At 69.5% G+C, this 54,620-nt stretch carries 60 protein-coding genes and 2 pseudogenes (2 of these 62 cut by a window edge); 34 read left to right on the top strand and 28 right to left on the bottom strand.

Going from position 1 to position 54,620, the window contains the following annotated elements:
* The 5 genes in view from A37U_RS0104415 to A37U_RS0104395 are tightly spaced (at most 26 nt apart) and all read left to right on the top strand, a layout consistent with a single transcriptional unit that may run on beyond the window.
* A protein-coding gene (locus A37U_RS0104415) for an MCE family protein (protein WP_020495404.1) crosses the window boundary here: on the top strand, positions 1-1,062 show its 3' portion. The gene continues 117 nt to the left of window position 1, outside the view; 1,062 of the gene's 1,179 nt are visible here — the last part of the coding sequence; the start codon falls outside the window, past its left edge; it ends in the stop codon at positions 1,060-1,062.
* Entirely contained in the window at positions 1,059-2,291 is a 1,233-nt protein-coding gene (locus A37U_RS0104410) for an MCE family protein (RefSeq protein WP_020495403.1), read from the top strand. The genes A37U_RS0104415 and A37U_RS0104410 overlap by 4 nt, the downstream gene beginning before the upstream one ends.
* Before the next feature lie 26 nt (positions 2,292-2,317).
* Positions 2,318-3,511 carry an MCE family protein gene (locus A37U_RS0104405; RefSeq protein ID WP_169526804.1) on the top strand — a complete coding sequence of 398 codons (1,194 nt, stop codon included), beginning with the start codon at positions 2,318-2,320 and terminating at the stop codon, positions 3,509-3,511.
* Positions 3,508-4,014 carry a hypothetical protein gene (locus tag A37U_RS0104400; protein WP_020495401.1) on the top strand — a complete coding sequence of 169 codons (507 nt, stop codon included), beginning with the start codon at positions 3,508-3,510 and terminating at the stop codon, positions 4,012-4,014. The genes A37U_RS0104405 and A37U_RS0104400 overlap by 4 nt, the downstream gene beginning before the upstream one ends.
* Positions 4,011-4,610, top strand: coding sequence for a hypothetical protein (locus A37U_RS0104395; protein ID WP_157182605.1), 600 nt, complete (start codon positions 4,011-4,013; stop codon positions 4,608-4,610). The genes A37U_RS0104400 and A37U_RS0104395 overlap by 4 nt, the downstream gene beginning before the upstream one ends.
* 9 nt (positions 4,611-4,619) lie before the next feature.
* Here A37U_RS0104395 and A37U_RS0104390 read toward each other — a convergent pair whose 3' ends face one another.
* The 6 genes and pseudogenes from A37U_RS0104390 to A37U_RS54760 all read right to left on the bottom strand — a co-directional run.
* Positions 4,620-5,258 carry a PaaI family thioesterase gene (locus tag A37U_RS0104390; protein WP_020495399.1) on the bottom strand — a complete coding sequence of 213 codons (639 nt, stop codon included), beginning with the start codon at positions 5,256-5,258 and terminating at the stop codon, positions 4,620-4,622.
* Between the two features lie 150 nt (positions 5,259-5,408).
* Positions 5,409-6,176 (bottom strand): IclR family transcriptional regulator domain-containing protein, encoded by a 768-nt coding sequence (locus tag A37U_RS0104385; protein WP_020495398.1) that lies wholly within the window; start codon positions 6,174-6,176, stop codon positions 5,409-5,411.
* Positions 6,177-6,198: 22 nt separating this feature from the next.
* Entirely contained in the window at positions 6,199-7,380 is a 1,182-nt protein-coding gene (locus A37U_RS0104380; RefSeq protein ID WP_020495397.1) for a thiolase family protein, read from the bottom strand.
* Positions 7,377-8,123, bottom strand: a complete 747-nt coding sequence (locus A37U_RS0104375) for a CoA-transferase subunit beta (protein WP_020495396.1) — start codon at positions 8,121-8,123, stop codon at positions 7,377-7,379. The genes A37U_RS0104380 and A37U_RS0104375 overlap by 4 nt, the downstream gene beginning before the upstream one ends.
* A gap of 79 nt (positions 8,124-8,202) precedes the next feature.
* The gene (locus tag A37U_RS0104370) at positions 8,203-9,018 is read right to left on the bottom strand and encodes a CoA transferase subunit A (RefSeq protein WP_020495395.1); all 816 of its coding nucleotides are present in this window, start codon (positions 9,016-9,018) and stop codon (positions 8,203-8,205) included.
* An 85-nt stretch (positions 9,019-9,103) separates the two neighbouring features.
* A pseudogene (locus A37U_RS54760) lies at positions 9,104-9,190 on the bottom strand (mycothiol transferase); the annotation flags it as partial.
* Between A37U_RS54760 and A37U_RS52505 the strand changes: the two are divergent.
* Positions 9,188-9,349, top strand: a pseudogene (locus A37U_RS52505) (XRE family transcriptional regulator); the annotation flags it as partial. The pseudogenes A37U_RS54760 and A37U_RS52505 overlap by 3 nt on opposite strands.
* A gap of 3 nt (positions 9,350-9,352) precedes the next feature.
* On the opposite strand, the gene A37U_RS0104360 reads toward A37U_RS52505, so the two are convergent.
* Positions 9,353-10,270, bottom strand: a complete 918-nt coding sequence (locus A37U_RS0104360) for a LysR family transcriptional regulator (RefSeq protein WP_020495393.1) — start codon at positions 10,268-10,270, stop codon at positions 9,353-9,355.
* A gap of 194 nt (positions 10,271-10,464) precedes the next feature.
* Between A37U_RS0104360 and A37U_RS0104355 the strand changes: the two genes are divergently transcribed.
* Together A37U_RS0104355 and A37U_RS0104350 are read left to right on the top strand one after the other, a co-directional pair.
* On the top strand, positions 10,465-11,346 hold the full coding sequence (locus tag A37U_RS0104355; protein ID WP_020495392.1) for an SDR family oxidoreductase: 882 nt from the start codon (positions 10,465-10,467) through the stop codon (positions 11,344-11,346).
* A gap of 9 nt (positions 11,347-11,355) precedes the next feature.
* Positions 11,356-12,438: a saccharopine dehydrogenase family protein gene (locus tag A37U_RS0104350; protein ID WP_020495391.1), complete on the top strand. Its 1,083-nt coding sequence runs from the start codon at positions 11,356-11,358 to the stop codon at positions 12,436-12,438.
* Here the strand turns inward: A37U_RS0104350 and A37U_RS0104345 are convergent.
* Positions 12,423-13,175, bottom strand: a complete 753-nt coding sequence (locus A37U_RS0104345; protein ID WP_020495390.1) for an SDR family NAD(P)-dependent oxidoreductase — start codon at positions 13,173-13,175, stop codon at positions 12,423-12,425. The genes A37U_RS0104350 and A37U_RS0104345 overlap by 16 nt on opposite strands.
* Positions 13,176-13,265: 90 nt before the next feature.
* The gene (locus A37U_RS42225) at positions 13,266-13,859 is read right to left on the bottom strand and encodes a TetR/AcrR family transcriptional regulator (RefSeq protein ID WP_020495389.1); all 594 of its coding nucleotides are present in this window, start codon (positions 13,857-13,859) and stop codon (positions 13,266-13,268) included.
* 114 nt (positions 13,860-13,973) lie between these two features.
* Here A37U_RS42225 and A37U_RS42220 point away from each other — a divergent pair, with 114 nt between their 5' ends.
* Positions 13,974-15,302 carry an erythromycin esterase family protein gene (locus tag A37U_RS42220; protein WP_020495388.1) on the top strand — a complete coding sequence of 443 codons (1,329 nt, stop codon included), beginning with the start codon at positions 13,974-13,976 and terminating at the stop codon, positions 15,300-15,302.
* A gap of 17 nt (positions 15,303-15,319) precedes the next feature.
* On the opposite strand, the gene A37U_RS0104330 is transcribed toward A37U_RS42220, so the two are convergent.
* Positions 15,320-15,499, bottom strand: coding sequence for a hypothetical protein (locus A37U_RS0104330; RefSeq protein WP_020495387.1), 180 nt, complete (start codon positions 15,497-15,499; stop codon positions 15,320-15,322).
* Between the two features lie 147 nt (positions 15,500-15,646).
* On the opposite strand from A37U_RS0104330, the gene A37U_RS0104325 reads away from it, so the two are divergent.
* Positions 15,647-17,152, top strand: a complete 1,506-nt coding sequence (locus A37U_RS0104325) for a fatty acyl-CoA synthetase (RefSeq protein ID WP_020495386.1) — start codon at positions 15,647-15,649, stop codon at positions 17,150-17,152.
* Between the two features lie 6 nt (positions 17,153-17,158).
* Here A37U_RS0104325 and A37U_RS0104320 read toward each other — a convergent pair whose 3' ends face one another.
* A complete protein-coding gene (locus A37U_RS0104320; protein WP_020495385.1) occupies positions 17,159-17,644 on the bottom strand; it encodes a carboxymuconolactone decarboxylase family protein in 486 nt (161 codons plus the stop codon).
* 168 nt (positions 17,645-17,812) lie between these two features.
* Here A37U_RS0104320 and A37U_RS0104315 point away from each other — a divergent pair, with 168 nt between their 5' ends.
* Together A37U_RS0104315 and A37U_RS0104310 are read left to right on the top strand one after the other, a co-directional pair.
* The gene (locus tag A37U_RS0104315; RefSeq protein ID WP_020495384.1) at positions 17,813-18,721 is read left to right on the top strand and encodes an RNA polymerase sigma-70 factor; all 909 of its coding nucleotides are present in this window, start codon (positions 17,813-17,815) and stop codon (positions 18,719-18,721) included.
* Between the two features lie 50 nt (positions 18,722-18,771).
* Complete coding sequence (locus tag A37U_RS0104310) at positions 18,772-19,803, top strand: methionine synthase (RefSeq protein WP_020495383.1); 1,032 nt, start codon at positions 18,772-18,774, stop codon at positions 19,801-19,803.
* Here the strand turns inward: A37U_RS0104310 and A37U_RS0104305 are convergent.
* The 3 genes from A37U_RS0104305 to A37U_RS0104295 all read right to left on the bottom strand — a co-directional run bounded on the left by A37U_RS0104305 (position 19,800) and on the right by A37U_RS0104295 (position 23,007).
* Entirely contained in the window at positions 19,800-20,936 is a 1,137-nt protein-coding gene (locus tag A37U_RS0104305; protein ID WP_026196863.1) for an aminotransferase class V-fold PLP-dependent enzyme, read from the bottom strand. The genes A37U_RS0104310 and A37U_RS0104305 overlap by 4 nt on opposite strands.
* Positions 20,929-22,383, bottom strand: coding sequence for an amino acid permease (locus A37U_RS42215; protein WP_020495381.1), 1,455 nt, complete (start codon positions 22,381-22,383; stop codon positions 20,929-20,931). Before A37U_RS42215 ends, A37U_RS0104305 begins: the two co-directional genes overlap by 8 nt.
* A 90-nt stretch (positions 22,384-22,473) precedes the next feature.
* A complete protein-coding gene (locus A37U_RS0104295; RefSeq protein WP_020495380.1) occupies positions 22,474-23,007 on the bottom strand; it encodes a helix-turn-helix domain-containing protein in 534 nt (177 codons plus the stop codon).
* A 104-nt stretch (positions 23,008-23,111) separates the two neighbouring features.
* On the opposite strand from A37U_RS0104295, the gene A37U_RS0104290 reads away from it, so the two are divergent.
* The 5 genes from A37U_RS0104290 (at position 23,112) to A37U_RS0104270 (ending at position 28,889) form a co-directional block, all read left to right on the top strand.
* Positions 23,112-23,777 carry a hypothetical protein gene (locus A37U_RS0104290; RefSeq protein ID WP_020495379.1) on the top strand — a complete coding sequence of 222 codons (666 nt, stop codon included), beginning with the start codon at positions 23,112-23,114 and terminating at the stop codon, positions 23,775-23,777.
* Between the two features lie 63 nt (positions 23,778-23,840).
* The gene (locus A37U_RS0104285; protein WP_026196862.1) at positions 23,841-25,676 is read left to right on the top strand and encodes an FUSC family protein; all 1,836 of its coding nucleotides are present in this window, start codon (positions 23,841-23,843) and stop codon (positions 25,674-25,676) included.
* An 88-nt stretch (positions 25,677-25,764) separates the two neighbouring features.
* The gene (gene ligA, locus A37U_RS0104280; RefSeq protein ID WP_020495377.1) at positions 25,765-27,894 is read left to right on the top strand and encodes an NAD-dependent DNA ligase LigA; all 2,130 of its coding nucleotides are present in this window, start codon (positions 25,765-25,767) and stop codon (positions 27,892-27,894) included.
* A complete protein-coding gene (locus tag A37U_RS0104275) occupies positions 27,887-28,390 on the top strand; it encodes a GNAT family N-acetyltransferase (protein WP_020495376.1) in 504 nt (167 codons plus the stop codon). Before ligA ends, A37U_RS0104275 begins: the two co-directional genes overlap by 8 nt.
* Complete coding sequence (locus A37U_RS0104270; RefSeq protein WP_020495375.1) at positions 28,383-28,889, top strand: GNAT family N-acetyltransferase; 507 nt, start codon at positions 28,383-28,385, stop codon at positions 28,887-28,889. The genes A37U_RS0104275 and A37U_RS0104270 overlap by 8 nt, the downstream gene beginning before the upstream one ends.
* Here A37U_RS0104270 and A37U_RS0104265 read toward each other — a convergent pair.
* Together A37U_RS0104265 and A37U_RS0104260 are read right to left on the bottom strand one after the other, a co-directional pair.
* Positions 28,859-29,320, bottom strand: coding sequence for a hypothetical protein (locus A37U_RS0104265; protein WP_020495374.1), 462 nt, complete (start codon positions 29,318-29,320; stop codon positions 28,859-28,861). The genes A37U_RS0104270 and A37U_RS0104265 overlap by 31 nt on opposite strands.
* A 32-nt stretch (positions 29,321-29,352) precedes the next feature.
* Positions 29,353-30,471, bottom strand: coding sequence for an acyltransferase family protein (locus tag A37U_RS0104260; RefSeq protein WP_020495373.1), 1,119 nt, complete (start codon positions 30,469-30,471; stop codon positions 29,353-29,355).
* A 154-nt stretch (positions 30,472-30,625) separates the two neighbouring features.
* On the opposite strand from A37U_RS0104260, the gene A37U_RS0104255 reads away from it, so the two are divergent.
* Positions 30,626-31,876, top strand: a complete 1,251-nt coding sequence (locus tag A37U_RS0104255) for a sensor histidine kinase (protein WP_026196860.1) — start codon at positions 30,626-30,628, stop codon at positions 31,874-31,876.
* Positions 31,861-32,508, top strand: coding sequence for a response regulator transcription factor (locus A37U_RS0104250; protein WP_020495371.1), 648 nt, complete (start codon positions 31,861-31,863; stop codon positions 32,506-32,508). Before A37U_RS0104255 ends, A37U_RS0104250 begins: the two co-directional genes overlap by 16 nt.
* Positions 32,509-32,512: 4 nt before the next feature.
* On the opposite strand, the gene A37U_RS0104245 is transcribed toward A37U_RS0104250, so the two are convergent.
* Positions 32,513-33,166 carry an ACT domain-containing protein gene (locus A37U_RS0104245; protein ID WP_020495370.1) on the bottom strand — a complete coding sequence of 218 codons (654 nt, stop codon included), beginning with the start codon at positions 33,164-33,166 and terminating at the stop codon, positions 32,513-32,515.
* 163 nt (positions 33,167-33,329) lie between these two features.
* On the opposite strand from A37U_RS0104245, the gene gatC reads away from it, so the two are divergent.
* The 4 genes from gatC to gatB all read left to right on the top strand — a co-directional run bounded on the left by gatC (position 33,330) and on the right by gatB (position 36,973).
* A complete protein-coding gene (gene gatC, locus A37U_RS0104240) occupies positions 33,330-33,629 on the top strand; it encodes an Asp-tRNA(Asn)/Glu-tRNA(Gln) amidotransferase subunit GatC (RefSeq protein WP_020495369.1) in 300 nt (99 codons plus the stop codon).
* 151 nt (positions 33,630-33,780) lie between these two features.
* Positions 33,781-35,283: an Asp-tRNA(Asn)/Glu-tRNA(Gln) amidotransferase subunit GatA gene (gene gatA, locus A37U_RS0104235; protein ID WP_020495368.1), complete on the top strand. Its 1,503-nt coding sequence runs from the start codon at positions 33,781-33,783 to the stop codon at positions 35,281-35,283.
* The gene (locus tag A37U_RS0104230; RefSeq protein ID WP_020495367.1) at positions 35,280-35,477 is read left to right on the top strand and encodes a hypothetical protein; all 198 of its coding nucleotides are present in this window, start codon (positions 35,280-35,282) and stop codon (positions 35,475-35,477) included. The genes gatA and A37U_RS0104230 overlap by 4 nt, the downstream gene beginning before the upstream one ends.
* Positions 35,474-36,973 carry an Asp-tRNA(Asn)/Glu-tRNA(Gln) amidotransferase subunit GatB gene (gatB, locus tag A37U_RS0104225; protein WP_020495366.1) on the top strand — a complete coding sequence of 500 codons (1,500 nt, stop codon included), beginning with the start codon at positions 35,474-35,476 and terminating at the stop codon, positions 36,971-36,973. The genes A37U_RS0104230 and gatB overlap by 4 nt, the downstream gene beginning before the upstream one ends.
* A 9-nt stretch (positions 36,974-36,982) precedes the next feature.
* On the opposite strand, the gene A37U_RS0104220 is transcribed toward gatB, so the two are convergent.
* From A37U_RS0104220 to A37U_RS0104210, 3 genes are read right to left on the bottom strand one after another with little or no spacing between them, the layout of a single operon-like run.
* Positions 36,983-38,212 (bottom strand): RNA polymerase sigma factor, encoded by a 1,230-nt coding sequence (locus A37U_RS0104220; RefSeq protein ID WP_020495365.1) that lies wholly within the window; start codon positions 38,210-38,212, stop codon positions 36,983-36,985.
* Entirely contained in the window at positions 38,209-38,535 is a 327-nt protein-coding gene (locus A37U_RS0104215) for a YciI family protein (RefSeq protein ID WP_020495364.1), read from the bottom strand. The genes A37U_RS0104220 and A37U_RS0104215 overlap by 4 nt, the downstream gene beginning before the upstream one ends.
* 35 nt (positions 38,536-38,570) lie before the next feature.
* The gene (locus tag A37U_RS0104210; RefSeq protein ID WP_020495363.1) at positions 38,571-38,903 is read right to left on the bottom strand and encodes a YciI family protein; all 333 of its coding nucleotides are present in this window, start codon (positions 38,901-38,903) and stop codon (positions 38,571-38,573) included.
* A 150-nt stretch (positions 38,904-39,053) separates the two neighbouring features.
* Between A37U_RS0104210 and A37U_RS0104205 the strand changes: the two genes are divergently transcribed.
* From A37U_RS0104205 to A37U_RS0104180, 6 genes are all read left to right on the top strand, one after another.
* Entirely contained in the window at positions 39,054-40,310 is a 1,257-nt protein-coding gene (locus tag A37U_RS0104205; protein ID WP_020495362.1) for a deoxyguanosinetriphosphate triphosphohydrolase, read from the top strand.
* Positions 40,311-40,383: 73 nt separating this feature from the next.
* The gene (locus tag A37U_RS0104200; RefSeq protein WP_020495361.1) at positions 40,384-41,460 is read left to right on the top strand and encodes a serpin family protein; all 1,077 of its coding nucleotides are present in this window, start codon (positions 40,384-40,386) and stop codon (positions 41,458-41,460) included.
* A gap of 4 nt (positions 41,461-41,464) precedes the next feature.
* Complete coding sequence (gene dnaG / locus A37U_RS0104195; RefSeq protein ID WP_020495360.1) at positions 41,465-43,357, top strand: DNA primase; 1,893 nt, start codon at positions 41,465-41,467, stop codon at positions 43,355-43,357.
* Positions 43,354-43,875, top strand: a complete 522-nt coding sequence (locus A37U_RS0104190) for a hypothetical protein (RefSeq protein ID WP_020495359.1) — start codon at positions 43,354-43,356, stop codon at positions 43,873-43,875. Before dnaG ends, A37U_RS0104190 begins: the two co-directional genes overlap by 4 nt.
* Positions 43,876-43,967: 92 nt before the next feature.
* Entirely contained in the window at positions 43,968-44,732 is a 765-nt protein-coding gene (locus A37U_RS0104185) for a trans-aconitate 2-methyltransferase (RefSeq protein WP_020495358.1), read from the top strand.
* Positions 44,733-44,736: 4 nt separating this feature from the next.
* On the top strand, positions 44,737-46,305 hold the full coding sequence (locus tag A37U_RS0104180) for a long-chain-fatty-acid--CoA ligase (RefSeq protein WP_020495357.1): 1,569 nt from the start codon (positions 44,737-44,739) through the stop codon (positions 46,303-46,305).
* 156 nt (positions 46,306-46,461) lie between these two features.
* On the opposite strand, the gene A37U_RS51280 is transcribed toward A37U_RS0104180, so the two are convergent.
* The 4 genes from A37U_RS51280 to A37U_RS0104155 form a co-directional block, all read right to left on the bottom strand.
* The gene (locus A37U_RS51280) at positions 46,462-46,650 is read right to left on the bottom strand and encodes a hypothetical protein (protein WP_020495355.1); all 189 of its coding nucleotides are present in this window, start codon (positions 46,648-46,650) and stop codon (positions 46,462-46,464) included.
* A 167-nt stretch (positions 46,651-46,817) separates the two neighbouring features.
* Positions 46,818-47,246 (bottom strand): PPOX class F420-dependent oxidoreductase, encoded by a 429-nt coding sequence (locus tag A37U_RS0104165; RefSeq protein ID WP_020495354.1) that lies wholly within the window; start codon positions 47,244-47,246, stop codon positions 46,818-46,820.
* Between the two features lie 9 nt (positions 47,247-47,255).
* Positions 47,256-47,726: a VOC family protein gene (locus A37U_RS0104160; RefSeq protein ID WP_020495353.1), complete on the bottom strand. Its 471-nt coding sequence runs from the start codon at positions 47,724-47,726 to the stop codon at positions 47,256-47,258.
* A 19-nt stretch (positions 47,727-47,745) separates the two neighbouring features.
* Positions 47,746-48,399: a DUF899 domain-containing protein gene (locus tag A37U_RS0104155; RefSeq protein ID WP_020495352.1), complete on the bottom strand. Its 654-nt coding sequence runs from the start codon at positions 48,397-48,399 to the stop codon at positions 47,746-47,748.
* 89 nt (positions 48,400-48,488) lie between these two features.
* On the opposite strand from A37U_RS0104155, the gene A37U_RS0104150 reads away from it, so the two are divergent.
* The gene (locus tag A37U_RS0104150; protein WP_020495351.1) at positions 48,489-48,944 is read left to right on the top strand and encodes a winged helix-turn-helix transcriptional regulator; all 456 of its coding nucleotides are present in this window, start codon (positions 48,489-48,491) and stop codon (positions 48,942-48,944) included.
* Here A37U_RS0104150 and A37U_RS0104145 read toward each other — a convergent pair.
* Positions 48,941-50,320, bottom strand: a complete 1,380-nt coding sequence (locus A37U_RS0104145) for an MFS transporter (RefSeq protein ID WP_020495350.1) — start codon at positions 50,318-50,320, stop codon at positions 48,941-48,943. The two genes, A37U_RS0104150 and A37U_RS0104145, sit on opposite strands and share 4 nt — an antisense overlap.
* Positions 50,321-50,420: 100 nt before the next feature.
* A complete protein-coding gene (locus A37U_RS0104140; protein WP_020495349.1) occupies positions 50,421-51,329 on the bottom strand; it encodes an oxidoreductase in 909 nt (302 codons plus the stop codon).
* Positions 51,330-51,531: 202 nt separating this feature from the next.
* Between A37U_RS0104140 and A37U_RS51275 the strand changes: the two genes are divergently transcribed.
* Together A37U_RS51275 and A37U_RS0104130 are read left to right on the top strand one after the other, a co-directional pair.
* Positions 51,532-51,693: a hypothetical protein gene (locus A37U_RS51275; RefSeq protein ID WP_020495348.1), complete on the top strand. Its 162-nt coding sequence runs from the start codon at positions 51,532-51,534 to the stop codon at positions 51,691-51,693.
* A gap of 132 nt (positions 51,694-51,825) precedes the next feature.
* Positions 51,826-52,197 (top strand): hypothetical protein, encoded by a 372-nt coding sequence (locus A37U_RS0104130; protein WP_157182603.1) that lies wholly within the window; start codon positions 51,826-51,828, stop codon positions 52,195-52,197.
* On the opposite strand, the gene A37U_RS48070 is transcribed toward A37U_RS0104130, so the two are convergent.
* On the bottom strand, positions 52,181-52,717 hold the full coding sequence (locus A37U_RS48070) for a GNAT family N-acetyltransferase (RefSeq protein ID WP_020495346.1): 537 nt from the start codon (positions 52,715-52,717) through the stop codon (positions 52,181-52,183). The two genes, A37U_RS0104130 and A37U_RS48070, sit on opposite strands and share 17 nt — an antisense overlap.
* 114 nt (positions 52,718-52,831) lie before the next feature.
* Positions 52,832-53,287, bottom strand: coding sequence for a carboxymuconolactone decarboxylase family protein (locus A37U_RS0104120; RefSeq protein WP_020495345.1), 456 nt, complete (start codon positions 53,285-53,287; stop codon positions 52,832-52,834).
* Positions 53,288-53,424: 137 nt separating this feature from the next.
* On the opposite strand from A37U_RS0104120, the gene A37U_RS0104115 reads away from it, so the two are divergent.
* Both A37U_RS0104115 and A37U_RS0104110 read left to right on the top strand, forming a co-directional pair.
* The gene (locus A37U_RS0104115) at positions 53,425-54,267 is read left to right on the top strand and encodes a sigma-70 family RNA polymerase sigma factor (protein WP_020495344.1); all 843 of its coding nucleotides are present in this window, start codon (positions 53,425-53,427) and stop codon (positions 54,265-54,267) included.
* A gap of 99 nt (positions 54,268-54,366) precedes the next feature.
* A protein-coding gene (locus A37U_RS0104110) for a transporter suffix domain-containing protein (protein ID WP_020495343.1) crosses the window boundary here: on the top strand, positions 54,367-54,620 show its 5' portion. 37 nt of this gene lie beyond the right edge of the window; 254 of the gene's 291 nt are visible here — the first part of the coding sequence; the start codon lies at positions 54,367-54,369; its stop codon lies beyond the right edge, outside the window.

Raw genomic sequence — 54,620 nt, 5'->3', positions numbered from 1 at the left:
GTGTTCACCGCCTACTTCGGCAAGGCGGTCGGCATCTATCCGGACTCGGATGTGCGGGTGATCGGCATCGATGTGGGCAAGGTCGATTCCGTTACCCCGCAAGGCAAACAGGTGCGCGTGAAGTTCTCGGTCAACCGGGATGTCCCGGTTCCGGCGAACGCGAAGGCGGTCGTGGTCGCGCCGACCGTGGTCAGCGACCGCTACATCCAGCTCACTCCGTCCTATGTGGAGGGACCGAGGATGACCTCCGGGTCGGTGTTCGGGCGGGACCGCACCGCGACCCCGGTGGAGCTGGACCAGATCTACGCCAACGCCACCAAGCTCGCCGAGGCGCTCGGCCCGGAGGGGGCGAACAAGAGCGGGGCGCTGACCAAGGTACTGAACTCCGCGGCGCGGAACTTCAAGGGCAACGGTGCCGCACTGCACGACACCCTGCACAATCTCGCCAAGGCCGCGAACACGCTCTCCGGTTCCAAGGACGACCTGTTCAGCACGGTCAAACATCTCGGGGACTTCACCAAGGCGCTGGCGGACAACGACGCGCAGGTGCGCGATTTCGAGACCAGGCTCGCCGATGTCTCCCAGTTCCTTTCCGACGACAGCGGGAAATTCGGCTCCGCGCTGAGCGAGCTCGGCGATTCGCTGGTGAAGGTGAAGGGCTTCATCGGGGACAATTCCGACCTGTTGAGCAAGAACGTCGACAAGCTGATCGGGATCACCAAGGTGCTCGTGGATCAGCGCGGTGCGCTCGCCGAGACCCTGGACACCGCGCCCGTCGGGATCTCGGGTTACCTCGGCGCTTACGATCAGGCCTCCGGGACCGTAGCGACCAGGGGTGATCTCGGTGAGCTGACCTTCGGCCCGGTCGAATCCGTCTGCCGGGCGCTGACGATCAACACCCCGAACCGCAGCGAGACCAAGGATCCGAACAAGCTCTGCGATTCGATCGCGAACACCGTGGACAACGGGCTCAACCTGCCCTCGCTTGCCCAGATACTGTCCTGGCTGTGGGCTCCGAAGGGAACCCCGTTCCCGACACCGAACAAGGGAGGCGGGAAGTGAGCGCCACACGCGCCGGGCGACGCCGGCGGCTCGCCGCGCTCGCCGGAAGTGCCGCCCTGTTGTGCTCCTGTGCACCCGGCGGCTTCAACGGTCTCTACAATGTGCCGCTGCCCGGCGGCGCGGATCTGGGCGCGCATCCGTTCACGGTGCGCGCCCAGTTCACCGATGTGCTCGATCTGGTGCCGCAGGCCATGGTGAAGGTCAACGATGTCGCGGCCGGACGGGTGGACCGGGTGGAGCTCGCCCCGGACAACAAGACCGCGATCGTGACCATGGACGTCAACGGCGATGTGCACCTGCCCGCGAACGCCACCGCAACCCTGCGCCAGTCCAGCCTGCTCGGCGAGAAGTTCATCGAACTCGGCGGGCCGAAGAACGCCGCACCGAACGGGACGCTGCACGGTGGGGGCACCATCCCGGTGTCCCGCACCAACCGCAACGCCGAGGTCGAAGAGGTGCTCGGGGCGCTGTCCCTGCTGCTCAACAACGGCGGAATCCAGCAGGTGCAGAACATCACCCACGAACTCAACGGGGCCCTCGACGGGCGCGAGCCGGAACTGCGCGCCACGCTCTCCCGGCTGCGCGACCTCGCCCATCAGCTCAACGGGCAGCGAGACAACATCACGCGCGCCATCGACGGGCTCAACACCCTGTCCGCGACCGTTTCCACGCAACGCAAACAGCTCGCCGACGGGCTCGACGCCATGGAACCCGGGCTGCGTTCGGCGAACCAGCAGCGGGACCAGATCGTGGCGATGCTCGGTTCGCTGCGCCGACTGTCCAGCGTGGCCACCGATACCATCAACCGCAGCCGGGACGACCTGCTCGACGATCTGCGCACGGTCGCGCCCACACTGCGCCAGCTGGCCAAGGCGGGCTCGAACATCCCGAAGTCCATGCAGATCCTGCTGTCCTACCCGTTCGCGGACTACGCGATGAACTCGCTCAAGGGCGACTACTTCAACGCGGACCTGGACATGGACCTCCGGCTGGACGTGCTCGCGAAGAACGCGCAGAACAGTAAGATGCCGCTGATCCCGCCGCTGTTCCCGGACCCGGACAAGTCCGGTGCGCAGCAGGGAAACCAGGCCCAGTCCGGTGAGCAGCAGCAGCCCGGGCAGCCCGCCTCCGGTCAGCAACAGGCGCAGGAGCCGCAGGGTGCGGCGCCGCCGAAGCCACCGCCCGGCCTCGGTGGAGTGTTCGACTCGGTGCTCGGGGGCGGCAAATGATCGGGCGCAGTGTCAAGGTCAAGTTCGTGTTGTTCATTGTGATAGGCGTGCTCGCCGTCGGATTCACCGCGGTGCGCTATGCCGGTCTGGGCAACGAAATCGGGGCCGGGCGCTACACGGTGACCGCGGAACTGGCCACCGGAGGCGGGATCTTCCCGAACGCCGAGGTGACCTATCGCGGCAGCCCGGTCGGCCGGGTCGGTTCGGTTTCCCTGTCCGACAACGGGATTCGGGTCCAGCTCGAGATCGACTCGGACGCCCCGAAGATCCCGGCCTCGGCGCGCGCGATCGTCACCGACCGCTCCGCGATCGGCGAGCAGTACGTGGATCTGGTTCCGGACAACGATTCCCCGCCCTATCTGCGGGACGGATCGCGGATAGCCGAGCGCAAGACCGATGTCCCGGTCGCCCCGGCGCGGATGCTCGACGCGGTGGACAAACTGGTCAACGATGTGCCCACCGGTTCGCTGCGCACCGTCGTGGACGAACTGGGTACCGCGTTCGATGGCAGCGGCCAGGATCTGCGCACCCTGATCGACGCCGCGAACTCCTTCGTAGGCACCGCGGACGAGTACGTGCCGCAGACCAAGAAGCTACTGCACACCGGTGGGACCGTGCTCGACACCCAGTCACAGCTGACCGGGCAGCTGTCCACGTTCTCCAACGGCCTGCGCGATATCACCGCGCAGCTCAAGAAATCCGATCCGGACATCCGCAAGATCACCCACGAGGCCCCGCAGGTCACCGGGGAGGTGCAGAACTTCCTGCACCGCAGCGGAAACGGGCTCTCCGCGGTGCTCGCGAACCTGCTCACCACATCCCAGCTGCTCGAATCCCGGGTGCCCGCGGTGCGCCAGCTGCTCGTCGGGCTGCCCATGATCGGCGGGGTCAGTCCGACACTGTCGCGGGGGAACCAGGGCCAGCTCTCCTTCCAGCTCAGCTTCTACCAGCCGCCGGCGTGCACCAAGGGGTACCAGGCGACCAAGCAGCACGCGGGAACCGATATGGGTAACTACAACCCGAACCAGGCCGCCTACTGCGCCGAACCGAAAGGCAGCCCGATCCTGGTACGCGGCGCGCAGAACGCGCCCTACGGCGGAGCGCCGCCGAAGCCGGCCGCCCCGGCCCAGCTGCCCGGCGGGATGCCCGGAGTCATCGGCGAGGTCAGCGGTTCCGGTGGCCCGGACAGTGTCGAACAGCTCTACGGACTGCAGAAATGAACCGCCATCGGGTCCGGCTCTCGGTCGCGCTGCTCGCCGTGGCGCTCGCGGGACTCGGCGTGTTCGCCTTCTCCGCCTGGCAGGACGCCTTCGGCTCGGACGCCTCGGTCGCCTCCGCCCGCGACGGGGCGCTCGAGGCGGCGCGCACCGAGGTCGCCACGCTCGCCAGCCTCGACTACCGCAAGGCCGATGCGAACCTCGAGCAGTGGTCCGCGGTGGCCACCGGGGCCTACAAGGCGAACCTGGACCGAGCCAAGGAATCGGATGCCAATCAGGCCAAGCGGACCAAATCGGTGAGCACCGCGCGGATCACCTCGGCCGCGGTGACCAAGGTGGACGTCAACGCCGGGACCGCGACCGTGATCCTTTCCGCCGATGTGCACATCGCCGCGAACGGGAAGCCCGCGGTGCGCCGCAAGGCCGGATTCACCGCACGGATGGACCGGACCGATTCCGGCTGGCTGGTCGGCGATCTGTCCTCGACCGGGACGGGGACGCCATGACGGGCTGGCCGATCACCCTGCCGGGCCGGGTACGGGCACTGCCCCGCCGAGTGCGCGCTCTGCCCGGCCGAGTGCGGGCCCTGCCCGGGAAACTGCGCGCACTGCCCGCCGAGCAGGTCCAGCGCCGGTGTGCGGTACTCGCGATCATCGCCGCGGTGCTCGCCGCCGCGCTCGGGGTGACCGGGGCGCTGTTGCGTTCGGACAACGAGGCACTGGTGGACGCCGGCAAGACCAGTGAGCTCACCGATCGGCTGCGCGGTCCGCTGACCCAGGTGCTCAGCTACGACTACGCCGATCTGGACAACGCCCACAAGGCGGCGCGCGGCCTGTTCACCGGTGCCGCGGTGCGCCAGTACGACGCGCTGTTCGGGCGGATCAGGGACACCGCGCAGAGCAAACGGCTCATCGTCACCACGATCGTGCGCAACCTCGGGGTGGTCTCACTGCATGGGGACCGGGCCGAACTGCTCGGCCTCGTGGACCAGCAGATCATGTCCGGGGCAGCCCAGCAGCGCTCCGGGACCGCGCAGCTGCGCCTGGTCGCGCACCGGGATCCCGGTGGTTCCTGGAAGGTCACCGAGCTCGGCGTGCTCTGATCACGCCGCCTACTGCTGGCCCGGCTTGAGCTGGATGAACAGCGCGTCCAATTCGGCGCACAGCCGCTGTCCGTCGTGCAGGGAACCGCGGATGAACACCTTCCGGCCCTCGATCCGGTCCACCCAGGTCCGGCAGCGCAGCGGCGTGTCCAGCGGGGTGATCGAACGGTAGTCCACGGTGAGATAGGCCGTCCTGCTGACCCTGCCGTGGCCCATGACCGAGGCCATCCCGGCGAGATCGTCGAAGGCCACCGCCACCTGCCCGCCGTGCGCGGCGTTGTTGCCGCCGAGGTGGTACGGGCGGAACGTGACCACAGCGGAGACTCCGTCCGGGCCGGCCTCCTCGACCTCGTAGGGCGGAAGCGTGATGTTGCCCCGCGCGGGCAGGTCGATCCGGGTCCCCGCCGGGGTGTGCCACTCGTCGACCTGGGTGGCCGCCAGCCGCTCGTTGACATCGCGCAGATCCTCGATGAGGCCGTCGATCAGTTCCGGCGTCGGGCACGCGTACCTCGTCAGGTCCATCAGCCGACGGACCTCCTCGCTGAAGGCCCCGTAGCGGGGACCACCACGCTCGGTGGTCACCTCGAACCGGGACCGGAAGCCCCCTTCGTGGTCCGTGGCGCGCTGATCGGTGGTCGACTCGGTCATCGGACTCCTTCACGGCGGGCACGGCACATCGGCCCAGAATACCGGCGCAATCCCCGTGGAATGGGGTGTGGTGTGCGGTTTCACGCCGTGATGGGCGGATTGAGCGGATCGGTGTTCACCCAGCGCAGTCCGGGGCGCGGCGCTGAGCGGCTAGTGATGGCGCAGATCCGCCTCGATGGCGCGGGCCGTCTCCAGTAGCCGGGGGAGCAGTTCGCGGCGCAGATGTTCCTTGGTGACCCGGCTGGCGTGGGTGGAGATGTTGACCGCGGCCACGGTGCGGCCCTCACGGTCCCGGATCGGCGCGGCGATCGACCGCAGCCCGGCCTCCAGCTCCTGGTCGACGATGGCCCAGCCCTGTCCGGCCACGGTGTCCAGTTCGGCGCGTAGTTCCCCGGCAGAGGCCACGGTGCCCGGGCCGAGCGGTTCGGGGTGCAGCCGCCGGAGATAGTCCTCGCGTTCCGGCGCGGTGAGCCCGGCGAGCAGCACGTGCCCCATGGATGTGGCGTAGGCGGGGAACCGGGTGCCGATGCTGATGGCGACGGTCATGATCCGGCTGGTCGGCACCCGGGCCACATAGACGATCTCGTCTCCGTCCAGCACCGAGACCGAGGCGGACTCGTGCACCTGTGCGGCGAGCCGTTCCAGATGCGGCTGGGCGAGCTCGGGGAGTTCGATGCTGGACAGGTAGGAGAACCCGAGCTCGAGCACCCGCGGGGTGAGCGCGAACGTTTTCCCCTCGGTGCTCACGTAGCCGAGCTGCACGAGGGTGTGCAGCACCCGGCGCGCGGCGGCCCTGGACAGCCCGGTCGCGCGGGCCACCTCGGCGAGGGTCATCTCCGGGTGCTCGGCGCCGAACGCGGTGATCACCGAGAGCCCGCGCGCGAGCGACTGCACATAGCCGGAACTCTCGGGGTCCATGACCGGCATCCTAGGCGGCGGTTCAGTCCGTCCTGAGCACCACCGCGAGGCCCTGGCCGACGCCGATGCAGATGGCGGCCAGGCCCCAGCCACCGCCCGCGCGGCGCAGCCGGTGGGCGAGGGTGCCGAGGATGCGTGCCCCGGAGGCGCCGAGCGGGTGCCCGATGGCGATCGCGCCGCCGGCGGGGTTGACGATCTCGGGATCCAGTTCGGGCCATTCCGCGAGGCAGGCGAGTGATTGCGCGGCAAAGGCCTCGTTGAGCTCCACCGCGGAAAGGTCCGCCCAGCCGATTCCCGCGCGGCGCAGCGCGGTGCGGGCTGCCTCGACCGGGCCGATGCCGAACAGGTGCGGATCCACCCCGGAGGACGCGCAGGACACCACGCGGGCCAAGGGCTCGGTGCCGAGCCCGGCCGCGGTGCGTTCCCCGGCGATCAGCAGGGCGGCCGCGCCGTCGTTGAGCGGTGAGGCGTTGCCCGCGGTGACGGTGCCCTCGGCGCGGAACACGGGTTCGAGCCCGGCGAGTTTCTCCGCGGTGGAATCGGCGCGGATGCCCTCGTCCCGGCTCAGCCCGGTACCGGGAACGGGGACCAGTTCGGCGTCGAACTCACCGGCCTCGCTCGCCGCGGCCGCGCGGGAGTGGCTGCGTGCGGCGAAGGAATCCTGCTGTTCGCGGGTGATGCCATAGCGGTCGGCGAGGATCTCCGCGCCCTCGCCGAGTGCCACGGTCCACTGTCCGGGCATGGCCGGGTTGACCATGCGCCAGCCGAGAGTGGTGGAGTGCAGGGTTTCGTGCCCACGCGGGTACCCGTTCTCGGGTTTGGGCAGCACCCAGGGGGCGCGGCTCATCGACTCGACCCCACCGGCCAGCAGCAGCTCGGCGTCCCCGCAGCGCACCGCGCGGCTCGCGGCGATCGCCGCCTCCAGCCCGGAGCCGCACAACCGGTTCACCGTGGCACCGGGGATCGAGGTCGGCAGCCCGGCGAGCAGCACCGCCATCCGCGCCACATTGCGGTTGTCCTCTCCGGCGCCGTTGGCATCGCCGAAGTACACATCCTCGATCGCGGCGGGATCGAGGCCGGTCCGGCGATCCACGATGGCGCGGACCACATGCGCGGCCAGATCGTCCGGTCGCACCTCGGCGAGTCCCTTGCCGTACCGGCCGAACGGGGTGCGCACCGCGTCCAGAATGAACGCCTCGGTCACGACGCCTCCTTCAGTGCCCGCAGGGTGCTCAGTTCGGTCTCGGTAGGCGGGTCCTGCACGGTGATCTCCTCGGCGAGCCGTAGCTCCCAGCCCGTCGCCGCGCGCACCTGCTCGACCTCGACGCCCGGGTTGAGCGCGGTCAGGGTGAGTTCGTGGGTGTCCGGATCGGGTTCGAGCACGCCGAGGTCGGTCATCACCCTGGTCGGGCCTTTCCCCAAGGGGCGCAAGGCATCCCGCTGTTCGCCGTCACGGCCGTAGCCGAGCGAGGTCACGAAATCGACCGCGGCGACGAAGGCGCGCGGATTGTGCCGCATCACCACGAACACCTCGCGGCAGGAGGTGGCGATCTCCGGGGCGCCGCCCGCACCGGGCAGCCGCACCTTCGGCTCGGCGTAGCCCCCGATGACCGTGGTGTTGATGTTGCCGAACCGGTCGATCTGCGCCCCGCCCAGGAATCCGACGTCGATGCGGCCGGGCTGCAGCCAGTAGTTGAAGATCTCCGGGACCGAGACCACGGCGTCCGCGGTCTCGGCGAGGATCCCGTCCCCGATGGACAGTGGAAGCCGATCCGGTTTCGCGCCGAGAGTTCCGGACTCGTAGACGAGCACGAGATCCGGCGCGTGGGTGCGGCGGGCCAGATTGGCCGCGGCACTGGGCTGCCCGATCCCGACGAAGCAGGCGCTCCCATCGCGCAGCGCGCGGGCGGCGGCGACGGTCATCATCTCGTCGGTCGTATAGCTCATGAGAGCGGTTCCTTTCCGAGCATCGCAGCGAGCGTCAGCGAGCGAGGAGCGCGGGAAAGATCCGATCGGGACAGCACAGTCATGCGCCTGCCTCCTCGAACACGCTGGCGCGCAGCCATTCGGTGAACCGCTCCCGGTCTCGCCCGATCGGGTCCCATTGCTGATATGCGGTGTTGTCCCGCTCCGAATAACCCTGCGCGTAGGAGGGATGCGAACCGCCGGGAACGTGCGCGACCGCGGTGACCGCCCAGCCGGGCAGCACGATCGCCCCGGGCACCGGTTCGAGCTCGTCCACGATCTCCTCGACGGTGACCAGGGACCGGGCCGAGGCGAGCACGGTCTCCTTCTGCACCCCGGTGATGCCCCACAGCTGTACATTGCCCGCCCGGTCGGCGCGCTGGGCGTGCACGATGCCGACATCCGGGTTCAGCGCGGGCACCGCGGCCAGCCGCTCCCCGGTGAATGGGCACTCGATCGTCTTGATGTTCGGGGTCTGCGCGGGCAGGTCGGTGCCCAGATAACCGCGCAGCACGGCGAACGGCAGCCCGGAGGCGCCCGCCACATAACGGTTGGCCATTCCTGCGTGGCTGTGTTCCTCGATCTCCAATGGCACCGGCCAGTCGTGCTGGACCGCGTCCCGGAACCGGTGCAGCGAGCCGACTCCCGGATTACCGCCCCAGGAGAACACCAGCTTGCGCGCGCAGCCGGCGCCGATGAGCTGGTCGTACACGATGTCCGGGGTCATCCGGCACAGGGTGAGATCCCGCCTGCGGGCCCGGATGATCTCGTGTCCCGCGGCGACCGGGATCAGGTGCGTGAACCCCTCGAGTGCGACGACATCCCCATCGCCGACGAGCTCCGCGATCGCCTCGTCGAGCCGAAGCAGCATCGCCATCCACTCGCCTCCGTTCGCATAGTGAACACATGTGCTGTATGCGAACATAATCGGGCGCGCGGCATCCCGTCAAGACGAATCGGGGTCAGGGCCCGGTCCGGCCGTCGATCAGCTCGCGGGGGATGTCGGCGTGGCCCGCGTGTCTTCCGGTCTCCTCGATCACGTGTGCCAGGATCTGATCCTGCCGACCGGTGAGGCCGCCGAGTTCGACACCTCCGCGCTGCACTGGCTGGGCAGCGCCGACGGCGGGGTGGTCGAGCTGCTCATCCTGTTCGGCATGCACGGAGTCCGCGCGCACGTGCGCGGCGAACAGCGGGAACCGGTGGGGTAGCGGTCACCGCGCGACGGCGTGCACCGGTCCGGTGAGGTGCGCCCGGACGCACTTCTCCAGGGCGGCGAGCAGCCGGTTGCCGTCCCCGGTCCGGGTCGCGAGCACGACGTGGCTCGGTTCGATGTCCTCGATCAGCACCGCGGTCACATCCGGGCGCAGGCCGGCGAAGCCGAGATCCGCGGGCACGATCGCGACGGCCTCGCCCGCGGCGATGTGCTCGAACTTGTCCTCGATGGCATCAATGGACGGGCCATCGGGGACCGGGCGGCCGTCCGGGCGCGGTTCGGCACGCCAGAACGCCTGCCATTCCTGGGATGCGTTGCGCAGCCGGAGCATCGGTTCGTCCGCGATATCGGCGAGCGTGACGGACTCCTTGCCGGCGAACCGGTGCGCGCGCGGCACGAGCAGCGCCCTCGGCTCGTCGTAGAGCACGGCCACGTCCAGCCCCGAGGTGGGGAACGGCAGCCGGCTGACGGCCGCGTCCACCCGGTGTTCGAGCAGGGCGGTGCGCGGTTCCTCCCAGCGCAGGTGTATCGCGTTCACCTCGGCGTCCGGATGCCGGTTGCGCAGCTCGCGCACCACCGGCGTGACGATCACCCCGGCGATGTAACCGATGGTGAGCCTGCCCGGCCGGGCCGCCGCCTGGGTCCGCGCCTTGGCCTGGTTCGCGCCGCGCAGCAGTTTCCTGGCCAGTGGCAGGAACACCTCACCCGCCTCGGTGAGCCGGCTGCCCTGTGGGCCGCGGTCGATCAGCCGCGCACCGAGCTGATTCTCCAGCCGCCGGATCTGCCTGCTCAGCGAGGGCTGCGTGGTGTGCAGGACCTCGGCGGCGCGGCCGAAGTGCCCGTGCTCGGCGACCACGGTGAAGCACCAGACCAGCCGCAGATCCAGGTCGACGGGAGGTGATACGGAATCCGGCATACGCCAAGTGTAACTCGTCCGCGCCGCTTCTGGTTCGGTTAGAACTTCGGTGAGCTGCAGCGATACGGTAATCGTATTGCGTATTACGCAGCTTTCATTGGACCGGGCGGGGGATCGGCCCGCAGAGTCGGAGAGGTAACCGCCCTTCCCCGGAACCGCCGACGGCAGGGCACAGCCCGAGCAAGGAGTACTCCATGCGTGTTTTCGTGACCGGAGCGACCGGATTCGTCGGCAGTGCCGCGGTCCGTGAGCTGCTCGATGCCGGCCATCAGGTGCTCGGCCTCGCCCGTTCGGACGCCTCCGCCGCCGCGCTCACCGCCGTCGGTGCCGAGGTGCAACGCGGCAGCCTGCAGGACCTGGACAGCCTGCGGGCGGGCGCCGCGGCGGCCGACGGCGTGATCCACTGCGCGTTCAAGCACGACGACTTCGACGACTTCGCGTCCGCCGCGGAACTGGACCGCCAGGCGATCGCGGTGCTCGGCGAGACGCTTGCCGGGACCGGGCGGCCGTTCGTCGCCGCCTCGGGCCTTGCCGGTCTCGCCCCGGGGCGTCTCGCCACCGAGGAGGATGTGGTCGGCCCCGACTCGCCGCGGCATTCCGAGACGGTGCTGTCCTTCGCCGAGCGCGGGGTGCGAGCCTCGGTGGTGCGGCTGCCACCCTCGGTGCACGGCGAAGGGGACAAGGGCTTCGTCCCGGCGCTGATCGGCGCGGCCCGCAAGCGCGGCGCCGTGGTGTATCCGGAGCAGGGCACCAACCGCTGGTGCTCGGTGCACCGGCTGGACGCCGCACGGCTGTTCCGGCTCGCCGTGGAATCGGCACCGGCCGGGTCCCGGCTGCACGCCATCGGCGACGAAGGGGTGCCGGTACGCGAGATCGCCGAGGTCATCGGCAGGCACCTGGAGCTCCCGGTGAACTCGGTTTCCCCGCAGGAGGCCATCGAGGCCATCGGGTTCGTCGGGGCCATCTTCACGCTGGACGCCCCGGCTTCGGCCGCGCGGACCGGGAAACTGCTCGACTGGCATCCGGAACAGGTCGGCCTGATCGCCGATCTGGAAGCCGGACACTACTTCGGCTGAGGAGCCAGTATGGACGAGATCTGGATCAACGGAGCGACCGGGCGCTGTGGCCGGGCGATCGCCGCGAAGCTCGCCGACCGTGGGGTGCCGCTCGGTCTGGTCGGCCGCAACGCGGAGCGGCTGCGAGCGGTGGCCGGGGAGATCGGCGGGGCACCGCGGATCGTGGCCGCCGCCTCGCCCGAAGCGGTCGGCGCGCGGATCGCCGAGCACGCACCGGCCGTGGTGGTGAACACCGTCGGCCCGTTCGGCGAGACGGCGCCACCGATCCTGCGCGCCCTCCCGCCGGGAACGCACTACACCGACCTGTCGAACGACCTGTCCACGGTCGGCGAGCTGTTCGGCAGGCACGAGCAGCTCGCCGCGGCGGACAGCACCGCGGTGCCCGGGGCAGGGTTCGGCGTGCTCGGGACCGAGAGCGTCGTACTGAAACTGTGCGCGGGGAAGCCGGTACCGCAACGGGTCCGGGTGAACCGGGTCGCCGCGATCGACTCCGGTGGCGCGGATGTGGTCGGCGAGGCCCTGGCCGCGACCCTGATCGATGGCATCGTCGCCGGTGGACGCCGGTACGCGGACGGCAAACTGGTGCGGGCCGCGATCGGTTCCGAAGCCGAGACGCTCGCACTGCCCGACGGCGGGACCGCGCGGGTGGCCGCGGGGCCCTCCGGGGAACTGGAAGCCGCCCGCCGGGCGAGCGGGGCACCGTTCGTGGTCGCCGGTTCCGGTGAGCTGCCGTCCGGGATCGTGGCACGCGCGGTGCTTCCGGTGCTCGGCGCGCTGCTGTCGGTCCCCGCGATCGGCCGGTTCGCCAACCGCATGATCGCCAGGGTACGGGTGCCCGAATCCATCGGCGGCAGCGAATTCTCCTGGGCGCACGCCAGGGTTTCCTGGCCGGACGGTGCGACAAGGCAGGGTTGGCTGCGCACCGGTGAGGGCATGGGGTACACGACCAGTGTGGCCGCCGAGGTCGCGTACCGGCTGGCCGAGGGGAAGGGCCGTCCTGGGGTCTACACCCCCGGCGCGCTGTTCGGGCCCGGACTCGCCGAGGCCGCGGGCGGGACCTTCCTGCTCGACGAGGCTCACCAGACGGTGTAGCCGCCGTCCACGACCAGATCGGTCCCGGTGCAGAAACTGCTCGCCGCCGAGGCGAGGAAGACCACGGCCGGCGCGATCTCGTGCGGTTCACCCACCCGGCCCATCGGAGTGGAGTCCAGCCAGGCGGTTCGCCAGGTCTCGTTGGACATTCCGCGCTTGGTCAGTTCGGTGCCCACATAGCCGGGGGAGATGGAGTTGACCCGGACTCCGCGGTCGGCCCATTCTCCGGCCAGTGATTTCGTCAGGTGGATGACCCCGGCCTTCGCGGCGTTGTACGCGGACTGCGGCTGCGGATGATTGGCGATGTGCCCGCTCATCGAGCCGGTGTTGATGATGCAGCCGGAACCGCGTTCGAGCATGTGCCTGCCTTCGGCGCGGCAGCAGTAGAACACTCCGTCCAGGTTCACCGAGAGCACGCTGCGCCAGTCCGCGTCGCTGAGTTCCTCGCTTGGTTTGTTCGCCACGATGCCCGCGTTGTTCACCGCGATGTCCAGTGCGCCCGCCTCGGCGACGACCTGCGCCACGGCCGCGTCCACGCTCGCCGAATCGGTGACATCCATGGCCACGAAGCCGGTGCCGAGGCGCTGCGCGGTCGCGGCGCCCGCCACCGGATCGATATCGCCGATGAAGACCCGGGCACCCGCATCGAGCAGCGCGGTGACGATGGCCTCGCCGATTCCCCGCGCCCCACCGGTCACCAGTGCGGTCTTCCCGTCCAACCGGAACAGATCGGGCATCGTTGCCTCCCTCGGCGTTGACCTCGCCCCTGCCTCGCCCTTCTCCTGAGCTCGCCCTTGCCCTGTGCTCGGCACGAACTTCCGGCGAGCCTAGGGGATACCGGTGTCCCGAGTCATCAATTCGGCGCGGTGTCCGGGGTGTTCGGTGGCGATCCGGCTGACCAGGGTCTCGAGCAGCTGGTCGAGGTCGCGGCCCGCGAGTGTGTCCGGCAGGGTGAGATGCTCGACGGCCAGACCGAGCATGGCCAGGTAGAGCAGGGTCGCCTCGGTGCCGCCGCCCGGCATGGCGGAATCGGCGTGTTCCCCGGCGCGGGTGTCCAGCTCGGTGCGCACCAGCTGGCCGAGGACTTCCCGGATGGCCGGGCGCCGGGTCGCTTCGAGGCGCAGTTCCAGCAGCGCGAGATAACACTCCCGGTTGTCCGTGAAGTTCTCGAACTGGGCGCGCATGCGCGCGGTCAGATCCGGTTGTTCCTCGGGTTGTTCGACGGCGAGCCGGTCCCGGATCCGGGTGGCGGTGAACTCCAGCAGCGCATCCCAGTCGGCGAAGTAATTGTGCGCCGTCCCGGTCGGCACCTGCGCCTCGGTGTCGACCGCGCGAAAGGTCAGGCCGCGCACCCCCTCGCGCGCGAGCACCTGGATCGCCGAGTCGCCGAGCCACCGGCGCCTGCCCGGATTGTGTGACATGTGTCCTCCGTCCTTGCAACCACCACAGTCATAGTACTACAACTGTGGTGGTTATCTGATGGTGCTGACTCCTCAGCGAATGCTCTCCGGCAGAAGTGGTGATGCCCCGTGCGGATGCGAAGCCTCCTGACAGTTTCCCTCCTCCTGGCCGGCCTGATCGCAGGCGGCCCCGCGCTCGCCGCCCCGGAGGATCCCGCGCCCGCCTTCGACCGGGCGGCCGACCCGGTACGTACCACGGAACCGGACGGTGCGCTCGGCGACCTGCTGCCGTTCGGCCGGGCCGTCGGTTCCGCCTCGGTGATCAGCGTCGGAGAGGCCACGCACAGCTCGCGCGAATTCGTCACCATGCAGCACCGGTTGTTCCGCTATCTCGCGACACACAAGGGATTCGACACCTTCGCCCGCGAGATGAGCTGGAGCACCGGGGTGCGGCTCGACGACTATGTGCTGCACGGCACCGGGGATCCCGGAGCGATTATGTCCGCCGAGTTCGACGCCTTCTATCAGGTCTTCGACAACGCCGAGTTCCTGGACCTGTTGCACTGGATGCGCGAGTACAACCGCACGCACACGCACAAACTGCGGTTCATGGGCAACGACCTGTCCTTCCCGGGCCCCGTGCTGTTCGAGAAGGTCACCGGGTATGTCGCGGCCCGGCATCCGGAGCTGCGAGAGGCGGTCGAGCACCTGTACGCGGGAATGGCACCGGCCCCCGGGACGAGCCTGAACGAGTACATGGCCATCCAGACCGGCAAATCCCTTTCCGAGCGAGAAGCGCTGGCCGCGCGGGCGAAGGCGGTGGTGAACCTGCTGCGCGCGGCCGGTCCCGGGGAATCCCGCGCGGAGTTCGACTGGGCCGTGCAGCACGCGAACGCGCTCGCCCAGAGCTTCCGGGAATACGCCTTCGACACGAACACCGAGCAGGGGCGCACCGAAGCCGGGCGTTATCGCGACCAGGTCATGGCCGAGAACACCGAATGGTGGTATCGGCATCGGCCCGGCGGGATCGTGGTGTCGAACATGGCGGCGCACGCGAGCTACGTGCCCATCGACCCGGAACTCGCCCCGGAACCGGCGAGCGCGCACCTGCGCAAGCGGCTCGGCCCCGCCTTCCGCACGGTGGGCTTCAGCTTCCACGACGGTTCGTTCAACGCCAAGGGACCGGACGAGAAATACCGGTCGTTCACCCTCGGCGCCCCGCGTGCGGAACAGAACGAGTACACCCTGGACAAGGTCGCTGGGAAGGACTACTTCCTCGATCTGCGGACGCTCCCCGCCGGGGCGGCCGCATGGCTGAAGACGGCGCGGCCGACCCGCACCATCGGGGGCGGATTCGATCCGGGAGCGCCACACGCCGGGGAACTCCGGGTCCCGCTCGGCCGGTCCTACGACATGCTCTTCCACTTCCACCACGTGCACGCGGCGGAACTGCGGTTCGGCTGAGCCGGCCGGGCGTGCCGCTAGTGGCCGCTGCCGCGGTTGCGCCGGGTGTACTCCTCGGCCCTGCCGCGCACCTTCTCCACGGCGTCCTTGGCCTGCTGACGGCGCTTGGGATCGTTGGCCATCTCTTTGGCCTGGTTGAGCAGGCGACGCCCCTGCGGGCTCGCGGCCAGCCTGGCGATCTTGTTGACGAACGACATCGGTGGCTCCTCGGGGGTCGGTATGCGCAACGTGGGCGAGGTGCAGGGACAACGTTACATTTCGGGCAGGAGTTCCCGTGGTGTCGGCCCACCTGCTCTGCGTAGGATTCCGGCGGACCCGATGAGCACGGCAAAGGAGCCAAGGCCATGATCGATCCGCGTTCGAGCACCGTCGACGATGTCCTCCGCCGCTCGGCCGCGCGTCATCCCGAGCGGTGCGCGCTGCGGTTCGCCGACCGGTCCTGGACCTACGGCGAACTCGACCGGGCGGTGACCAGGGCGGCCGCGCGACTGCTCGACCACGGTGCCGAACACGGGGACCGGATCGCTTCCTACGGCAAGAATTCCGATGCCTACCTGATCGGGTTCCTCGCCTGCGCCCGCGCCGGACTGGTGCATGTGCCGATCAACAACAGCCTCACCGGGGACGGACTGCGCTACCTGCTCGAACAGTCCGGCAGCAGGACGGCGCTCGCCGATCCCGGGCTGGCCGGGCACCTCGGCGGGCTGGACTGGATCCCGCTGCGGGACCGGGAGGGCTCGCTGCTGGAGAGCGCACTCGGGGACGGGCTCCCGGAACTCGAGGTGCCGCGCGCGGACACCGATCTCGTCCAGCTGCTCTACACCTCCGGGACCACCTCGACTCCCAAGGGCGCGATGATGACCCACCGGGCCCTGGTGCACGAGTACGTGTCCTGCCTTACCGGGCTGGACATCGCGGCCGCGGACGAACCACTGCACGTGATGCCGCTGTATCACAGTGCCCAGATGCATTGCTTCCTGTTGCCCTCGCTGATGGCCGGGGCGCGCAACACCATCGTGGAAACCCCGGATCCCGGTGACATCCTCGCCCGCATCGAACGGGACGGGCACCGTGCTTTCTTCACCGCGCCGACCGTGTGGGTGCCCATCGCCAACCATCCCGAGTTCACCACCCGTGACCTGTCCAGCCTGCGCAAGGCCTACTACGGCGCCTCGATCATGCCCGGCCCGGTGCTGACCAGGCTCCGCGAGCGCCTGCCCGAACTGGGCTTCTACAACTGCTTCGGGCAGAGCGAGATCGGCCCGATCGCCGCGATCCTGCGCCCGGAGGAACACGACCGGCACCAGGATTCCGCGGGCAAACCCGCCCTGTTCGTCGAGGCGCGGGTCGTCGACGAACAGGGCGCGGATGTGACCCCGGGCGAATCCGGTGAGGTGGTCTACCGCTCCCCGCAGCTGTGCACCGGATACTGGGACAAACCCGAGGACACCGCGGAAGCCTTCCGGAACGGCTGGTTCCACTCCGGGGACCTGGTGCGGGCCGACGAGGACGGCTACCTCTATGTGGTGGACCGGATCAAGGACGTCATCAACACCGGCGGGGTGCTCGTGGCTTCCCGCGAGGTCGAGGACGCGCTGTACACCCATCCGGCCGTTGCCGAGGTCGCGGTGATCGCGGCCCCGGACGAGCGGTGGATCGAGGCGGTGACCGCCATCGTGGTCGTGAAGCCCGGAGTGGACCCCGAGGTGGACGAGGCGGTGCTGATCGAGCATGCCCGCGCGAGCTTGCCCGGCTACAAGGTACCGAAGCGGGTGCATCTGGTGGATGCCTTGCCGCGTAACGCTTCCGGCAAACTCCTCAAACGCGAGCTGCGTGGCCGGTTCGGCTGAACACGGTCAGCCGGCCGCGGCGGCGAACATTCCCGGCTCATAGGAACCCGCCGGGGTCCGCACGATCACGTTGAGCCGGTTGGCCGCGTTGATCAGCGCGAGCAGGCAGATCAGCGCGGCGATCTGGTCGTCGTCGTAGTGCTCGCGCACCTGGGCCCAGGTCTCGTCGGACACACCGTGATGGGCGTCGGCGAGCCGGGTGCCCTCCTCGGTGAGGGCCAGCGCGGCCCGCTCGGCCTCGCTGAACACGGTCGCCTCTCGCCAGGCGGCGACGAGGTGCAGCCGGACCGCGGCGACCCCTTCGGCCGCGGCGTCCTTGGTGTGCATATCGGTGCAGAAGCCGCAGCCGTTGATCTGGCTGGCACGCAAGGAGACCAGCTCCCTGGTGACCTTCGACAGTGGCGACTGGTCGATCACCTGACCGGCGCTGACGAACCGCTTGGTGAACCGTGTGGCGATCTCGTTGCCGAACATGTCGAATCGGGCGTTCATTGGTCTTTCCTCCGATCGTGGTGTCGTGCTGGGCGACCACGAGATGCCGGTGAACCGTTCCGCGTGACAATGCGGCCGGGTGACGTACACCATATGGTTCCGGTGTCACAAACGTGCCGCCTCCGGTGTCGTGTGGGTACGCCGCAGCGACCGAACAGGAGCACTCTCATGACCGAGCAGCCGCTACCCGTGGCGCAGCCGGATACCGCGACCTCGGTGTTCCTCACCCACCGGAATCTGCTGTTCACCGTCGCCTACGAGATGCTCGGCTCGGCCGCCGACGCCGAGGATGTGGTGCAGGAGACCTGGCTGCGCTGGGTGGATGTGGACCTCGAGACCGTGCGGGACCAGCGCGCGTACCTCGTCCGGATCATCACCCGCCAGGCGCTTCTGCGGCTGCGCACCCTGGGCCGCCGCAAGGAATCCTATGTCGGCCCCTGGCTGCCCGAGCCGCTGCTGACCGCGCCCGATGTCGCCGAGGACGCCGAGCTGGCCGAAAGCGTCTCGATGGCGATGCTGCTGGTGCTGGAGACACTCGCACCCACCGAACGGGCGGTGTTCGTGCTGCGCGAGGTGTTCGCCCTCGGATACGAGGAAATCGCCGAAGCCGTGGGCAAAAGCGCCGCAGCCGTGCGCCAGATCGCTCACCGCGCCCGGGAACACGTCGCGGCCCGCCGCCCGCGTACGACCGTGTCCGCCGCCGACACCCGCGCCGCGTTCGACGCGTTCACCCGGGCGACCGAAACCGGGGACCTGCAGAGCCTGCTCGACATCCTCGCCCCCGATGTCGTACTCCTCGGCGACGGCGGCGGGATCAAGCAGGCGATCCGGCGCCCCATCAGCGGATCCGGCAAGGTGGCCCGCTTGCTCAGCACCGGGCTCGGCCGGCTCGCCGGTGCGGTCTCGCTGCGGCCGGCACAGGTCAACGGACACCCGGCGCTGGTCCTGTGGCGGGACGACGAGATCGACACCGTGCTCGCGGTCGGTATCGCCGCTGGCCTGGTCACCGGGCTCTATGCGGTGCGCAATCCGGAGAAGCTCTCGCACATGGCGCGCACGACCACTTTGCACCGCTAGAGGTTTTGCCGCGCAAGACCGCCGTTCGGTGCAGCGTTACGGTAGGCACCGTGACTGAGAACCTGATCAAGGCGGGCGCGACCGGGATCGGCTCGATGCCGGGCACCGATGTGGCGGAGGCGGTGCGCACCGTCTTCGGTGAGCTGGAGTTGCCGCATGTTCCTGAGCTCCCGGCACGTGGGGTCGGCTCGGATCTGATCGGGCGCACGGCGGCGATGCTGGTGGATCTGCCGACGGAGGTGGTGCCGAGTGGGTACCGGGTGACGGCGCGGCCGGGCAGGGACACCCGCCGTGGCCTGGATCTGCTGGAGCGCGATCTGGACACGGTACACGAGCTGGGGGGTTCGCCGCGCCAGGTGAAGGTGCAGCTCGCCGGTCCGTGGACGCTCACCGCGGGCATCGAGCTGCCGAGGGGGCAGCGGGTGCTCACCGATCACGGAGCGCTGCGCGAGTTCACCGCCTCGCTGATCGAGGGGATGCGCGCGCACCTGGCGGAGGTCGTCCGGCGCACCGAGGCGGAGGTGCTGGTGCAGATCGACGAGCCGAGCCTGCCGTTCGTGCTCGCCGGTGGCCTGGCCACGCCCTCGGGTTACGGCAAGCTGCCCGCGGTTGCGGAGCCGGAGGTGCGCGCGCTGCTCGCCGAGGTACTGGAGGCGGCGCGCGCGGCGAGTGGCAATCCGGTGATCGTGCACTGCTGTGCCCCGCTTTCGGGCACCCTCGCGGTTCCGGTCGAGGTGCTGCACCGCGCGGGCGCCGGTGCGCTGGCCCTGGATGTGACCGGATTCGCGAAGGCCTCGGCCACCGTCTCGGACGCGCTGGGCGAGGCCATCGAGGACGGGCTCGCCCTGCTGCTCGGGCTGGTGCCGAGCACCGGCCAGGGCGGGGAACTGCGCTCGCTGGCGGCTCCGGCGCTGGAGCTGGTCGACCGGCTCGGGTTCGACCGCGCACTGCTGGCCGAGCGTTGCGTGGTGACACCGAGCTGCGGGCTCGCGGGTGCCCGGCCCGCGGAGGCACCCGCGATCCTGCGCCGCTGCACCGAACTGGCCGCGGCGTTCACCGAACCGCCGGAGTCCTGGGCCTAACCGCTGCGGTATTCGGCGAGCGCCGCGCAGACGGCGGCCACGTCCTCGGCGGTGTTGTAGTAGTGGAAGGAAAGCCGGATCACCGAACCGCGCGCGCTCACCACGATGCGCCGCTGCGCCAGCCATTCGGCGGCGTGCCCGGGATCTTCGACGTACACCGCGAGCATCGGCCCGGTGGCGAACTCCGCCGCGGGACGGTAGAAGCGGTAGCCGAGTTCGCTCAGCCGCTCCGCGGTTTCCTGGAGGAGCCCGCCGATGTGCCGCTCCACCACGGCGATATCGAGACCGGAAAGCAGTTCCAGTCCGGCGCGCGCGGCGTACGCGGCCGGGATCGCCGGGGTGCCGGTTTCGAATCGCCTTGCCTCGCAAGGGAAATCGAGACCGCGCGGATCGAAGGCGAACGGATCGCGCCTGCCGAACCAGCCGGTGAGGCTCGGCGTGTGCTGGTCCTCGATTCCGCCGCGCACATAAAGAAACGCCAACCCGGGCAGGCCGAGCAGGTATTTCAGCGCACCGGCGACGAGGTAGTCGCAGCCGAGCCGGCGCACGTCGATGTCCACCACGCCCGCGGCCTGATAGGCGTCCACGAAACTGCGCGCCCCCGCTTCCCTGGCGAGCCCGGTGACCTCGGTGACCTCGGCGCGTGCCCCGTTCGCATAGCTGACCAGTGGCACCGAGACCAGTGCGGTGCGTTCGGAAACCGCGGCGGCGACATCCTCGGTACGCAGCCGCGCATCCGTGGCGGGCAGATGGGTGACCTCGGCCCCGCGGTCCCGCTGGCCGAGCCACACCTGCGCGATGGAGGGGAACTCCAGCTCCCAGGTGAGCAGTTCCGGGCGCTGCCGCAGGGACAGCGTGGAAGCCACCTGATAGGCCCCGACCGAGGCGTTCGGCACGATCGCGATCTCCTCGGGCGCGGCGCCGATCAGCGCGGCGAACCCGGACCGGGCGCGCTCCACCTCCCCCATCCAGATGCCCCACGGCGCAGCGTGCTCGCGCATCGAGTCGAGCATCTCCCGCATCGCCTCGTCCAGCCGGGTCGAGCGGGCGCCCTGGCTGCAACTGGCCAGGTGCACGGTATCGGCGAGCATCGGGAAATTCCCGCGGAACGCTGCCGGGCTGGTCTCAGTCAAGGTTTTCCTTTCGTTTCGATTGACGCGCCGCCAGTTCCGCGGAGAGCGGATCGTTCCGTTCCCGGAATCCGCCCCGTTTTTCCGCGATGACAAAACCGACGATCAGGACGAGGAAGAACGGCACCCCGGCTTTCCAGGACCAGCTGAGCTCGTCGATGAATCCGGTGGACACCAGAATCCCGGCCAGAAAAAGGAAAGCGAGGACCGTGGTGACCGGTGCACCGCGCAACCGCACCGGGGAGGGCGGCAGCCCGGTTCGCGCGCGCACCCTGCGGAACCGCATATGGGTGGCGAGAATGAGCAGCCACACCACGAGCATGCCGAAAATGGAGATGCCGTACAGCCCCACATAGGCGGTGTCCGGGAATGCGAAGGAACAGATCCCGGCGATGGCCAGTCCGATGGTGCTGAGCACGAGCGCGCGCGCCGGCGCTCCGGAGCGGTTCAGCTTTCCGGTGAACGCGGGCGCGTACCGGTGCTCGGCAAGTGAATGCAGCATGCGGGTGGTCAGGTACAGGTTCGCGTTCGCCGAGGAGAGCGCCGCGGTGAGCACCACGAAGTTCATGATCGTCGCCGCCGCGGGGATCCCGGCCGCGGCGAACACCGAGACGAAGGGGCTCACCGCGATGTTCTCGCCGCCCTGCGCGGTCTTCGTCCAGGGCACCACCGCGAGCACGATGGTGATCGCCAGCAGATAGAACAGGGACAGCCGCAGCAGCATCGTGCGGGCCGCGCGCGGGATGTCGCGCACCGGATCACGGGCCTCGGCCGCGGTCACCGAGACGACCTCGGTGCCGACGAAGCTGAAGATCGCGAACACCATGGCCAGCAATAGCCCGCCGATCCCGTTCGGCAGGAATCCGCCGTGTGTCACGAGATTGCCGAACCCGGTCGCGGGTTTGCCGGGCAAGCCGAAGAAGATCAGCACCAGGCCGAGCAGGATGAACACCACGATCGCGCTGACCTTGATCATGGAGAACCAGTACTCGAGGCTGCCGAAGATGCCGACCGCCCGCGCGTTCACCGCGATGATGGCCACCGCGAACACGACCGTCGGCAGCCACAGCGGCAGTTGCGGCCACCAGAACCGCAGGTAGATCCCGGCGGCGACGACCTCGCCGCCGATCGCGATGCACTGCACGGCCCAGTAGGTCCAGCGCACCACGAATCCCGGAAGGCGGCCCAGATAGGAGTGGGCGAGTACGCCGAAGGAACCGGCGACCGGGTGCACGACGATCATCTCGGCCAGTGCCCAGGCGATGATCAGCGCTACCGCACCGCAGACGAGGTAGGCGATGATCGTGGCGGGACCTGCCTGGCTGATCGCGAGGCTCGAACCGAGGAAGAGCCCGGTGCCGATCGCGCCGCCGATCCCGATCATCGCGAGCTGGCGCGCGCTGAGGCTGCGCCGTAACTGCCCGTCCTGCTCCGGCTCCTTCGCCGCCATAGTGGCCGCCCATCGTCGTCGGTGGGTGTTCGTTCACATTGAACAGTTGACGAGTATCGACGGCATCGAGCGGAGTGTCAACGGTGCGGATCAGTAACTCGGAGGAGTCACCGAGAGCACGAACCGGGCGGGTTCCCCGGTCTCGTTGAGATAGCGGTGCGGTAGCCGGGAGTCGAAGCTCGCGCTGTCCCCCTCGGCGAGCTCGTGTCGCCGCCCGTCCACCTCGACCACGATCCGGCCCTCGACGAGCAGCACGCATTCCTCGGAGGGGTGGCTCCACGGCCGGGTGGAGGAACATCCGCCCGGTTCGAGCGTGCCCTCCAGGACCTCGAGTTTGCCGAAACCGGGGGAGATCCTGGTGTAGCGGATGCCGCTGTGCGGGGACTGCACCAGCGCCCGCCGCGGGGCGCGCACCACGGCCACGCTGTTCTCCTGCTCCTCGAACAGGGAGAACAGCGGAACCTCCAGGGCCTTGGCGATCCGGCGCAGGGTGTCCAGGCTCGGCTCGGTGAGGCCGCGTTCGACCTGGCTGAGCAGTCCGGGGGAGATCCCGGCCGCGCCCGCGAGCCCGCGCACCGAATAGCCCGCCTTGGTGCGCACCGTGCGGATCCGCAGTGTCTCCACGAGCTCACTCCTGACCGTTCAATATAAGTGAACAACTGTGCCGATTTTTCCAGATTAATCCGTACGGCCGAAGATGCCGCGCCGCAGGTGCAAGAATCACCGTCATGCGCTGGTGGAACCGGATGCTCGGCAGGGACGCGCGGCAACCGGAGCAGGATGTCCCGGATCCGGATGTCGTGGTGCTCGCCGCGCGGTTCTGGCGGCGCTGGGAACTGTTGCAGCCCGAGGTGAGCGCCGCGCTCGGGGACGGGCGGCCGGGACGGTTCGAGAATGTGCTGTGCGAGGTGGTCGCCGAACTGCACCCGAACCTGGACTTCGCGGTGGAGGCGGGGCAGCGCGCGATGTACGCGCTGGTGCTCACCGGTAAGGAGGATCCCGCGCTGCGGCCCTACACCGACGCGTGGAAAGCGGCCGCGCCCCCGGACGACCACGTGTGGGAGTACCACGATCATGTGCCGCCGGTCCCGGACCCGGACGGGGTCACGGTGAACATCGGGGCACACCGCATCGCACTCGCCGATGTGCGCATCGCGGCCCTGATCGACGAGGCCGAGGGCGTCGTGGATGTCGCCGTGCACCATCCCTTGCTCGGCGAGCTCTCGGAGGCGAGCCGGGCGAACATGACCTTCCTCCCGCTCGAGGCCACCCTCGGCGAACGGCGCGCGGCCGAGTACCTGGGCCGGGTGGAGACCGCGCTGACCGAACCGCAGGGCGCGATCACCCTGCGGGCACTGCGCGAACTCGTGGACGGTCTCGCCGAACGTCGCTGACCGCGCGCCCCGGGCCGGTCACGTAGAGTCTGCGCGGAATCCACGCTGCGGAAGGGGAACGTCGTGAAGGCCTTGGCCATGCCGGTGCAGATACTCGTTGTCTGCGGTGGCCTGGCCGGGCTCGGGTACCTCATCGGGCTCGGACCGGCGATAGTGCTGGCGGCGATCTGCGGGATGTTCGCGATGATGGCGGCCTTCGGCGGTTCGCTGTCCGCCGATCTGCGGCTGCTCGCCTGGTTCGCCCCGCTGTTCGTGTTCGGCGCCGGGGTGCCCCGGTTGCTCGGCGAGGTGACCGAACCCGCGGCGATCGCGCTGGTCACGGTGATCGTGTTCGTGGCCGGGCTGATCCCGGTGCTCGGCCAGCGCTACCTCATGGTCGGGGTCGGGCTCACCATGGCCTCGGTGTTCGGTTACGGCTTCCGGATGACCGGTTCGGCGAGCTGGTGGCAGGTGCTCGCCGCGCCCGCGCTCGCGATCGCCGTGGTCACCCTGATCCGGCTGGCCGCCGGGATCGGCGACCCGGACAAGCCGATCCGCGCGGCGATCGCGGACGCGCTGCTCGGCGACCGCGAGGCCGCGGGCACCGCATGGCGGCAGTGGTTCACCGGGCGGCCGGTGCGCTGGACGGCGACGGCACTCGGCCAGGCCATGCGCTATCGCGCGGCCGAGGGAGTACTCGGCGGGCGGCAGGCGGTGCTCGACGACGAACGGCTCGCCGCCGAGGTGCGGTCCGCGGACGAGGAGGCGCGGGAGCTCGCCGAACTGGTGCGCCCGAAACAGCCCGCCGGACCGGGGACCGGGCCGCGCCGGGTGATCCCGGACGGCCTCCCGGGCCGCACCGGGCAGTGGCTGGCCGTCATGCACGAATCACTCGACGGGATCCGGGCGGCGACGCTCGGCCGGGACCGTTCGCGGATCGAGCTACCGCGCGAACTGCGTGCCCGGGTGCTCGGCGGTGAGCTCGAGGGCGCGCTTTCCTGGCAGTCGGTGCGCATGCGGCACGCGGTGCGCTGTGCCCTCGGTATCGCGCTCGCCCTGGTGCTCGCCCATTTCCGGCCGGGGGACCCGCTCACCATCGCCCTGCTGATGACGACCGTCTCGATCATGCAGCCGGAGTGGCGGGACAGCCTCACCAAGGTCGGGCAGCGGGTGATCGGCGCGCTGATCGGCGCCGCGGTGCTGGTGCTCGCGAGCTGGCTGCTGCCGCCCGCGCTGCTGCTCCCGCTTGCGCTGCTCGCCGTGCTCATCGGCATGTCGATGATGACCACGAAACCGATCGTGTTCAACGCCTGCGTCGTGCTGATGAGCGTGACCATGAACGCCTCGCGGCTGCGCGCGGATCCGCTGGCCGAACTGCTCGAGTATCTGATCCTCATCGCGCTGGCCTGCGCGATCGGTCTGGTGTTCGGTTTCCTCGCGGTTCCCGGGGTGCGCAAACCGAGCCCGGCGGAGCGGTTCGCCGAACTGTGCGCGGCCTTCGAGGAGCTGTTCGGCACGGTCGCCGGGGTGCTGCGGGGCGCCGGGGTGCCGCGCCAGGAGCAGGCTGTCCGGTTCCGGCGCGCCGCCCTGGCGAAGGCGAACCTGCTCGCCACCGAGCCCAGCGGCGGGGCGAGCGCCGAGTCCGGGGCCACCGAGCTGGAGGAGGCGGACGAGGCGGCATCCGGTCTCTACGTCGGCGCGCTCGCGCTGGCGCTTCCCGGGCAACGGGACGAGGCGCTGGCCGCGGCCCTCACCCCGATGCGGGCCGCGCTGGCCTCCGGAACGGAACCGGATGTCGAGGCGCTGCGCGACGGCGCGCGGGACCTCGAGGAGGAACACCGCCTCGTGTTCGACGCCCTGGTGAGCGATCTCGTGCGGCTGCGCCGCGGCGCGCCGGAAACTGTCGGGGGGACGCACTAAGCTCTCCAGACGTGAGCGAGCTTGCGAGCGAACCGAGGACAGAGCAGCGTCCGCGAGCGGCCGGGCCGAGTGGCAGCGAGGCACGGCCGTGAGCGAGGAGCCGATCAGCGAGGACCAGCCGGTCGCCGAGGGCGTCGAGGATGTGCCCGCGGAGGTACGTGAGCGGCACAGCGCGCTCGCCGAGGAGATCAACGGGCACCGGTTCCGCTACTACGTACGGGACGCGCCGACGATCTCCGACGGCGAGTTCGACACGCTGTTCCGCGAGCTGGAGAACCTCGAGGCGGACCATCCGGGGCTGATCAGCGCGGACTCGCCGACCCAGCAGGTCGGCACCTACTCGACCGAGTTCATCGCGGTCGACCACCTCGAACGCATGTTGTCCCTGGACAACGCGTTCGACACCGAGGAGCTGACCGCCTGGTACGAGCGGGTCACCAAGGAGACCACCACGAGCGAGCCGCATTTCCTGTGCGAGCTCAAGATCGACGGTCTCGCGATCAACCTCCGCTATGAGAACGGCGCCCTGACCAAGGCGTTGACCAGGGGAGATGGGCGCACCGGCGAGGATGTCACGCTGAACGTGCGTACCCTGGCCGATGTCCCGGACACACTCACCCCGAGTGACCGGTTCCCCGTCCCGGAGCTGATCGAGGTCCGCGGCGAGGTGTTCTTCCGGGTGGAGGACTTCGCCGAACTGAACGCGAAGCTCGTGGAGGCGGGCAAGGAACCGTTCGCGAACCCGCGCAACACCGCGGCCGGTTCGCTGCGGCAGAAGGACCCGAGGATCACCGCGAGCAGGCGGCTGCGGATGATCTGCCACGGATTCGGGCGCCGCGAGGGCTTCGAACCGGCGCGCCAGTCCGAGGCGTACGACGCGCTCGCCGCCTGGGGGCTGCCGGTCTCCGAACACACCACGATCCTCGGTTCGCTGCGCGAGATCATCGACAAGATCGAGTACTGGGGCGAGCACCGGCATGATGCGGTGCACGAGATCGACGGGATCGTGATCAAGGTCGACGATCTCGCCGAGCAGCGCCGCCTCGGCTCCACCTCCCGCACCCCGCGCTGGGCGATCGCCTACAAGTACGCGCCGGAGGAGGCCACGACCACCCTGCACGACATTCAGGTCAACGTCGGCCGGACCGGGCGGGTCACCCCGTTCGCGGTGATGGAGCCCGTGAAGGTGGCCGGTTCCACGGTCGCGATGGCCACCCTGCACAACGCCTCCGAGGTGGACCGCAAGGGAGTGCTGATCGGCGACCGGGTGGTGATCCGCAAGGCGGGCGATGTGATCCCCGAGGTACTCGGCCCGGTCACCGAGGCGCGCACCGGAAACGAGCGCGCCTTCGTGATGCCGGTGACCTGTCCGGAGTGCGGAACCCTTCTGGCGCAACAGAAGGAAGGCGATATCGACATCCGCTGCCCGAACGCCCGCTCCTGTCCCGCGCAACTGCGCGAGCGGCTGTTCCATCTCGCCGGGCGCGGCGGATTCGACATCGAGGTGCTCGGCTACGAGGCCGCGGCCGCGCTGCTGAACTCCGGGGCGCTCGCCGACGAGGGCGATGTGTTCGCGCTGACCGAGGACGAGCTGCTGGGCGTGGAACTGTTCCGCACCAAGGAAGGCGTGCTCTCGGCGAACGGGCACAAGCTGCTGGCCAACCTCGCGAACGCCCGCGAGCGTCCACTGTGGAGGGTGCTGGTCTCGCTTTCCATCCGGCACGTCGGTCCCACCGCGGCGCAGGCACTCGCCAGGGAGTTCGGTTCCATCGACGCGATCGACGCGGCCGACGAGGAAGGGCTCGCCGCCGTCGACGGGGTCGGCCCCACCATCGCCGCCGCGGTGCGCGAATGGTTCGGCGTCGACTGGCATCGCGAGGTCGTGGAGAAATGGCGCGCCGCAGGGGTGCGGATGGCCGAGGAACGCGACGACTCGGTGCCGCGCGCCCTCGAAGGCCTCTCCATCGTGGTGACCGGTTCGCTGGAGCGCTATTCCCGCGACGAGGCCAAGGAACTGATCACCGCGCGCGGCGGCAAGGCGGCGGGTTCGGTGTCCAAGAAGACGGCTTTCCTGGTGGCCGGTGAGTCTGCGGGCAGCAAGTACGACAAGGCGGTGCAACTCAAGGTGCCGGTACTGGACGAGGACGGGTTCGCCGTCCTGCTCGAACAGGGACCGGAGGCCGCCGCGGGCATGGTGATCGAGCCCGAGGATGGCTGACTACGCGATCCGGCTCGCCGAACCGGGGGAGTACCCGGCGGTCGGGGAGCTGACCAGGGATGTGTATGTCGGCGACGGCCTCGAGGCGGAGGATTCGCCCTACAACGCGCGGCTGTTCGACGCGGCCGGGCGCGCGCACGATGCCGCCCTGCTGGTCGCCGTGGGCGCGGAGGGCGAACTGCTCGGCACGGTCACCTATTGCGTGCACGGCTCCCCGTGCGCGCAGCGGGCCGAGCCGGGCGAGGCCGAATTCCGGATGCTCGCCGTGGAACCCGGCGCGCGCGGCCGGGGTGTCGGGGAGGCACTGGTGCGCGCGGTGCTCGACCGGGCCGCGCGGGACAGAGCCACGGCGGTGGTGCTGTCCACCGCGGAGGAGATGGCCGCCGCGCACCGGATCTACGAACGGCTCGGATTCCTCCGCACCCCGGAACGGGACTGGTGCCCGGTTCCCTCGGTGCGGCTACGCACCTATCGAAGGGAGTTCCCGGTTGGCTGACTGTTCGATCCGGCTCGCCGAACCCGGGGAGTACCCGGCGGTCGGGGAGCTGACCCTCGAAGCCTATGCCGCGGACGGCTTCGATGCGCCGGAGGCGGACTACGCCACGGTGCTGCTCGACGCCGCGGACCGGGCACGTGAGGCGGAACTGTATGTGGCGGTCGATGCGGACGGGACCCTGCTCGGCACCGCGACCTACTGCCCACCGGGCAGCTCGTACGCCGAGATCGCCGGGCCGGGGGAGGCGGATTTCCGGATGCTCGGCGTGACCCCGGCGGCCCGGGGCCGTGGGATCGGCGAGGCTCTGGTGCGGCACGCGCTGCGCCGCGCCGGCGAGCAGGGCCTGGACGCGCTCGTGCTGTCCAGCGCGGAATACATGCACGCCGCCCACCGGCTCTACGACCGCATCGGGTTCAGCCACGTTCCCGAGCGGGACTGGCGGCCCATTCCTTCGGTGCTGCTGCACGTCTACCGCGCGGAACCCGCCTCGGTCCGGTAAGTGCCGCGGCCGAAAGCGGCGCGCAAGGTAGCGCCGTTGGCGGGGAACGCGGCAGCGGCCACGGCGAGGGCACAGACCGCCTGCAACCCGATGAACCACGGCGGAAGGGCGCCCGGGATCAGGTCGATGGCCAGGATCGCGATCGGCACCACGACGGTGAGGATGCGCACCCGCCGGTAGGCCCATCGGGCTCCCCGCGCGGCGCGCCCGGCCAGCCAGTAGGTCACCGCGGCACTGGCCAGCACCCCGCCGGAACGGCCCCACACGAACGCGGTCACCGGGTGCCCGGCGAGGGCGAGGACGAGGACCGTGAGCAGTACCGCGGCGCTGAACGCGGCGTAGGCGGCGAGGAAGAACCGCACGGTGCCGAACGCCCGCCGGGCACCGGGTTGATCGAAGCGGGTGGTTTCGGTCGCGTGATCGGTGGTCATTTTCGTTTCTCCTTCAGGGTTTTCGGGTCGGGTCAGAGCACCCGGCGGACGCCGGGCAGTCGCCGGATCGGGCCGGCGAGCAGGAAACAGGCCGGGAGCACCAGCACCGCGCCGATCGCGAACTTCGCCAGGGCGGGCAGGTCCAGCGCGCTGAGTGCGTATCCGGCCGCGGTCACCACGAGCGCGTGGATCACGTAGACGGTGAACGCGTGCCCGGACAGGTACCGGCCGAACCGGCCCTGGGCATCGAATGTGCGGCCGAACAGGGCCAGCAAAGCGAGCACCACACCCACCGCGAAGGTGGAGTCCCACAGCGCATAGCACAGTGAGCCCAGCGTGCCGTTTCCGTTCATCGCCTCGGTCCCGGCGGAAAGGGCGAGCGGAAGGAACACCGCGCAGGCGCCGAGTGCCATACCGAGCCCGGTCCAGCCCATCCGCGCGGTGATCGACTGGAACCAGCCGTTGCGGTAGGCCACGATCCCCATCGCGAAAAAGCCGATGTACTGCGGAAGATAGGCGCTCGTGGGGAAATCGGCGATCGGCACCCAGGAACCGATCGGGAGCAGGATCCGCAGCAGGTAGGTCAGCAGGGCCAGCACCACCACGAATCCGGCCACCATGGGGACGGTGAGCGGTCGCCGGGTCCGCGCTCGGCGGTTCCGGGTCAGGTGCCGGAAGAGGACGTAAGCCGCGTCGAACACGAGCAGTGCCAGCACGAACCACAGCGGCCCGCTGCCGATCGTGTGCAGATAATCCTCGAGCAGCGCGTCGCCGTGGTAGTGGCCGAAGGACAGGAGCGGATTGAGCACGAAGTAGAACACCACGAGCGGGATACCGAGCCGGATCAGCCGCTCGCGCAGAAAAGCGCGCGGTCCCTTACGGTCGTACGAGCCGGGCGTGAAATAGCCGGAGAGCAGGAAGAAGGCACCCATGAACCAGGCCTGGTCGACGAGCAGGAAGCTCGTGAAGCCGATCTGTGTGCCCGCACCGCCCGGGTCCGTGTAGTACCAGAGCGGGAGCCCGCTGTAGGTGACCGCGAGATGATGCAACACCACCAGCGAGGTCAGCAGGATCCGCAGGTTGTCGGCGAACCACAGCCGGCGCGGTGGTGCACCGGGAAGCGTGGAGTCACGGGAATCGGTGATCGTCATGGCATCGAAGCTAGGCAGCGCGGGGCCCGGCCGGTATGGGCCTGAACGCACAGCGGGGTGGGGCTAGGCCCACTCCCGTGCCGAAGCGCGGGGAATCGAGTCCGGCGCGGTGCACAGTGGGAAGCACACGAGCCGTACCGGAGAGGGAGAGATGATGCGAGGCCTGGTGTCCTGGATGGCCAGCGCGGGAGTGGGGTTCTGGCGAGCCTGCGTCGTGTTCGGCGTCAGCATGCTGGCTCCGGCCGTCTGGGCCGCCGCGGTGGGGATCTGGTTCTGGTGGTGGGGAGGCGGTCCGTGGTCGTGGATCGCGCCGTTGGTGTGGGCTGTGCTCGGCACCCTCGCGCTGGTCCGCCCGGTCTGCCGGATCACCCGCCATCTCGTGGCGCGCTGGACCGGAACCGTGCTCCCCGGCGGATACCGGCAGCCCGGACCGGTGACCCAGTTGTCCACCGGTTACTGGTGGAACGGGTACTCCTATTCCCGCACCAGCCGGGAGGCCAAGCAGGACCAGGCAATGCGGATCCGCTGGCGGGATCCGGCGAACTGGCGGGATCTGCGGTTCACCGGGATCGCCGTGTTCGCCATCGGGGTGCCCGCGGCACTGCCACTGGCCGGGATCGCCTGCGCGGTCCTCGGATTCGCCGTGCTCTCGCCCATCATCGGGGCACTCGGCGTGGTCGTGGCGCTCGCCAGTGCGCCCTATGCCTGGCGCCCGCTCGGTCCGGTGGCGGGCCGCTTTCTGCGCGCCTCGCCCGCGATGGCGATGGCCGACCGGGTCACGGAACTGACCGCACAGCGCGCGGACACCACCGTCGCGCAGGCCGCCGAGATCCGCCGGATCGAGCGAGATCTGCACGACGGGGCCCAGGCGCGGCTCGTCGCGCTCGGCATGTCCCTGGCGACCGCGGAGAAATTGATGGAGACCGATCCCGAGCGTGCCAAGGCCATGCTGCGGGACGCCCGGACCGGCGCCGCCACCTCGCTGAGCGAGCTGCGCGAGCTGATCAAGGGGATCAATCCGCCGCTGCTGAACGAGCGCGGGCTGCTCGACGCGGTGCGTGCCTTCGCCCTGGACAGTCCGCTCGAGGTGACCGTGAGCGGGAATCTCGACCGCCGCCTGGACCCGCCGATCGAATCGGCCCTGTACTTCGGGATCGCCGAGCTGGTCACCAATGCGGTCAAACACGCCGCGGCGACCCTCGTGGAAGTCTCGCTCGTGCGGGACGACACCGGGGTGATCGCCGAGGTCACCGACGACGGCCGGGGTGGCGCTACGATGCGCGAAGGGGGCGGACTCGCGAGGCTACGCCGCCGCCTCGCGGTCTTCGACGGCAGTTGCGAGATCACCAGTCCGGAAGGCGGACCGACCCGCGTGAGGATGGTGCTGCCGTGCGCATCGTCGTAGCCGAGGACCTCTATCTGCTCCGGGACGGCATGGTGCGGCTCATCGAGGCGTACGGGCACGAGGTCGTGGCCACCGCGGGCACCGGACCGGAAACACTCCAGACCCTGCTGACCCATCGCCCGGATGTCGCGGTCGTGGATGTCCGCATGCCACCGGACCAGTCCGACGAGGGCCTGCGCGCGGCGCTTGCGGCCCGCCGTGCCCGGCCGGGACTGCCGGTGCTGATCCTGTCCCAGCACGTCGAACAGCTGTATGCGCGCGAACTGCTCGCCGATGGGGCAGGGGGAATCGGCTACTTCCTGAAGGAGAGCGTGTTCGAGGCCGAACAGTTCATCGACGCACTGGAACGCGTCGCCGGTGGTGGCACCGCGATGGACCCCGAGGTGATCGCGAAACTGCTCGCCAGCGGTTCCACGGACCGGCGCATCGAACGGCTCACCGAACGCGAACACTCCGTGCTCGCCCTGATGGCCGAGGGACTGTCCAATCAGGCCATCGGCAAGCGGCTGTTTCTCAGTGACAGTGCGATCAGCAAGTACACCACCGCGCTGTTCGGCAGGCTCGGCATCACCGATGACGACGACAACAACCGCCGGGTGCTTGCCGTGCTGGCCTATCTGAACAAAGCGTGAGTTCTCAGTCCTCGAGCACCATCGACACGATCCCGGCCAGGTGGGCCAGCCTGGCCACCTCCGCGGTGCGGAACGCGGGGCCGCCGGGGCGCCCGATCAGCAGCGCCAGCTCGGGTTTGCCGAGTGGGGTGGCCGCCAGTTCGGTGCCGAGTTCCTGCCAGGTCTCGGGAACCCAGTCGGCCTCGGCTTCGAGCACCCGCGCCTTGGGCAGCGGCAGCCAGGGCAGTTCGGCCGCGGGAGTCTCGGGAGCGGCGGTGCTCGCCGCGACCCGTGTGGGGCCGTCCGGGGTGGCCCGCACGAGCAGCGCCCAGCCGGCCCGCACGATCCTCGGCACCCCGTCGGCGAGCAGTTCGAAACCGGTCTTCGGGTGTGCCGCGATGTCCTCGACGAGGCCGAGTTCGCGGTGGGTGTCCAGCACACCGGCGTACGGGCGGACCGCGTCCACCTGGACGCCGTCGATCGATTCGGCCGCGGTGATCAGCACATCGGGCAGCCTGCCGCCGGGCAGGTCCACGATGAGGTCGTCCACGGCGACCCCTTCGCCGCGCTCCACGATGTCCACGGAGAGAATGTCCGCGCCTGCGGTGCCGAGCGCGCTCGCCACGGCACCGAGTGTCCCCGGTGTGTCCGGGATCTGCACCCGGATGAGGTACGACACGCCACGGGCCTCCTGACCGTTCCGCGCGGAACCTCGCCGCCCGCGCCGCTGTCGCGGCGGACCATTGTGGCAGAAGCACGGCAAGGCCGGTCGCGGGCCAGCGGAGGTGCGGCAATAGACTTTCCACGGTTCCTTACCCGACCGGTGATGATGTGGGGGCAGCGTGCCCAGTATTTCGCGCGACGAGGTCGCGCACCTTGCAAGCCTGGCGAGGCTGGCGGTGACCGACGAGGAGTTGGACACCTTCGCGGGCCAGCTCGATCAGATCCTCAGCTCCGTGGCCAGCGTCGGCGAGGTCGCCGCGGCGGATGTGCCGCCGACCTCGCACGCGGTCCCGCTGACGAACGTGTTCCGCGAGGACGCCCCGCGCGAGGGCCTGAGCCAGCAGCAGGCGCTCTCCGGCGCGCCCGCTGCCGAGCAGGGCCGATTCCGGGTGCCGCGGATCCTGGGGGAGGAGCAGTGACCGAGCTGGCGAGGTCACCATGGGACACAGCACCGCCGGTCGCGGGCCTGACGAGCCTTGGCGAGGAAGGGACGGCGACCGAGCTGGCAAGGTCACCATCGGACACAGCGATCCTCGTCACATGGCTGACGAGCGCTAGCGAGGAGGACGCGTGACGGACTTGACCAGGCTCACCGCGGCCGAGCTCGCGGAGAAGATCCACTCCCGCGAGGTCACCTCGGCCCAGGTCACCCGTGCGCACCTGGACCGCATCGCCCAGGTCGACGGCCGGGTGCACGCCTTCCTGCACGTGGACACCGAGGGTGCGCTCGCCGCGGCCGAAGCGGTGGATGCCGAACTCGACAAGGGTGCCGCGCCCGCCTCGCCGCTGGCCGGGGTGCCGCTCGCGCTCAAGGACGTGTTCGTCACCAAGGATGTCCCGACCACCTGCGGCTCCAAGATGCTCGAGGGCTGGCTGCCGCCGTACGACTCGACGGTCGCCGCCCGGTTGCGTGCCGCGGGCGTGGTGATCCTCGGCAAGACGAACATGGACGAGTTCGCGATGGGCTCCTCCACGGAGAACTCCGCCTACGGACCGACCCGCAACCCGTGGGATCCGGACCGCATTCCGGGCGGCTCCGGCGGTGGCTCCTCGGCCTCGCTCGCCGCGTTCGAGGCCCCGCTGGCCATCGGCACCGACACGGGCGGCTCGATCCGCCAGCCCGGCGCGGTGACCGGGACGGTCGGGGCGAAGCCCACCTACGGCGGGGTCTCCCGCTACGGGCTGATCGCCTTCTCCTCCTCGCTGGACCAGGGCGGGCCGTGCGCGCGCACGGTGCTGGACGCCGCGCTGCTGCACGAGGCGATCGCGGGGCACGATCCGGCGGACGCGACCTCGATCGAGGCGCCGGTGCCGCGGGTGGTCGAGGCGGCCCGTGCGGGCGCGAAGGGTGACCTTTCCGGGACCCGGGTCGGCGTGGTCCGGGAGTTCGCCGGCGAGGGCTATCAGTCCGGGGTGAGCGCGGCCTTCGACGCGGCCGTCGAGCAGCTGCGCGCGCTCGGCGCCGAGGTCGTCGAGGTGTCCTGCCCGCATTTCCAGTACGCGCTCGCCGCCTACTACCTGATCGCGCCGAGCGAGGCCTCCTCGAACCTGGCGCGGTTCGACGCGATGCGCTACGGGCTGCGCACCGGCGACGACGGGGGCGCCTCCGCGGAGCAGGTCATGGCGGCCACCAGGGAAGCGGGTTTCGGTCCCGAGGTGAAGCGGCGCATCATGCTCGGTACCTTCGCGCTGTCCTCGGGCTACTACGACGCCTACTACGGCCAGGCGCAGAAGGTGCGCACCCTGATCGCGCGCGATTTCGCCGCCGCCTACGAACAGGTCGACGTGCTCGTCTCGCCGACCACTCCGACCACAGCGTTCAAGATCGGCGAGCGGGTGGACGATCCGATGGCGATGTACCTCGCCGACCTGTGCACCATCCCGGCGAACCTGGCGGGCACCGCCGCGCTGAGCGTGCCGTGCGGGCTCAGCCCGGACGACGGCCTACCGGTCGGGTTGCAGATCATGGCACCCGCGCTGGCCGATGAGCGGATGTACCGGGTCGGCGCGGCCTACGAATCGGCGACCGAGCCGCTGATCAACCGAGTGCCCGAACTTGGAGGCGAACAGTGAAGAAGGCACGTGGACTCATCGGACTGATCGGTTCGGTCTTCGCCGCGGCCAAGGCGGTCAACGATGTGCGCTCGACCCGCGGCAAGGGCGACAAGCTGTTGCTCGCCAATGCCGTTGCCACGGTCGCCGTCGTGCTGACCGGCGGCGCGCTCGCGGTGCGGGACCTCCGGGGTGACAAGGAGCCGGGGCAGTGACGGCGACCCTGCTGGACTACGACGAGGTCCTGGAACGCTTCGACCCGGTGCTCGGGCTCGAGGTGCACGTGGAATTGTCCACCGCGACCAAGATGTTCTGCGGCTGCTCGACGGCCTTCGGGGCGGAGCCGAACACCCAGGTGTGCCCGGTGTGCCTCGGCCTGCCGGGTTCGCTTCCGGTGGTCAACGGTGCCGGGGTGGAGTCGGCGATCCGCATCGGTCTCGCGCTCAACTGCGAGATCGCGGACTGGTGCCGGTTCGCGCGCAAGAACTACTTCTATCCCGATCAGCCGAAGAACTTCCAGACCTCGCAGTACGACGAGCCGATCTGCTTCGACGGGTACCTGGATGTGGAACTCTCCGAAGGCGAGATCGTGCGGATCGGTATCGAGCGCGCGCACATGGAAGAGGACACCGGCAAGATGCTGCACGTCGGTGGCGCGACCGGGCGGATCCACGGTGCCGACCACTCGCTGCTGGACTACAACCGCTCCGGGGTCCCGCTGATCGAGATCGTCACCAAGCCCATCGAGGGCGCCGGTGCCCGGGCCCCCGAGGTGGCGCGCGCCTATGTCACCGCGCTGCGCGATCTGGTGCGTTCGCTCGGAGTCTCGGATGTGCGCATGGACCAGGGCTCCATGCGCTGCGATGCGAACGTTTCGCTGCGCCCGCTCGGCACCGAGACCTTCGGTACGCGGACTGAGACCAAGAACGTCAACTCACTGCGTTCGGTGCAGCGCGCGGTCCGGTTCGAGATGTGCCGCCAGGCCGCCGTGCTCACCGATGGCGGGGAGATCGTCCAGGAGACCCGGCACTTCCACGAGACCGACGGGTCCACGACGGCGGGACGGCGCAAGGAGACCAGCGAGGACTACCGCTACTTCCCGGAACCGGACCTGGTGCCGATCGCGCCGTCGCACGCGTGGGTCGAGCGGCTGCGTGCCACGCTGCCGGAGAAGCCCGCCGAGCACCGCAAGCGCATCCAGGCCGACTGGAAGCTCTCCGATGAGGAATTGCGGGACCTGGTCAGCGCGGGCGCGGTGGAACTGGTCGAGGCCACCGTTGCCGCGGGCGCGGATTCCGAGGCGGCGCGCGGCTGGTGGGTGTCCTACCTGTTGCAGCAGGCCAACACCCGGGAGATCGAGCTCGCCGAGCTGCCCATCACCCCGGAGCACGTGGCCCGGGTGATCGCCCTTGTCGCAGGCGGGGAACTGACCACGGCACTGGCCCGCCAGGTCGTGGACGGGGTACTGGCCGGGGAAGGTGAACCGGACGCGGTCGTGGAGGCGCGCGGACTCAAGGTGGTCTCCGATGACTCCGCGCTCACCGCCGCCGTGGACGAGGCGCTGGCCGCTCAGCCGGATGTCGCGGAGAAGATCCGCGGCGGGAAGGTGGCCGCGGCGGGCGCGATCGTCGGCGCGGTCATGAAGGCCACCAGCGGCCAGGCGGACGCGAAGCGGGTCCGGGAACTCATCCTGGAGCGCTGCGGCGGGTAGTGAGCGGGACTAGCCGCCGAGCTCGGTGAGCCGCCCGCGCAGATAGCCGCGCTCGGCCTCGGTCCCGGCAAGCCCGAGCGCGGCGCGATAGGCCTGCGCCGCCTCCTCGGTGCGGCCAAGGCGGCGCAGGAAATCCGCCCTGGTCGCGGGCAGCAGATGGTAGCCGGACAGCGTTCCGGAGGCGGCGAGGGCATCGGCGATCGCGAGCCCGGCCGCCGGCCCCTCGGCCATGCCGACCGCCACCGCACGGTTGAGCTCCACGACCGGGGCTGGGTGCAGCCGGGTCAGCGTGCCGTACAGCGCGGCGATCTGGGCCCAGTCCGTGTCCTCCGGGCGCGCGGCCTGGGCGTGACAGGCCGCGATCGCCGCCTGGATCTGGTAGCTGCCCGGGCTGCGCCTGCGCAGCGCCGCGTCCAGCAGCGCAGTGCCCTCCTCGATCTCGGCCGCGTCCCACCGCGTCCGGTCCTGATCCGCGAGCAGCACCAGTGCGCCATCGGCGTCCACCCGGGTCGCCCGGCGCGCGTCGTGCAGCAACATCAACGCGAGCAGTCCGGACACCTCGGGTTCCTCGGGCATCAGCCGGGCAAGCACCCTGGCCAGCCGGATCGCCTCGGCGCACAGTTCCCTGCGCACCAGCGCGTCCCCGGCCGTGGCCGCATATCCCTCGGTGAACAGCAGATAGAGCACCGCGAGCACCGCGGGGGTGCGCTCGGGAAGCAGGTGCGCGGGCGGCACCCGGTAGGGAATGCCCGCGTGCTTGATCTTCTGCTTGGCCCGGGTGATCCGTTTGTTGATGGTCGCCTCGCCGACCAGGAAGGCGCGCGCGATCTCGGCCGGGCGCAGCCCCGCGAGAGTGCGCAGGGTGAGCGCCACTCTGGCCTCCATGGTGAGCGCGGGATGGCAGCAGGTGAACATCAGCTTCAGCCGCTCGTCCGGGATCTCCGCGTGCTCCCCGCTTTCGGGTTCGTGCCACATCGCGGCCACCTCCCGGAGTTTCTCCGCGCCGACGGCCGCGCGCCGCAACCGGTCGATGGCGGTGTTCCGCGCGGCCGTGGTCAGCCAGGCACCCGGGCGCCGGGGAACCCCTTCGGCCCGCCAGCGTTCCAGCGCCTTCGTGAAGGCCTCCTGCACGCACTCCTCGGCGAGCTCCCAGTCCCCGGTCACCCGGATCAGCGTGGCCAGCACCTGCCCCCACTCCTCGCGGAAAGCGGCGCCGAGAGCCTCGTCGGCGGTGTTCACGGGGTGAACATGGGCCGGACCTCGATGCAGCCGTACCTGGCGGCCGGATGCTTCGCCGCGATCTCCAGCGCGGTGTCCATGTCCGCGCACTCGATCAGCGTGAACCCGCCGACCTGTTCCCGCGTCTCGGCGAACGGCCCATCGGTGTACAGGATCTGTTCCTCGCGCACCCGGACCGTTCTCGCCTCGTTCGGTGGCCGGAGCCCACCACCGCCGCGCAGCACCCCGCGCTCGATCATCTCCTCGCTCCAGCCCTCGCAACCGTCCTGGGCGTGCGCCGCCCCGGCCTCGGCGTCCGCGCAGACCAACAGCAGATACTGCATGCTCACTCTCCTCGCTCGGAATCGGTGTCCGGAAATCAGTGTCCGGAAATCAGCGGGCGGGCCTCGACAACGCCCATGCGCGCCGCCGGATGCTTCGCCGCGATCTCCAGCGCCTCGTCCAGGTCCGCGCAGTCCACGACGGTCAGCCCGGCCAGCTGCTCCCGGGTTTCGGCGAAGGGGCCGTCGGTGAGCAGCGCGTTCTGCTCGCGCACCCGGATGCTCGTCGCCTCGTATGGCGGGCGCAGCCCGAGACTCTCGCCGAGCACCCCGCGTTCGCGCATCTCGGCCGTCCACGCCCGGCAGCTTGCCTCGGCGGCCGCGTCCTCGGCGAGTTCCTCGTCCACGCAGAACAGCAGTGCGTACCGCAATCGTCTCCTCCGTTCGCTCTTCCGGTTCTCGTCAGGACGACGAACGGGAAATGGCCCGCCGGGACAGCTCCGCCGGATCGGATTTCACCGGGCGGGCCGACCGTGTCAAGGTAACCGGAACTTGTCGGTGTCCGGCACTATCCTGGGCGCATGCGATTCGAGGAGCAGCGCGCCTACACCGAGCCGGTCAAGTTCGGCGCGCTGCCCGCCGCCGAGGTGGCCGGTCGCGGGCCGTTCGCCCGGGACCGGGCGCGCGTGCTGCACAGTGCCGCGCTGCGCAGGCTCGCCGGGAAAACCCAGGTCGTCGGCCCGGGAGAGGGGCAGGGACACGCGGCCCCGCGCACCAGACTGACGCATTCGCTCGAGGTCGCCCAGATCGGCAGGGAGATCGCCGAAGGCCTCGGCGCGGACCCCGATGTGGTGGACACCGCGGGCCTCGCGCACGACATCGGGCATCCGCCGTTCGGGCACAACGGCGAGTGGGCGCTCGACGAGGCGGGCACGGACTGCGGCGGATTCGAAGGGAACGCCCAGACCCTGCGCATCCTGACCAGGCTCGAACCGAAGGTGCTCGGCGCGGACGGGCGCAGCTACGGGCTCAACCTCACCCGCGCCTGCTTGGACGCGGCCACCAAGTACCCCTGGCCGCGCGGGCCGGACAGCGCCAAGTTCGGGGTCTACGCCGACGACTTCCCCGTGTTCACCTGGATGCGCGAGGGCACACCCGGGACCGCGGTCTGCCTCGAGGCGCAGGTCATGGACTGGTCCGACGATGTGGCCTACTCGGTGCACGATGTGGAGGATGGGGTATTGGCCGGCCGTGTCGAACTGTCCGCGCTCGCGGATGCCTCCGAACGCGCCGACCTGGCCCGGCTCGCGGTGCGCAACTACACCGCCATCGATCCGGCCGAGGTGGAGACCGCGGCCCAGGAGCTGCTCGCCATCCCCTCGGTCGCCGAGCTCGCCAAACACGGCTTCGACGGAACCCTGCGTGCGCACATCGCCCTGAAACAGCTGACCTCCGAACTGGTCGGCCGGTTCGCCACCGCCCCGGTCGCGGCCACCAGGAGCGAATACGGCGCGGGCCGGCTTTCCCGGTACGCGGCGGGGCTGGTCGTGCCCACCGGAGTGCGCGCCGAGGTCGCCCTGCTCAAGGCGGTGGCGCTGCGCTACGTGATGAGCGATCCGCGCCGGCTCGCCCTGCAGCGGCGGCAGCGCGAACTGCTCGCCGAACTGATCGCGGCCCTGCGCGGGCGGGTGGACCGGCTCGATCCGGTGCACGCCGCCGCACTGCGGGCGGCCCGGGGCGAGGCCGAGGGGCTGCGCGTGGTGCTCGACCAGGTCGCCTCGCTGACCGATGAACAGGCCCTCGCCTGGCACCGGCGATTCCACCGGGAGTACTCATGACCGAGCTCGCGAGGTCATCATCGGACACAGCACCGCCGGTCACGGGACCGGCGAGCGCCAGCGAGGAGGTCCCATGACCACGACCGAGCACGCCCAGCTGGAGCTCGCGCTCACCCTGCACCGCGCGATCGCACCCGATCCCACCCGACCGGCCTGCTGCTCGCCGCTGTCCATCGCCTCGGCCCTCGGCATGACCGCGGAGGCCACCGCGGGCGAGACCCGGGCGCAGCTGCTCGCCCTACTCGGTGACCTCGATGTGCTGCGCGAACGGTTGCGGGTGGCCGCTCGTGCCGAATCGGCCGAGCTGGCGCTGGCCAACACGGTGTGGACCGAGGACCGGGTGGAGCTCTCCGCCGCGTTCCTCTCCCGGCTCGCCGGCTGGCCGGACAGCGCCGCCTGCCACGCCCCGTTCCGCACCGCACCCGGCCGGGCTCGGGAGCTGATCAACGCGGATGTCGCCGAGACGACCCGCGGCCTGATCCCCGAGCTCATCCCGGACGGCGCGGTCGACGCGGACACCATCGCCGCGATCGTGAACGCCCTGTACCTCAAGGCGTCCTGGGACAACCCGTTCACCGAATCGGCCACCCGCGACCGGCCGTTCAGCGGGGCGGGGAAGGTGCCCACGATGGCGCTGACCCACCGGATGCGCTACGCCGAGTCCGGTGGCTGGCGGATCGCGGTACTTCCCGCCGGGTCCGAGGTGGAGGCCGCGGTACTGCTCCCGGACCGCCCGCTCGCCGAAGCCGAGGCGGGGCTCACCCCGGCCGCGCTCGCCGCGCTCCTCGAGGACGCGGCACCGCGGGAGGTGGAGCTGCGGCTGCCCCGGTTCGAGGTGCGCGCGCAGACCTCGCTCTCCGGCGCGCTCGCCGCGCTCGGGGTGCGGGAGATGTTCGGGCCCGATGCCGATTTCACCCCGATGACCCGGGCCCGTGTCCTGGTCTCCGAGGTACTGCACGAATCCCTGCTCCGGGTGGATGAGCACGGATTCGAGGGTGCCGCGGCCACCGCGGTACTGGTCCGGCTCGCCATGGTCGGCACGGGCCGCCCGATTCCGTTCCACGTCGACCGGCCCTTCCTGTTCCTGGTGCGGGACCGGCGCACGGGGGTGGTGTACTTCCTGGCGAGGGTCGCCAGCCCGGTACCCTAGCGGTATGGCGGGTCTGATCAAGGAAGGCGATATCGCACAGGTCCGCGAGCTCAGCCGCATCGAGGACGTCATCGGAGATTACGTCGCGCTGCGCAACGCGGGTGGCGGATCGGTGAAGGGACTCTGCCCCTTTCACGACGAGAAGAGCCCCTCGTTCAACGTCCGCCCGGCGCGCGGCCTGTTCCACTGCTTCGGCTGCGGTGAGGGCGGCGACGTCATCGCGTTCATCCAGAAGATCGAGCACCTGGGTTTCGTGGAGGCGGTGCAGCGGCTCGCTGACCGGGTCGGGTACCAGATCACCTACACCGGCGGCGGCACGAGCGTGCAGCGCGAGCGGGGGACGAGGAGCAGGCTGATCGCGGCGCACCGCGCGGCCGCCGAGTTCTACACCGAGCAGCTCGCCTCCGCCGAGGCGGTGACCGCCCGCCAGTACCTCGCCGAGCGCGGTTTCGACGAGCAGGCCGCCCGCACCTTCGGCTGTGGCTACGCGCCCGGCGGCTGGGACACCCTGACCAAACACCTGCTCGGCAGGGGATTCACCATCGAGGAGCTCTACCAGGCGCAGCTGGCCAAGGAAGGGCGCCGGGGCCCGATCGACCGGTTCCACCGCAGGCTGCTGTGGCCGCTGAAGGATCTCGGCGGCGATGTGGTCGGGTTCGGTGCGCGCCGGCTCTACGAGGACGATCCGATCCAGGCGAAGTACCTCAACACCTCGGAAAGCCCGATCTACCGCAAATCCCAGGTGTTGTTCGGGATCGACCAGGCCAAGCGGGAGATCGCCAAGCGCCACCAGGCCGTGATCGTGGAGGGCTACACCGATGTGATGGCCATGCACCTGGCCGGAGTCACCACCGCGGTCGCCTCCTGCGGGACCGCCTTCGGCGAGGAACACATGTCCGTGCTGCGCAGGCTGCTCATGGACGACGACGCGTTCCGCGGCGAGGTGATCTTCACCTTCGACGGGGACGCGGCCGGGCAGAAGGCGGCCCTCAAGGCATTCGACGGGGACCAGCGGTTCGCCAGCCAGACCTATCTCGCGGTCGCCCCGGACGGCATGGATCCGTGCGAGCTGCGCCAGGACAAAGGCGATGTCGCGGTGCGGGACCTGGTCGCGCGGCGCACCCCGCTGTTCGAGTTCGCCGTGCGCGCCATCCTCGCCGAGCACGATCTCGACTCGGTGGACGGCCAGGTTGCCGCGCTCAAGCGCACGGTGCCGCTGGTCGCCCGGATCAAGGACACCGCGATCCGGGACGGCTATGCGGCCAAGCTCGCCTGGTGGTCCGGCTGGCCGGACGAGGCCTTCGTGGTCAAGCGGGTGCGCGAGACCGCGCGCGGCGGCAGGCAGGGTACCCGCAAACCGAGCGAGCCCCGCGAGGAGACCGAGGCCGCCGCCCAGCAGGGACCTGCCCGGCCCGATCCCGCCGACCGGGTGCTGGCCAACCAGCGCGAGGCGCTCAAGCTCGCGGTGCAGTATCCGGAAATGGCCGGCCCTTACTACGATTCGCTGCCCGTGGATGCGTTCACCCACGAGGGCTACGTCGAACTGCACGAGGGCATTCTCGCCGCGGGCGGGGCGGCGAGTGGGCTCTCCGGTGCCGCGCTGAACGAGGCCGTCGCCGCCAACTGTCCACATCAGACGGTGCGTTCACTGCTCACCGAGCTCGCCGTGGAACCCTTGCACACCATGGACGAGCCGGATTCCCGGTACGTGCAGAGCATCCTCACCGCGCTGCAGAAACGGCTCGTGGGCAGCCAGATCCGGGAGATCAAATCGAAGCTGCAGCGGATGTCTCCGCTCGAGGACCAGGACTCCTACCGGCAGCTGTTCGGTGACCTCGTCGCGCTCGAGCAATGGCACAAATCGCTTTCCGAACAGGCCAGCGGGGTAGTCCTGTGAACCTCGCCCGGCGGATCGCCGCGCGGATCAACGGGACGCGGGTTCCCGATTCCTTCGGCGGGAGCCTCGAGGCGAGCGAACACGTGCTGGCCAGTGCCGGTTCCGGGCCGCGCTGTGTGCTCGTCACCTCGCACGGGCTGTGGCTGCCCGAGGCCGAGGGGGACCGGCGGATCGGCTGGCACCGGATCGCCAAGGCGAGCTGGGAGGACCCGCGGCTCGAGGTGATCGAGGCGCGGGCCGAAGAGGTCGTCGAGGGCATCGAGATCGTCGTAGACCTTGCCCCGCAACGGTTTTCCCTGGAACCGCCGGGCCGGGTACCGCAGACCGTCCGGCAGCGTGTGGAACGCTCGATCGCCGAGCGGCAGCGCCGCGAGGTCGACGGGGGAGGGGTCTGGTTCGTGCAGCGGCGTGAACCGGGGGTGGACGGAATCCTGCTGCAGGTGCGTCCCGATCCCGGCGCCGACCGCGCGCAGGTCCGCTCGCTCACCGCAGGGATCGCGCGACGGCTGCGCAGCTGACCGGCCGCCGATCGGGCACTCGCGGATCACCGTACACCCTGATACAGTACGCTTGTACTGATACAGTACAAGCGTACTGCCGAGGAGGAGTCATGTGGGATCCCGAGGTCTACCTCGCGTTCGATGATCACCGGGGCCGTCCGTTTTATGATCTGCTCGCCCGGGTGCCCGCGACGAATCCGCGCGGTGTGGTCGATATCGGCTGTGGGCCGGGGAATCTGACCGCGGACCTGCCGCGCCGCTGGCCGGACGCACGGATCACCGGGTTCGACTCCTCCGCCGAGATGGTGGCCGCCGCCGTGGAACGGGGGGTGGACGCGCAGGTGGCGGATGTGCGCGACTGGGCTCCCGAACCGGGCACCGATGTGCTGGTGTGCAATGCGGTGCTGCAATGGGTTCCGGGGCACGAGGACCTGCTCGAGCGGTGGGTGCGCGCGCTGGACTCCTCGGCCTGGATCGCCTTCCAGGTTCCGGGCAACTTCGACGCGCCATCGCACCGGGCGATCCGTGAGCTCGCCGCCGAACAACCCTGGCGCACCAGGCTTTCCGGCCTCGGCCTGCGCGGTGTGGACACGGTGGCCGAGCCCGCGCGCTATGCCGAGTTGCTGCTCGAGGCGGGCTGCGAGGTCGATGTGTGGGAGACGACCTACCAGCAGCGGCTGCGCGGTGCGGATCCGGTGCTCGACTGGGTGCGCGGCACCGCACTGCGCCCGATCGTCGAAGCACTCGATGAGCAGGAGTCCGCCGAGTTCCGCGCCCAGCTGGCACCCCGGTTGCGGGCCGCCTACCCCGCGCTGCGTGATGGCAGCACCCTGTTCGCGTTCCGGCGCATTTTCGCCGTCGCCCGTGTAGGGTAGGCGAATGGATGACCGCGTCTGGACGACACAGCTCACGCCGCTGCGTTTCCTGCGCCGCAGCGCCGACGTTTTCCCGGGAAAGCAAGCCATCGTCTACGGTGACCGCTCGCTGAACTATCGTGAATTCGCCGGGGAGGCCACCCGGATCGCGAATGCCTTGCGGGCCTCCGGAATCGGTGCGGGCGACCGGGTCGCCTATCTGCTGCCGAATATCCCGGAAATGCTCATCGCGCATTTCGCGGTGCCGTTGGCCGGTGCCGTCCTCGTAGCCATCAATACCCGGCTCGCCGCCGAGGAGATCCGTTACATACTCGATCATTCCGGTGCGAAAATACTGGTCGTGGATTCCGCGCTGTACGGTGGTATCGCGCCGATCGCCGAGGAATTGCGCACCGTCACGGAAATCGTCACGGTCACCGATCCGGCGGCTCCCGCACAGGGATCCCCGGTACCGTACGAGCGGTTGCGGGAACGCGGATCGGAGCGGCCGTTCGAGTGGACCGTGGACGATGAGAACACGACGATCGCGATCAACTACACCTCGGGGACGACCGGGAAACCGAAAGGCGTGCAGTACACGCATCGCGGTGCCTATCTGAATTCGTTCGGCGAGATCGTGCATTCTACCCACACCCCGGAAAGCGTCTACCTGTGGACGCTGCCGATGTTCCACTGCAACGGCTGGTGCACGCCCTGGGCGGTGACCGGGATCGGTGGAACCCACGTGTGCCTGCGCGAGGTGCGGGGCGAGGTCATCTGGGAGCTGATCGAGCGGCACCGGGTCACCCACCTCAACGGCGCACCGACCGTGGTCACCACGGTGCTCAACGCCAAGAGTGCCCGTCCGCTCGACTATTCGCTCGTCGTGACCACCGCGGGTGCCCCGCCCGCGCCGACCACGATCGGGCAAGCCGAACGGATGGGGCTGCGGATCGTGCACGTCTATGGGCTCACCGAGACCTACGGTCCCTACTCGGTGAACGAATACCAGCGGGCCTGGGACGAGCTCGAACCGCAGGTGCGCGCCCGCGAGCTCGCGCGGCAGGGAGTAGGGATGCTGCAGGCCGATCGGATGCGGGTGGTCGACGAGGACAGGGAAGACGTGCCCGCGGACGGCGCCACGATGGGGGAGATCGTGATGCGCGGGAACAACGTCATGTCCGGCTACTACCGGGATCCCGAAGGCACCGCGAAAGCCTTCGCGGGCGGGTGGTTCCACTCCGGGGACCTCGGCGTCGTGCACCCGGACGGCTATGTCGAGCTGCGCGACCGCGCCAAGGACATCGTCATCTCCGGCGGAGAGAACATCTCCACCATCGAGGTCGAGCAGGCGATCGTGGCCCACCCCGCGGTGCTCGAGGCCGCCGTGGTCGGGGTGCCGGACACCACATGGGGCGAGTCCCCGAAAGCGTTCGTGGTGCTCGCCGAGGGGCAGACGGCGACCGGGGACGAGATCATCGAACATGTGAAGGACACGATCGCCCGGTACAAGGCTCCCAAGGAAGTGGACATCGTCACCGCGCTGCCCAAGACATCCACCGGCAAAGTGCAGAAATTCCAGCTCCGCTCCTAGCACACGGCCGTGGCCACCGTCAGCGTTCGGGCCCGGGCGTCCAGTACCGCCTCGGCGTCGAGCGGGATGGTCGGCGGGTGGAAACGGTACCTGGCCGGGATTCCGCCGAGCACCACCCCGCGCAGCCCGCGTACCTCGGCGCGGTGGACAACCGGGTCAGTGCCCGGTCCACCTCACCGAGCCCGGTCCGTACCGCGTCCGGATCCCGCCGAGCAGGGGCCGCCTGCGGTGTTCTCGATCGTCTTGCAGCGCACCGGTTTCGAGCAGGTCGGTGACTCGGTACGCATCCTTTCCTCCCCTGGTCGCGAAGACCGCGCGCACCCCGGGAGTCGGCGAGCGCGGCATTCAGGTCCACGGCCCGCTGCTGGTCGCGGCCCGCCAGAGGGTCCCAGCGGTCGAAGACATGTGCGCCGAACTCGACCCGCAGCTCCCAGGGGAAACACCTCCGCGCCGCGATCGGCCCCGGCACGGTCCGGCGGGCTCGCAATCGTGGTGACAGCAGGGACTTCACCTCAGTGCGCGACCCACGGGCCGACCCCGCCGATCCGTTCCACCGAATAGCGCACGATGTAGCCGGGACCCTGGGGCGCGGGGAATTCCGTATCCGGGCCCATATAGATCTTCGCCAGATCGTCAAGCAGATTCCAGGCGCGGTCACTGGGTTCGACCCGCGCCCTCGCCCGCAGGCTCGCGTACTCGTTCAGGAAGACGCCGGGGGTGCGCGGCGCGGTGAACGACAGCACGACGCGCGGATCCCGTTCCATATTGCGCACTTTCCGGTGCCGGGTCATGTGCCCGCTGACCAGTTCTTCGCCGTCGAGGCCGATCCAGATCACCGTCACCTGCGGGCTGCCGTCGGCGTTCACCGTACTCAGATGCACGAGCGGACCGGTCGCCAGCAGATCCCGCAGTTCGCCCGGCAGTGCCGCGGATTCCGTCATGCCGTGATCCTAGCGATCATCCGGGTTCCGGTGGGACTGTTCGGCGGGACGGGGATAACCGGGCGTGCCGCTGCGATCCGTAGCGTCGTCCGTGGCCGTGCTGTAGAGCCGGATCGCGATGCCGTCCGGATCGAGGACCTGCACCACCCAGCCGCGGGTGCCCTCCCCGGGCGGGGTGTGCTCCACCCCGAGCCGCTCCAGCCGGGCGGACCAGGCCTGCGCGGCTGCCCGATCGGGAATCGCGAAACAGACCGGGTCGAAACCGCTCGCACCTTGTGCGGCGGCCGGATTCTCCCGCAGTGCCACGGTGATTCCGCCGATCTCGCCCGCCACGCCGCGCACCGTGCCGTCGGTGTCGGGGAACTCGATCTGCACCCGGTAACCGAAGACTTTCTCGTACCACGCCCTGCTGACCGCCAGATCGGAAACCGGGATCTTCAGGTGGTGGATTCCGCTGATCACCGCTGCGTTCTCGGTCATGGGACCGGTATCCGCCGGTCTAGTACTCGTCGCGGGAACGGATCCAGGACATCGTCGGGTCCTGGGGCCAGCCTTCCGGCGAGTCCTCCCACTGCTCCTGCCTGCCGTACGGGGTCAGGTCCAGCAGGTTGAAGTCCATCCGGAGCCGGTCGACCCCGCGCGCGGTGGTGTAGTAGGTACGGAACACCTCTTCGCCTTCGCGGAGCAGCACACTGATCCCGAACATCTCGCCGAGACCGAGATCGGCATAGAAATCGTTGCCATGGGCGGAATACCACGGCACGGTCCAGCCGAACCGGCGGCGCAGCACCTCGATATCGGCCTGCGGTGCGGGCGACATCAGGATCAGCGTGGTGTCCCGGGCGTTGAGGTGCGACTGATCGGCGAGGTTGTCGGTGAAGGAGGAACACCCGCTGCACACCGAATCCTGTCCCGGCCCCAGCATGAAGTGGTAGATCACCAGCTGACGGCGGCCGTCGAACAGGTCACCGAGGGCGAGCGTGCGGCCGTCCGGAGCGGTGAACGGGTAATCCGTGCGCAGCCGGACCATCGGCAACCGCCTGCGCTCCGCGGCCAGCGCATCCAAGGCGTGGGTGAGCTCTTTCTCCTTGATCAGCAAGGCATCGCGCGCGGTTTGCCATTCCTGTGTGGAGACGACGGATGGACGATTCATGGCTTACTCCCTCCGGACAGGTTCCCCAGGAAACGAACGATAGCGCACTCCGTTCCCTGAGGGAACCCTTGTGTTCTAGTATTTCGGGCATGCAGCGCACCCAGTTCGGCACCATGGCGTGCTCGATCGCCCGGACCCTCGATGTGATCGGTGAGCCGTGGTCCCCGCTCATCCTGCGCGACGTCTACGTGGGGATGACCCGGTTCGAACAGATCCAGCAGGACCTCGGGATCTCCCGCAAAGTGCTGGCCGAGCGGCTGAAAAGATTGGTCGGCAACGGTGTGCTGGAACGGCGTGAGTACTCCGATCGCCCGCCGCGGCACGAGTACGTGCTCACCGCCAAGGGCACCGAACTGTGCGATCTGCTGCTGGTGATGGTGCGCTGGGGAGACCGCTGGACCGCGGGTGAGGCGGGGCCGCCGGTGCTGTACCGGCACCACGCCTGCGGGGAGATCAGCCATGTCGAACCGCACTGCTCGGTGTGCGGTGAGCCGATGCACGCCACGGACCTGGATCTCGTGCCCGGCCCGGGCCAGGCGGTCTAACGCGGCGCGCTCCGGCGAGGGCCCGCGGTCCGGAGACCGAGTACGAGGATGAGCGCGCCCGCGCCGGTCATGATCCACCAGGAGATCCGGTCCGCGGTCAGGAAACCCGCCTGCGCGGGCCCGGTGCTGGCCGAGGTGAGGATCGAGCCGAGCACCGCAACGCCGAGTGCGGTACCGATCTGCCTGCCGGTCGCCGCGATCGCGGCCGCCGTCCCCGCCTGCGCGGGTGGCATTCCGGACAGGGCGGTGTAGACGATCGGCGAGTTCACCATGCCGAGCCCGATGCCGAGCAACAGGTATGCGGTAACCAGGTACCCGGTGCTCGTGCTCGCGGTGAGGCCGGTGAGCAGGAGCGTGGCCGCGACCATGGCCGCCCCGGCGATCACCAGCGGTACGCGGGCACCGATCCGGCCGGTGAACCAGCCGGAGACCAGTGCGAAAACGCCGTTGGCGACCGCCATCGGGAGGGTGAGTATTCCGGCGTACAGCGCGGAGAAGCCGCGCACCGATTGCAGATACAGGATGTTGAGGAACAGGAATCCGGACAGCACGGCGAACGCGGCGAGCGCGATCACGATCGCCCCGGAAAACGGCCGGGAAGCGAACAGGCGTGGGTCGAGCAGCGGCTCGTCCCTGCGCCATTCGTGACGGACGAAGAACACGCCGGTGGCCAGGGCGACCGTGAAACACCCGAGGATCGGTGCGCTGTCCCAACCGAAGTGTGGGCCCTCGATGATCCCGGAAACCAGTGCCAGCAACAGGATCGTCATCGCGGTCTGGCCGAGCGGATCGAGCCGACTGGCGCGCGGTGCCCTCGACTCGGGCACGAACGCGGCCACGAGCAGGATCGCGAGCACGGCGACCGGAACATTGATCCAGAACACCGCACGCCAGCTCACCAGGTCCACGAGCATTCCGCCGAGCACCGGACCCAGCGCCATGCTCAGCCCGATCACCCCGCCCCACACCCCGACCGCGTTCGCCCGTTCACGCGGTTCGGGGAAGGTGTTGGTGATGATCGAGAGTGCCACCGGATTCAGCATCGAGCCGCCGATCGCCTGCAGCGCACGGAATACGATCAACGGGCCGGTGCCCGGTGCCAGTCCGCACAGCAGCGAGCCGAGGCTGAACAGGAGCAGACCGGCCTGGAAGGTGCGCCTGCGCCCGATCCGGTCCGCCACCGAACCGGACAGGATCAGCAGGCTCGCCAGCACGATCGTGTAGGCGTCGATCGTCCACTGCAATTCCGAAAGCGAGGAACCGAATTCCCGCCGGATCGCGGGCAGCGCCATATTCACGATCGTGTTGTCCAGCGTGACGATGAACAGGCTCATGCAGCAGATCGCGAGAATGAGCCACCGTCGTCCGCTCGTCATGGCGCATTCCTTTCACCGGCACGGCGGGCCCCACCGTAACCAGAGGAATCATCGTCGCGCCGAGACAAATCTCATTCGAGAGATTCGGTACGAAATGCGGTCATCCGGCCGGATCCGGTTCGACGCCGGTGAGTTCGGCCGTGAGATTCCAGAGCCGTCGGGCGGTTTCCGGGTGCGCAGCGCTGCGTGGAATGCGCGCTCGTCCGGTGCCGCCACGGATTTCCAGCGGACCGGAGGGCCCGTAGTACTCGCCGCCGTCCCCAGCGGTCGCGGCACGCAACAGTGGCAGCGCCCCACCCTCGACCGACTGCGCGATCAGCGGATTCAGCGCCCGCAGCAGGGCGGTCGCGCGCGGACCACCGCTGCGGGTTGCGTTCGGGAACAGTTCGGTCCGCGTCATGCCCGGATGCGCGGCGACGCTGCGCACGGATTCCCCGGCCGCGCGCAGCCGCCGGTCGAGTTCCAGCGCGAACAACAGATTGGCCTGTTTCGACTGCATGTACGCGGTATAGGCCCGATAGGGGCGGCGCTGGTAGTTCGGATCCTCCAGGTCGAGGCCGCCGCCGCTCGCTGAAATGCTGCTGACGTGCACCACCCGGGCCGCCTCGGCGCCGCGCAGCGCGGGCATGAGCAACCAGGTCAGCGCCGCGTGTCCCAAATGGTTGGTGGCGAAGGTCGACTCGAATCCCTCGGTGGTGCGCCGCAACGGTGGCCAGGTGATTCCCGCATTGTTGACCAGACCGTCGAGACGATCGCCGACCCGGTCCCGGATCTCCCCGGCCGCCGAGTGCACCGAGGACAGCTCCGCGACATCCAGGCGCACCAGCTCCCCGCCGGGAACCCGCCGCACTGCTTGTGCGCCCCGGGATTCCGAGCGACAGGCGAGAAGCACCCGGGCACCGTGTTCACCGAGTACCTGGGCCACCCGCAGGCCGAGGCCCGAATTCGCCCCGGTCACCACGAATGTCCGCCCCGACTGGTCGCCGACCTCACGCTCGCTCCAGCTCATATCCCGCAGGCTACCGAACGGTCGAGACCGCGATGATCGCCGCGCTGGTGACGAGCGGTTGTTCGGGCGGGGACACGCACCGCGCAGCTCCGCGGCCCTGAGCGTGACCAGTAGCCGTCAGCCGGTCCTGGTCCGCCCAGCGTGCCGCTCACGGCAGAGGACGGTAACGAACTACAAAGCCTGCGCCACCCGAAGCTGCGAGGTGCAGGTCTCCGCGCCGGTGAAGATCCGGTGCGTGACCCCGCGCCGGGCAAACTGGCCGGAGCTGTGGCACCAGAAACTCGCGGCCGAACCCGGTGCGGTCACGGTGCAGATGTCGGCGATCCAGGACGGTAAAGCGATTCTGCGCATCGTGACCGGTTGATCCGTTCGCTGACTCGCCGCCGTAGTGCGATTAGGCCATTCGGCCCAACTTCGTCGTGGCGCGAAACGGCCGGGCATGCTTGACCGATACCGAGTGATGATGGCGGGTTCGAACACGAGTGATGCACGGCGGTTGAGCCCGCGAAAGTCGGCGCACGCGGAGTACGCGCAGTGTCAGCGCTGGGAGTGTGCGGCCCGCCTGCGCAGCGTCGAGCGGGAACTCGCCGCCGAACGCCGTCGCCGGGTGGCCCTCGAACGCGCGCTCGGGGAACCCGGGAAATCGAACGTTCTCGCCGTTCTCGCGCTGGTATTCGGTGCGCTCTCGATTGTTTTCGGTCTGCTGCCCTATGTCGGCATCGTCGGTTTTCTTTTCGGTGTCGCCGCCGCGGTGCTCGGCGCGATCGGTGTCGAGAAATCCGATGACCGCAGAATGTGCGGCGCGGGCGCGCTGTGTGGTGTTTCCGGGATACTCATCGCACTGTTGATGGTCATTCTCGTCTACTGAACCCTCGTCTACTGAACCGGAACCGCAGGCAGTGGTGACCGCTCGACACGACGGTCCCGGCTTCTGTGCCGCCGAGACGGCGCAGCAGCGCGATCCAGGCCGCACTGCCGGACAGGACGAAACCGAAAGTCACCCGCAGACCGAGCCGATCGAACGCCCAGTCCAGGTATGCGGTGCCCGCTTCCCGGGCTATTCCGCGGCCGTGACAATGCGGCGAGAGCGCGGAACCGAGATCCGTGCCGTGTTCGGGGCGATGCCGCAGCCCGACCCGGCCCTGGAACTCCCGGGCCGCGGCCTCGCGCACGGAGAACTGACCGTAGCCGTAGTCCGACCAGTGGGCGATAACGTTGTGGCACATGGTTTCCGCATCCGCCCGGGTGCCTGCCTGGCGAGTGGCCAGCCACCGCATCACACCCTCCTGGCCGACAACGGTCTCGAACAGCTCCTCGCTGTCGCCCGCGCTGATCGGCTCGAGAACCAACCTCGGAGTCCGCAGGACCGGCCCGACCGCTTCACTCACCGTGTGCCCCTTTCGCCGGAAGACGCGATCCTATCGGGCGAGGATCTGGGATGCGGTCGACACAGCGACAGCACAATGGTGACCGCCCGAATCATGGGCGGTCACCATTATCGCTCAATTCCAGCGTGTCCCAGCGGGTACTCGGAAGGTAGTGTTGACTCGATTGAAGAAGTTGGTGAGTGACACCATCAGAATCAGACAACCCAACTGTTGCTCGGTGTAGTGTTCGGCTGCCTCGGCCCAGATCTCGTCGGTGACAGCGCCAGGCCGGTCAGCGAGCCGGGTCATGGCCTCGGCGAGCGCGAGAGCGGCCCGTTCCGCCGCGTCGAAGCGCGGGTCCTCGTACCAGGCTGGTAGCGTGAGCAGCTTCTCGATGTTGTGGCCGCCTTTGATGGCGAGCTCGGCCTCCGCATCGGTACAGGCACTGCACCCATTGATCTGACTGGTCCGCAGCTGGACCAGTTCCAGTGTCTGCCGAGGCACGTCACCCCGGTACGCCGCTTTTATGATCTCCTGAACATGGTTGAAAACGTCGGGCTGGCTGGCCGGGTCGTGGATACGTACTGCCATGCTGTCCTCCTGAAATCGATGTCGACGCACACCACGACGCACCAAACCGGTCGAAGGTAACGCCGATTCGCGCGTTACCTGTTCGGCGTCCGCCACGTCCTGATGAAGACAACCGCCGTGCGCCCCAGGGGAGTGCCATGACTGACCAGGACAGCCTGGCCGCTACCTTCGAGACCCACCGCTGCTACCTGCACTCGATAGCGTCCCGAGTACTCGGCTCACATGCCGACGCCGATGACGCGGTGCAGGAAGCGTGGCTACGTCTTGCGCGCACCGGCGAGCAGGACATCCATGAGCTGCGCGGCTGGTTGACCACGGTGATCGGACGGATCTGTCTTGACTTCCTGCGCCGACGTAGCACTCACGGTGAGCAGCCGTTGGAGCTGAAGATGTCGACAGCAGTCAGCGACGACAACCCCGATCCCGAGACAGAAGCCGTTCTCGCCGACTCGGTCGGTCTGGCCCTGCACGTCGTCATGGACGCCCTCACTCCGGCCGAGCGGATCGCGTTCGTGTTGCACGACGTGTTCGAGCTGCCGTTCGACACGATCGCGGCGATCCTCGCCCGCAGCACAGCCGCGACCAAGATGCTGGCCAGCCGGGCCAGAGGACGAATCCGGCTCAGTGCACCCAGCACCCGGTCCGCGGACCGCAGCATTGTCGACGCGTTCCTCACCGCCGCCAGCAAGGGCGATATCGCCAGCCTGCTCACCTTGCTCGCCCCCGAGGTCGAACTGCACACCGACACCCAGGTCATCCGGGGAGCGCGCACGATCGCCACGCGAGCCTCCTTCGGTGCGCGGTCAACCGCGACCGGCCACCCGGCACTGATCAACGGTGCCCCTGGCATCCTCCTCGTCACCGACGGCCGCCCGTCGCGGTTGATGGCGTTCACCGTCGACAACGGCCGCATCACCACGATCCGAATCCTGTCCGACCCACAGCAACTGGCTCAGCTGGTTCCGTCCTGGATCACCTGATCGAGACGGCGTCCGATTCCTCGATCTCGATGGTGCCGCCCGCGCGGCCGGTCCGGCGGCGCGATTGACCCACATGCTTTAGGCGACTAAACTATTTTTATGACAGTGAACGTGACTCCACGGAAGAAGCCGATCAGGTTCAAGATCGGCGTTGCTCTCCTCGTCTGCTGTGCGCTGATCTACCTGGGTGTCCTCGTCGTGCTCTTCCTGCCGCTGGATGCCGTCGGCAAGGCCGCCATCATCGGCGGGGTGGTCGTCGCCGCCGAGACGTGCACCGTCCTTGGCGTCGCCGGTGTCGGAAAAGAAGCCGTCCAGGCACTCAAGGCCCGCTTCGGACTCAAGAGGCGCAAGCG

The organism is Sciscionella marina DSM 45152 (genome assembly GCF_000379465.1).
Lineage (GTDB): Bacteria > Actinomycetota > Actinomycetes > Mycobacteriales > Pseudonocardiaceae > Sciscionella > Sciscionella marina.
This window is presented reverse-complemented; position numbering and strand designations above follow the sequence as displayed.

Excerpts from the sequence above, each read along its gene's own strand:
- A37U_RS42215 (WP_020495381.1), bottom strand. The coding sequence starts at position 22,383 with ATGGCGGCGAAGGAGCCGGAGCAGGACGGGCAGTTACGGCGCAGCCTC.
- A37U_RS0104255 (WP_026196860.1), top strand. The coding sequence starts at position 30,626 with ATGCGAGGCCTGGTGTCCTGGATGGCCAGCGCGGGAGTGGGGTTCTGG.
- dnaG (WP_020495360.1), top strand. The coding sequence starts at position 41,465 with ATGGCGGGTCTGATCAAGGAAGGCGATATCGCACAGGTCCGCGAGCTC.
- A37U_RS0104140 (WP_020495349.1), bottom strand. The coding sequence starts at position 51,329 with ATGAGCTGGAGCGAGCGTGAGGTCGGCGACCAGTCGGGGCGGACATTC.
- A37U_RS0104375 (WP_020495396.1), bottom strand. The coding sequence starts at position 8,123 with ATGAGCTATACGACCGACGAGATGATGACCGTCGCCGCCGCCCGCGCG.
- A37U_RS0104150 (WP_020495351.1), top strand. The coding sequence starts at position 48,489 with ATGCAGCGCACCCAGTTCGGCACCATGGCGTGCTCGATCGCCCGGACC.
- A37U_RS0104115 (WP_020495344.1), top strand. The coding sequence starts at position 53,425 with ATGACTGACCAGGACAGCCTGGCCGCTACCTTCGAGACCCACCGCTGC.
- A37U_RS0104120 (WP_020495345.1), bottom strand. The coding sequence starts at position 53,287 with ATGGCAGTACGTATCCACGACCCGGCCAGCCAGCCCGACGTTTTCAAC.
- A37U_RS0104185 (WP_020495358.1), top strand. The coding sequence starts at position 43,968 with ATGTGGGATCCCGAGGTCTACCTCGCGTTCGATGATCACCGGGGCCGT.
- A37U_RS0104180 (WP_020495357.1), top strand. The coding sequence starts at position 44,737 with ATGGATGACCGCGTCTGGACGACACAGCTCACGCCGCTGCGTTTCCTG.
- A37U_RS0104200 (WP_020495361.1), top strand. The coding sequence starts at position 40,384 with ATGACCACGACCGAGCACGCCCAGCTGGAGCTCGCGCTCACCCTGCAC.
- A37U_RS0104160 (WP_020495353.1), bottom strand. The coding sequence starts at position 47,726 with ATGACCGAGAACGCAGCGGTGATCAGCGGAATCCACCACCTGAAGATC.
- A37U_RS0104260 (WP_020495373.1), bottom strand. The coding sequence starts at position 30,471 with ATGACGATCACCGATTCCCGTGACTCCACGCTTCCCGGTGCACCACCG.
- A37U_RS42220 (WP_020495388.1), top strand. The coding sequence starts at position 13,974 with ATGCGAAGCCTCCTGACAGTTTCCCTCCTCCTGGCCGGCCTGATCGCA.
- A37U_RS0104330 (WP_020495387.1), bottom strand. The coding sequence starts at position 15,499 with ATGTCGTTCGTCAACAAGATCGCCAGGCTGGCCGCGAGCCCGCAGGGG.
- A37U_RS0104350 (WP_020495391.1), top strand. The coding sequence starts at position 11,356 with ATGGACGAGATCTGGATCAACGGAGCGACCGGGCGCTGTGGCCGGGCG.
- A37U_RS0104400 (WP_020495401.1), top strand. The coding sequence starts at position 3,508 with ATGAACCGCCATCGGGTCCGGCTCTCGGTCGCGCTGCTCGCCGTGGCG.
- A37U_RS0104165 (WP_020495354.1), bottom strand. The coding sequence starts at position 47,246 with ATGACGGAATCCGCGGCACTGCCGGGCGAACTGCGGGATCTGCTGGCG.
- A37U_RS0104155 (WP_020495352.1), bottom strand. The coding sequence starts at position 48,399 with ATGAATCGTCCATCCGTCGTCTCCACACAGGAATGGCAAACCGCGCGC.
- A37U_RS0104325 (WP_020495386.1), top strand. The coding sequence starts at position 15,647 with ATGATCGATCCGCGTTCGAGCACCGTCGACGATGTCCTCCGCCGCTCG.
- A37U_RS0104385 (WP_020495398.1), bottom strand. The coding sequence starts at position 6,176 with ATGGACCCCGAGAGTTCCGGCTATGTGCAGTCGCTCGCGCGCGGGCTC.
- A37U_RS0104370 (WP_020495395.1), bottom strand. The coding sequence starts at position 9,018 with ATGGCGATGCTGCTTCGGCTCGACGAGGCGATCGCGGAGCTCGTCGGC.
- A37U_RS0104395 (WP_157182605.1), top strand. The coding sequence starts at position 4,011 with ATGACGGGCTGGCCGATCACCCTGCCGGGCCGGGTACGGGCACTGCCC.
- A37U_RS0104205 (WP_020495362.1), top strand. The coding sequence starts at position 39,054 with ATGCGATTCGAGGAGCAGCGCGCCTACACCGAGCCGGTCAAGTTCGGC.
- A37U_RS0104215 (WP_020495364.1), bottom strand. The coding sequence starts at position 38,535 with ATGCAGTATCTGCTGTTGGTCTGCGCGGACGCCGAGGCCGGGGCGGCG.
- A37U_RS0104360 (WP_020495393.1), bottom strand. The coding sequence starts at position 10,270 with ATGCCGGATTCCGTATCACCTCCCGTCGACCTGGATCTGCGGCTGGTC.
- A37U_RS0104345 (WP_020495390.1), bottom strand. The coding sequence starts at position 13,175 with ATGCCCGATCTGTTCCGGTTGGACGGGAAGACCGCACTGGTGACCGGT.
- A37U_RS0104275 (WP_020495376.1), top strand. The coding sequence starts at position 27,887 with ATGGCTGACTACGCGATCCGGCTCGCCGAACCGGGGGAGTACCCGGCG.
- A37U_RS0104145 (WP_020495350.1), bottom strand. The coding sequence starts at position 50,320 with ATGACGAGCGGACGACGGTGGCTCATTCTCGCGATCTGCTGCATGAGC.
- A37U_RS0104290 (WP_020495379.1), top strand. The coding sequence starts at position 23,112 with ATGCGCTGGTGGAACCGGATGCTCGGCAGGGACGCGCGGCAACCGGAG.
- A37U_RS51280 (WP_020495355.1), bottom strand. The coding sequence starts at position 46,650 with ATGCCGCGCTCGCCGACTCCCGGGGTGCGCGCGGTCTTCGCGACCAGG.
- A37U_RS0104265 (WP_020495374.1), bottom strand. The coding sequence starts at position 29,320 with ATGACCACCGATCACGCGACCGAAACCACCCGCTTCGATCAACCCGGT.
- A37U_RS0104390 (WP_020495399.1), bottom strand. The coding sequence starts at position 5,258 with ATGACCGAGTCGACCACCGATCAGCGCGCCACGGACCACGAAGGGGGC.
- A37U_RS0104315 (WP_020495384.1), top strand. The coding sequence starts at position 17,813 with ATGACCGAGCAGCCGCTACCCGTGGCGCAGCCGGATACCGCGACCTCG.
- A37U_RS42225 (WP_020495389.1), bottom strand. The coding sequence starts at position 13,859 with ATGTCACACAATCCGGGCAGGCGCCGGTGGCTCGGCGACTCGGCGATC.
- A37U_RS0104355 (WP_020495392.1), top strand. The coding sequence starts at position 10,465 with ATGCGTGTTTTCGTGACCGGAGCGACCGGATTCGTCGGCAGTGCCGCG.
- A37U_RS0104320 (WP_020495385.1), bottom strand. The coding sequence starts at position 17,644 with ATGAACGCCCGATTCGACATGTTCGGCAACGAGATCGCCACACGGTTC.